This window comes from Flavobacterium weaverense (genome assembly GCF_003688495.1).
Taxonomy (GTDB): domain Bacteria; phylum Bacteroidota; class Bacteroidia; order Flavobacteriales; family Flavobacteriaceae; genus Flavobacterium; species Flavobacterium weaverense.
Genome location: NZ_REFH01000012.1, coordinates 1 through 57671 on the forward strand (window position 1 = coordinate 1; position 57671 = coordinate 57671).

The 57671-nt window shown below is 31.6% G+C and carries 49 protein-coding genes (1 of these 49 running past the window's edge); 37 read left to right on the forward strand and 12 right to left on the reverse strand.

What is annotated here, in order from left to right; all coding sequences use genetic code 11:
• Positions 1 to 145 precede the first annotated feature (145 nt).
• Positions 146 to 820, reverse strand: coding sequence for a DUF4294 domain-containing protein (locus tag BC961_RS13240; RefSeq protein ID WP_245980946.1), 675 nt, complete (start codon positions 818 to 820; stop codon positions 146 to 148).
• An 81-nt stretch (positions 821 to 901) separates the two neighbouring features.
• On the opposite strand from BC961_RS13240, the gene BC961_RS13245 reads away from it, so the two are divergent.
• The gene (locus BC961_RS13245; RefSeq protein WP_121926342.1) at positions 902 to 1990 is read left to right on the forward strand and encodes a M42 family metallopeptidase; all 1089 of its coding nucleotides are present in this window, start codon (positions 902 to 904) and stop codon (positions 1988 to 1990) included.
• Positions 1991 to 2141: 151 nt separating this feature from the next.
• On the opposite strand, the gene BC961_RS13250 is transcribed toward BC961_RS13245, so the two are convergent.
• The 3 genes from BC961_RS13250 to BC961_RS13260 form a co-directional block, all read right to left on the reverse strand.
• Entirely contained in the window at positions 2142 to 3095 is a 954-nt protein-coding gene (locus tag BC961_RS13250) for a phosphoribosylaminoimidazolesuccinocarboxamide synthase (RefSeq protein WP_121926343.1), read from the reverse strand.
• A 291-nt stretch (positions 3096 to 3386) separates the two neighbouring features.
• Positions 3387 to 5735: a S9 family peptidase gene (locus tag BC961_RS13255; protein ID WP_121926344.1), complete on the reverse strand. Its 2349-nt coding sequence runs from the start codon at positions 5733 to 5735 to the stop codon at positions 3387 to 3389.
• A 36-nt stretch (positions 5736 to 5771) separates the two neighbouring features.
• On the reverse strand, positions 5772 to 6587 hold the full coding sequence (locus BC961_RS13260; protein ID WP_121926345.1) for a Cof-type HAD-IIB family hydrolase: 816 nt from the start codon (positions 6585 to 6587) through the stop codon (positions 5772 to 5774).
• 267 nt (positions 6588 to 6854) lie between these two features.
• Here BC961_RS13260 and hmpA point away from each other — a divergent pair, with 267 nt between their 5' ends.
• Both hmpA and BC961_RS13270 read left to right on the forward strand, forming a co-directional pair.
• Positions 6855 to 8054 (forward strand): NO-inducible flavohemoprotein, encoded by a 1200-nt coding sequence (hmpA, locus tag BC961_RS13265; protein WP_121926346.1) that lies wholly within the window; start codon positions 6855 to 6857, stop codon positions 8052 to 8054.
• 9 nt (positions 8055 to 8063) lie between these two features.
• A complete protein-coding gene (locus tag BC961_RS13270) occupies positions 8064 to 8483 on the forward strand; it encodes an Rrf2 family transcriptional regulator (protein ID WP_121926347.1) in 420 nt (139 codons plus the stop codon).
• 55 nt (positions 8484 to 8538) lie between these two features.
• On the opposite strand, the gene BC961_RS13275 is transcribed toward BC961_RS13270, so the two are convergent.
• Complete coding sequence (locus BC961_RS13275; RefSeq protein ID WP_121926348.1) at positions 8539 to 9489, reverse strand: PhoH family protein; 951 nt, start codon at positions 9487 to 9489, stop codon at positions 8539 to 8541.
• Between the two features lie 158 nt (positions 9490 to 9647).
• Here BC961_RS13275 and BC961_RS13280 point away from each other — a divergent pair, with 158 nt between their 5' ends.
• The 5 genes from BC961_RS13280 to dnaN all read left to right on the forward strand — a co-directional run bounded on the left by BC961_RS13280 (position 9648) and on the right by dnaN (position 14582).
• Complete coding sequence (locus tag BC961_RS13280) at positions 9648 to 10475, forward strand: SAM hydrolase/SAM-dependent halogenase family protein (protein ID WP_121926349.1); 828 nt, start codon at positions 9648 to 9650, stop codon at positions 10473 to 10475.
• Positions 10476 to 10544: 69 nt separating this feature from the next.
• Positions 10545 to 10841 carry a putative quinol monooxygenase gene (locus BC961_RS13285; RefSeq protein ID WP_121926350.1) on the forward strand — a complete coding sequence of 99 codons (297 nt, stop codon included), beginning with the start codon at positions 10545 to 10547 and terminating at the stop codon, positions 10839 to 10841.
• A gap of 108 nt (positions 10842 to 10949) precedes the next feature.
• A complete protein-coding gene (gene gldF / locus BC961_RS13290; RefSeq protein ID WP_121926351.1) occupies positions 10950 to 11675 on the forward strand; it encodes a gliding motility-associated ABC transporter permease subunit GldF in 726 nt (241 codons plus the stop codon).
• A complete protein-coding gene (gene gldG, locus BC961_RS13295) occupies positions 11675 to 13360 on the forward strand; it encodes a gliding motility-associated ABC transporter substrate-binding protein GldG (protein ID WP_121926352.1) in 1686 nt (561 codons plus the stop codon). Before gldF ends, gldG begins: the two co-directional genes overlap by 1 nt.
• A 103-nt stretch (positions 13361 to 13463) precedes the next feature.
• Positions 13464 to 14582 (forward strand): DNA polymerase III subunit beta, encoded by a 1119-nt coding sequence (dnaN, locus tag BC961_RS13300; RefSeq protein ID WP_121926353.1) that lies wholly within the window; start codon positions 13464 to 13466, stop codon positions 14580 to 14582.
• A gap of 932 nt (positions 14583 to 15514) precedes the next feature.
• Here dnaN and BC961_RS13305 read toward each other — a convergent pair.
• The 3 genes from BC961_RS13305 to BC961_RS13315 all read right to left on the reverse strand — a co-directional run bounded on the left by BC961_RS13305 (position 15515) and on the right by BC961_RS13315 (position 19246).
• On the reverse strand, positions 15515 to 17287 hold the full coding sequence (locus BC961_RS13305) for a MutS-related protein (RefSeq protein WP_121926354.1): 1773 nt from the start codon (positions 17285 to 17287) through the stop codon (positions 15515 to 15517).
• 219 nt (positions 17288 to 17506) lie between these two features.
• The gene (locus BC961_RS13310; RefSeq protein WP_121926355.1) at positions 17507 to 18340 is read right to left on the reverse strand and encodes a universal stress protein; all 834 of its coding nucleotides are present in this window, start codon (positions 18338 to 18340) and stop codon (positions 17507 to 17509) included.
• A 72-nt stretch (positions 18341 to 18412) separates the two neighbouring features.
• Complete coding sequence (locus BC961_RS13315) at positions 18413 to 19246, reverse strand: universal stress protein (RefSeq protein WP_121926356.1); 834 nt, start codon at positions 19244 to 19246, stop codon at positions 18413 to 18415.
• Positions 19247 to 19421: 175 nt separating this feature from the next.
• Between BC961_RS13315 and mnmE the strand changes: the two genes are divergently transcribed.
• Positions 19422 to 20822: a tRNA uridine-5-carboxymethylaminomethyl(34) synthesis GTPase MnmE gene (mnmE, locus tag BC961_RS13320; RefSeq protein ID WP_121926357.1), complete on the forward strand. Its 1401-nt coding sequence runs from the start codon at positions 19422 to 19424 to the stop codon at positions 20820 to 20822.
• 290 nt (positions 20823 to 21112) lie between these two features.
• Here mnmE and BC961_RS13325 read toward each other — a convergent pair whose 3' ends face one another.
• From BC961_RS13325 to BC961_RS13340, 4 genes are all read right to left on the reverse strand, one after another.
• Positions 21113 to 22402 (reverse strand): McrC family protein, encoded by a 1290-nt coding sequence (locus tag BC961_RS13325; protein ID WP_245980948.1) that lies wholly within the window; start codon positions 22400 to 22402, stop codon positions 21113 to 21115.
• The gene (locus tag BC961_RS14795; RefSeq protein ID WP_121926358.1) at positions 22402 to 24945 is read right to left on the reverse strand and encodes an AAA family ATPase; all 2544 of its coding nucleotides are present in this window, start codon (positions 24943 to 24945) and stop codon (positions 22402 to 22404) included. The genes BC961_RS13325 and BC961_RS14795 overlap by 1 nt, the downstream gene beginning before the upstream one ends.
• A gap of 33 nt (positions 24946 to 24978) precedes the next feature.
• A complete protein-coding gene (locus BC961_RS13335) occupies positions 24979 to 26562 on the reverse strand; it encodes a GMC oxidoreductase (protein ID WP_121926359.1) in 1584 nt (527 codons plus the stop codon).
• Positions 26563 to 26765: 203 nt separating this feature from the next.
• Positions 26766 to 27707 carry a ketopantoate reductase family protein gene (locus BC961_RS13340; protein ID WP_121926360.1) on the reverse strand — a complete coding sequence of 314 codons (942 nt, stop codon included), beginning with the start codon at positions 27705 to 27707 and terminating at the stop codon, positions 26766 to 26768.
• Positions 27708 to 27857: 150 nt separating this feature from the next.
• Here BC961_RS13340 and uvrA point away from each other — a divergent pair, with 150 nt between their 5' ends.
• The 28 genes from uvrA to BC961_RS13480 all read left to right on the forward strand — a co-directional run.
• Positions 27858 to 30689, forward strand: a complete 2832-nt coding sequence (gene uvrA, locus BC961_RS13345; protein WP_121926447.1) for an excinuclease ABC subunit UvrA — start codon at positions 27858 to 27860, stop codon at positions 30687 to 30689.
• A 479-nt stretch (positions 30690 to 31168) separates the two neighbouring features.
• Positions 31169 to 31897: an LOG family protein gene (locus BC961_RS13350; protein WP_121926361.1), complete on the forward strand. Its 729-nt coding sequence runs from the start codon at positions 31169 to 31171 to the stop codon at positions 31895 to 31897.
• Positions 31898 to 32184: 287 nt separating this feature from the next.
• Positions 32185 to 34932 carry a gluzincin family metallopeptidase gene (locus BC961_RS13355; RefSeq protein WP_121926362.1) on the forward strand — a complete coding sequence of 916 codons (2748 nt, stop codon included), beginning with the start codon at positions 32185 to 32187 and terminating at the stop codon, positions 34930 to 34932.
• Positions 34933 to 35118: 186 nt separating this feature from the next.
• Positions 35119 to 37527: an alpha-ketoacid dehydrogenase subunit alpha/beta gene (locus BC961_RS13360; protein ID WP_121926363.1), complete on the forward strand. Its 2409-nt coding sequence runs from the start codon at positions 35119 to 35121 to the stop codon at positions 37525 to 37527.
• Between the two features lie 191 nt (positions 37528 to 37718).
• Entirely contained in the window at positions 37719 to 38396 is a 678-nt protein-coding gene (locus BC961_RS13365) for a peptidoglycan DD-metalloendopeptidase family protein (protein ID WP_121926448.1), read from the forward strand.
• Between the two features lie 3 nt (positions 38397 to 38399).
• Complete coding sequence (locus BC961_RS13370) at positions 38400 to 38882, forward strand: hypothetical protein (protein WP_121926364.1); 483 nt, start codon at positions 38400 to 38402, stop codon at positions 38880 to 38882.
• 774 nt (positions 38883 to 39656) lie between these two features.
• Positions 39657 to 40211, forward strand: coding sequence for a helix-turn-helix domain-containing protein (locus BC961_RS13375; protein ID WP_121926365.1), 555 nt, complete (start codon positions 39657 to 39659; stop codon positions 40209 to 40211).
• Complete coding sequence (locus tag BC961_RS13380) at positions 40211 to 43276, forward strand: PAS domain S-box protein (RefSeq protein ID WP_121926366.1); 3066 nt, start codon at positions 40211 to 40213, stop codon at positions 43274 to 43276. Before BC961_RS13375 ends, BC961_RS13380 begins: the two co-directional genes overlap by 1 nt.
• Positions 43276 to 43710, forward strand: coding sequence for a response regulator (locus BC961_RS13385; RefSeq protein ID WP_121926367.1), 435 nt, complete (start codon positions 43276 to 43278; stop codon positions 43708 to 43710). Before BC961_RS13380 ends, BC961_RS13385 begins: the two co-directional genes overlap by 1 nt.
• 756 nt (positions 43711 to 44466) lie before the next feature.
• On the forward strand, positions 44467 to 44661 hold the full coding sequence (locus BC961_RS13390; protein WP_121926368.1) for a hypothetical protein: 195 nt from the start codon (positions 44467 to 44469) through the stop codon (positions 44659 to 44661).
• A gap of 93 nt (positions 44662 to 44754) precedes the next feature.
• Positions 44755 to 45228 (forward strand): Dps family protein, encoded by a 474-nt coding sequence (locus tag BC961_RS13395; protein ID WP_121926369.1) that lies wholly within the window; start codon positions 44755 to 44757, stop codon positions 45226 to 45228.
• Positions 45229 to 45393: 165 nt separating this feature from the next.
• The gene (locus BC961_RS14915; RefSeq protein WP_121926370.1) at positions 45394 to 46779 is read left to right on the forward strand and encodes an OmpA family protein; all 1386 of its coding nucleotides are present in this window, start codon (positions 45394 to 45396) and stop codon (positions 46777 to 46779) included.
• Between the two features lie 450 nt (positions 46780 to 47229).
• Positions 47230 to 47448: a YidH family protein gene (locus BC961_RS13405; protein WP_121926371.1), complete on the forward strand. Its 219-nt coding sequence runs from the start codon at positions 47230 to 47232 to the stop codon at positions 47446 to 47448.
• Positions 47449 to 47575: 127 nt separating this feature from the next.
• Positions 47576 to 48016 (forward strand): hypothetical protein, encoded by a 441-nt coding sequence (locus tag BC961_RS13410; protein ID WP_121926372.1) that lies wholly within the window; start codon positions 47576 to 47578, stop codon positions 48014 to 48016.
• A gap of 151 nt (positions 48017 to 48167) precedes the next feature.
• Positions 48168 to 48653: a DUF2383 domain-containing protein gene (locus tag BC961_RS13415; protein ID WP_121926373.1), complete on the forward strand. Its 486-nt coding sequence runs from the start codon at positions 48168 to 48170 to the stop codon at positions 48651 to 48653.
• Between the two features lie 315 nt (positions 48654 to 48968).
• Positions 48969 to 49760, forward strand: a complete 792-nt coding sequence (locus BC961_RS13420; protein WP_394345453.1) for an MlaE family ABC transporter permease — start codon at positions 48969 to 48971, stop codon at positions 49758 to 49760.
• 1 nt (position 49761) lies between these two features.
• Positions 49762 to 50532, forward strand: coding sequence for an ABC transporter ATP-binding protein (locus BC961_RS13425; RefSeq protein ID WP_121926374.1), 771 nt, complete (start codon positions 49762 to 49764; stop codon positions 50530 to 50532).
• A gap of 18 nt (positions 50533 to 50550) precedes the next feature.
• Complete coding sequence (locus BC961_RS13430; RefSeq protein WP_121926375.1) at positions 50551 to 51435, forward strand: MlaD family protein; 885 nt, start codon at positions 50551 to 50553, stop codon at positions 51433 to 51435.
• A 130-nt stretch (positions 51436 to 51565) separates the two neighbouring features.
• On the forward strand, positions 51566 to 51772 hold the full coding sequence (locus tag BC961_RS13435; protein ID WP_121926376.1) for a hypothetical protein: 207 nt from the start codon (positions 51566 to 51568) through the stop codon (positions 51770 to 51772).
• A 244-nt stretch (positions 51773 to 52016) separates the two neighbouring features.
• Positions 52017 to 52193: a general stress protein CsbD gene (locus BC961_RS13440; RefSeq protein WP_245980950.1), complete on the forward strand. Its 177-nt coding sequence runs from the start codon at positions 52017 to 52019 to the stop codon at positions 52191 to 52193.
• 135 nt (positions 52194 to 52328) lie between these two features.
• A complete protein-coding gene (locus BC961_RS13445) occupies positions 52329 to 52790 on the forward strand; it encodes a sll1863 family stress response protein (RefSeq protein ID WP_121926378.1) in 462 nt (153 codons plus the stop codon).
• Positions 52791 to 52983: 193 nt separating this feature from the next.
• Complete coding sequence (locus tag BC961_RS13450) at positions 52984 to 53613, forward strand: porin family protein (RefSeq protein WP_121926379.1); 630 nt, start codon at positions 52984 to 52986, stop codon at positions 53611 to 53613.
• Positions 53614 to 53741: 128 nt separating this feature from the next.
• A complete protein-coding gene (locus BC961_RS13455; protein ID WP_121926380.1) occupies positions 53742 to 53894 on the forward strand; it encodes a lmo0937 family membrane protein in 153 nt (50 codons plus the stop codon).
• Positions 53895 to 53937: 43 nt separating this feature from the next.
• Positions 53938 to 54090 (forward strand): lmo0937 family membrane protein, encoded by a 153-nt coding sequence (locus BC961_RS13460; RefSeq protein ID WP_121926381.1) that lies wholly within the window; start codon positions 53938 to 53940, stop codon positions 54088 to 54090.
• A 53-nt stretch (positions 54091 to 54143) separates the two neighbouring features.
• On the forward strand, positions 54144 to 54470 hold the full coding sequence (locus BC961_RS13465) for a YtxH domain-containing protein (protein WP_121926382.1): 327 nt from the start codon (positions 54144 to 54146) through the stop codon (positions 54468 to 54470).
• A gap of 44 nt (positions 54471 to 54514) precedes the next feature.
• Positions 54515 to 54862 carry a hypothetical protein gene (locus tag BC961_RS13470; protein ID WP_121926383.1) on the forward strand — a complete coding sequence of 116 codons (348 nt, stop codon included), beginning with the start codon at positions 54515 to 54517 and terminating at the stop codon, positions 54860 to 54862.
• 1 nt (position 54863) lies between these two features.
• Positions 54864 to 55217 (forward strand): hypothetical protein, encoded by a 354-nt coding sequence (locus tag BC961_RS13475; protein WP_121926384.1) that lies wholly within the window; start codon positions 54864 to 54866, stop codon positions 55215 to 55217.
• Positions 55218 to 56193: 976 nt separating this feature from the next.
• Positions 56194 to 57671: the 5' portion of an Ig-like domain-containing protein gene (locus BC961_RS13480; RefSeq protein ID WP_121926385.1), read on the forward strand. Its footprint extends 301 nt past the window's final position; the window shows 1478 of its 1779 coding nt (coding positions 1–1478); its start codon is at positions 56194 to 56196; its stop codon lies beyond the right edge, outside the window.

The following is a 57671-nucleotide window of genomic DNA, read 5'->3' on the forward strand; positions in this document are numbered from 1 at the left end:
GCAGCGGATAGCCCACAGCAAAGTGAAGTGAAACAAAACTTTGCGAGGACTTGAAGCGAATAGCCCGACCCTTTATAAAAAAAGAGCCTGTTACCTTTTCTGGTAACAGGCTCTTTTTTTATAAACGGTAACGCCCAAAAGAAATTTATTTTGCTTTTTGCGCTTTTGAATACCAGGCGTCATTAAGATTATCATAATCTATGGGAACAGCAGTCTTTTGGTTTAATAGTCTTCCAGATTCAAATCCTCGCATCAGTATGGTCTCAATTAAATAATCCTCATTTACTTCGTAGGGAGCATACTTAGTTTTTAAGTTAATATCGAATACACTTGCTGCAGTATTTGACCAAAATGCTTTCCATCCACTTTTCAAAGTTTTTACTAATTCAAAAGTTGTTTGGCCAGTTTGTCTGTGGATTAATTTTACTAATATTCGCCCTTGGCTTCGAGAAAGTTTTTTTAGTTTAGCTTCAAACTCATTATTCAAATAGCCTTCAACAATATTAAAATATCTTTTTTTCTCTCTATTACTTTTTAGATTCATCATTCCTTTATTGAGATTGACTAATCTTTCTGAAGCTAATCTCGCATAGGGATAAGTAACGTAAACACGGTTTTGAAGAATTAGGAATTGCTTTCTCGCTTCGGGATCCATTTTTTCTTTATGAATTAGAATCTCGGGCAATTGAATTGTATCATTTAATATAAGGTCATCATCTTGTAATTCATAACCCATTTTTGTAGTGTCTTGAGGAATAACTTGTGCATTCATAGCGCTAAAGCCCAAAACAAAAAAGAACAAGAATTTAAATAGGTTCATATATGAAATTTTAATTGCCAAAATTATACATTATATACGCAACTGTAATGCCAAAGTTATAAATTAGCAAAAAAATATTTTATGAGCACAAAATCGATACTTAAAGAATCCTCTATCACATTTTTAGAGCAATATTTAAACAATGCATCTCCAACAGGATTTGAGGCTGAAGGCCAGAAATTATGGATGGAATATTTAAAACCATACGTAGATACTTTTATTACTGATACCTACGGAACGGCTGTAGGAGTTATTAACCCTGACGCCCCGTACAAGGTAGTTATTGAAGGTCATGCAGATGAAATTTCTTGGTATGTTAATTACATTACTGACGATGGACTAATTTATGTGATAAGAAATGGTGGTTCAGATCACCAAATTGCACCATCAAAGAGAGTAAACATTCATACTAAAAACGGAATTGTGAAAGGTGTTTTTGGCTGGCCAGCTATTCACACGCGTAACCGAGGGAAAGAAGAAATCGTTAAAATAGATAATTTGTTCATTGATATAGGTTGTGAAACTAAAGAACAAGTTGACAAAATGGGTGTGCATGTTGGTTGTGTAATCACCTACCCTGACGAGTTTATGATTTTAAACGAAAATAAATTTGTTTGTCGTGCTATAGACAATCGTATGGGTGGATTTATGATTGCCGAAGTCGCGAGATTATTGCATGAGAATAAAATCAAGCTCCCTTTTGGCTTATATATCACTAATTCTGTTCAGGAAGAAGTTGGATTAAGAGGTGCTGAGATGATTACAAAAACGATCAGACCAAACGTTGCGATTGTTACTGATGTTTGTCATGATTCGACTACTCCAATGATCGATAAGAAAATTGAAGGAGAAACTAAAATAGGGAAAGGTCCAGTTATTACTTATGCTCCGGCAGTTCAAAATAATTTGAGAGAATTAATACTAGAAACGGCAATGGTTAATGAAATTCCTTTTCAGCGGTTAGCGTCCTCTCGCGTGACTGGAACTGACACTGACGCATTTGCTTATAGTAACGGTGGAGTTGCATCAGCATTAATCTCCTTGCCTTTACGTTATATGCACACCACAGTTGAAATGGTTCACCGTGATGATGTTGAAAATGTAATTAAACTTATTTATGAGACTTTACTAAAATTAGAGAATGAGGATACTTTTTCTTATTTTAAGTAATTTTAGGAGCTAATCCCGCTATTCGTTGCAATCTTTACTTCCTGAAAAAACTCAGGAAATAAAGGATTTCCACTGCTATCGGGGCTAAAAAAAAACCGCAATTCATAAGTTGAATTGCAGTTTTTCTAGTTTTTAAAGTGCGGATTGCAAATTATCTATTTGCCAAATATGCTACAACGTTCTTTTCTATTCTCTCATTAATATTTGAAATATCCGCTTTTACGAACTTCTCTCCAAGGATATTCTCGTATAATTCAATATATCTCTCCGAAACTGTCTCAATGTATTCATCAGTCATATTAGGAATTTGTTGTCCTTCTAAACCTTGAAAGCCGTTTTCTATTAACCAGCGACGTACAAACTCTTTAGATAATTGTTTTTGTTCTTCTCCTTTATCTTGTCTTTCTTGATATCCTTCTACATAAAAATAACGCGAAGAATCTGGTGTATGAATTTCATCAATCAAAACAATAACTCCTTCTTTAGTTTTTCCAAATTCATATTTGGTATCAACTAAAATTAAACCGCGACTTGCAGCAATTTCAGTTCCTCTTTGAAACAAATCTCTAGTGTATTTTTCTAAAACCAGATAGTCTTCCTCTGTTACAATACCTTGTGATAATATAGCTTCCCTAGAAATATCAGCATCATGTTCTCCATTATCTGCTTTTGTTGTCGGCGTGATAATAGGCTCTGGAAATTTATCATTTTCTTTCAAGCCTTCTGGCATTGTCACTCCGCATATTTCTCTTTTACCAAGAGCGTATTCGCGGGAAGCGTGTCCTGATAAATAACCACGAATTACCATTTCTACTTTAAAGGGAGTACATAAGTGACCAACAGCAACACTAGGATCTGGAGTTGCAATCAACCAGTTTGGAACTATATCCTGAGTAAGCTCCATGAACTTAGTAGCAATCTGATTTAAGATTTGACCTTTGTATGGAATTCCTTTTGGTAAAACAACATCAAAAGCTGAAAGCCTATCTGTAGCCACCATTACTAAAAGATCATCATTAATATTGTAAACTTCTCTCACTTTTCCCCTGTAAACTGATTTTTGATTAGGAAAGTTAAAGTCGGTTGTTGTGATTGTATTACTCATTACGGTTTTAGTTGTTGTGTTGTTATTTTTTGCAAAAATAGGTTCTTTCAAAGAGATACACAAAATTGTTGAAACATTATTCTGACCAAACCTAGTGGTTTTAATAAAATAGAATTTAGCTACGAATTAGAAGGAAATCATGAATTTTGTGTATTTACTATTACAAGAATTATTTTCCAATTAAAATTAGAGTAGTTAATTTTTAATAATCATTGCCATTTGTGCTAATTCGTCAAATTCGTGTCAAAAAAAAGCTAAACTTTTAATCAAATATTACTTTTAATAAATGATCTACTTTTTAAGCAGCGTATTATTGAACAAATCTAATATACGGCTGTACTCATCAACCCAAGAATAGGTTTCTTTAAAACCATGTGCCTCCACAGGAAAGGATGAGAGACTCCAATTTTTCTTGCCTAACTCAATGAATCGCTGCGACATTCGAACAATATCTTTGTATTCGACATTATCATCAACCATTCCGTGAAGCATCAATAAATTTCCTTGCAGATTATCGGCAAAATAAATTGGTAAACTTTTCTTGTAAGCATCTGGATCAGTTTCTGGAAAATTCAAAATATTTCCAGTATATCCATGGTTGTAATGAGCCCAATCAGTTACGGAACGCAAAGCTGCGCCAGAAGCGAATTCTTTTGAAGTAGTCAACATTCCCATTAGCGTAATAAAACCGCCATATGAACCACCGTAAATACCTACTCTATCGTTATCGATACCTAAATTTTTAACGAGATAATTTTTACCGTCGATTTGATCTGTTAAATCTTTTCCACCCATAAAACGGTATATACCTGTTCTAAAATCACGTCCATAACCATCACTCGCTCTGTAATCGATGTCAAGAACCGTGTATCCTAAATCAGTTAGTAAATTATGAAACATGTATTCTCTATGATAACTACTCCAGTAATTATGGGCGTTTTGTAAATAACCAGCACCGTGTACAAAAATTATTGCTGCTTTATTAGCGTTCTTAGTATCAGGATTATAAATGCGAGCATGAACATCTGTTCCATCTTGCGCTTTAAAAGTGATTACTTCTGGTTCACGCCATGCATAAGCTTCAAAATTATGAGATGTGGAATTTGTTATCTGTTTAAGTGAAGTATTTACTTTATTTGTAGCAAAGTACATTTCCCAAGGCTTGTTTTTATAGGAATATCTAACTGCTAAAGTTTTTTCATCCGGAGATAGACTCACCTCATTTGCACCATCTTTTGTTAAAATAGGTTGCATTGAAGCATTGGAAACATCCATTTTGTAAAAATTCCTGTTTCCTGGATGCGTTGTATTAGTGGTTAAATAAAACGACTTTTTATCTTTTGCTAAAGTGACATTTCGAACTTCCCAATTCCCTTTCGTCAATTGAATTTTTGCTTTAGATCTTAAATTGTATGAATACAAATGTGAATATCCTGTTACTTCTGATTGAAAATAAATAGTTTCGTTATCTCCAAGAAAACCAAGTGTTCCTCGTCCATAAGAGTTTGAAGGAATTCCAGGACCTCCTATCCAAGCTTCATCATGTTGATGCTCAATTTCTTGGAATGTACCATTTTCTAAATTCAAACTTACAATCCATCGATCTTTATTATCTTGACTTCTGATTTCAGCGACAGCTAATGAACCGCTTTCATTATACATAGGTTCTTGAACAACAATCAATTTATCTTTTTTCTCAATAGTTTTAGATTTTTCATAGCTCTCAAGATATTTGGGAACATCTTGCATATGACTCAGTGCTGAAAAATTAACAAAATAAACAGAATCTTTTGCAACGTTATAAATACCAAATTTAGTAGTAAGTAAATTAGCCGTCGAAACTTTTTCTTTAGTATCTTCAATCTCGTTGTAACCATCCGCTGTTATAAAAAGTTCCATCTTTTCATTTTTACGTTCCACGTCTTGAATCAATCTAAAAGTGGCAAAACTCCCTTTTGGATTTGCTTTCAAACTGCCAAAATTATATTTTCCGTAGTAGAAAGGCTTTGGAAAATCCGATTTCGTAGCCTTTGAATTAGCTAGATTCCACTTTTTTAAATCATCTTGGTCTCTCACAAATTGAAATAATTCTTTCTGCTGTGTTTTCAAAAATGATTCTTGCTCCTTTGACGTATCCTCTCCTTTTCCTTTTCTAAAATTTGTCAATTGAATTACAGATCCTTCATTCGAATTGAATTGAAATAGATTTTCATTTTGTCTAAAGTATAATACACCAGCTTCTGCACCTATTTGTAAACCAGAAATCGGGCTACTTTGCTGATATAACTTTTTAGATTTTTTCGTTTTTAACGAATACGAAAATAATCTTCCTTTATCAACGTAGTAATATAAATCTGGATTTGAGGATTTTTTAAAATCTAATTTGGAAAAAGCTGCTTCATTTTGATCTGCTAATTCAGGTTTAGAAAGTCCGTTTTTCCAAAAATAGGTTCTGTTTCCCAATTCATTATTTGGATTCCAATCAAAATATATTTTTTGTCCGTCCAGAGACCATCTTTGATTTTCCGGCTGCTCACCTATAAAGGCGTTACCTTTCATTATTTCTTTCAGTTTGAGTGCTTGACTTTGAACTGTGATTGAAAACAAAACGCAAAAGGATAGGATTATTTTTCTTGTCATATTATAAGAGGATTAATAGATGTTGGCTTTTTATTATTAATTAGTAAGTAATTGTTGCGATAGATACGTTGCGACTCCATCATTATCGTTTGATAAAATTTGTTCTAAATGTGGAAGTGTATCAATTAAACTTTGAGGTGCATTTCCCATCAACAGCCCTTTTCCTGCAGATTTAAGCATTTCTTCATCATTAAAACCGTCTCCAAAGGAAATGGATTCTTCAAAAGCGTATTTTTCTAATTGTAAAATTTTTTCAATGGCTACACTTTTGTTAACTGATTTATCCATAAATTCCAAACAAAACGGGAGGCTAAATGCATGACAGAAAAGATCAGAATAAGTGTGTAAAATTTTGTCTTTCAATTCAACTAATTTTTGATGATCGTCATGAGTGAAGAAAATTTTAATTGCGCTAAAATCTTCTAAAGATTCAAAATTTACAATTTCAGGCAAGTATTTCGACTCTTTTGAAAAACTATTCAACGCATCGTTATTATGATTGGTTTGCCACTTATCTTCTTTAAATAAAACGGATGTAATTTCAGCGTCAATTTCTAAATCAAAAATTGCTTTGACCAACTCACTTTTCATATCCACAGAAAAAAGAAGTTCATTATCTGGAGAGTGGATTCTTGCACCGTTTGAAGTTACTAAATATACTGGGCAGTCCAATGTTGCAACAATTGCTTGCGCATCCAGGTGATGACGACCTGTTGCGACGATTAGCAGATAATTCTTTTTATGTAATTCTTTAAATATAGTTTTAGTATAGTCTGAAATTTTGTGGTCTGAGTTGAGTAAAGTTCCATCTAAATCAGTAATGACAACTTTAATTTTTTCTTTTAAAATCATTTTTTGGGTAACTCTGTTTTTTATTAATTCCAAATTTATTCAATTTATTAGAGAATAACAACGATTGCTTTTTAGTTTGTAAGGCGGGAATCTAATTTAACTTTTAAAAACAAGATTTGGGAAATTAAAATAGAATATACAGCATATTTACCTTTATATTTCACAAATTAGTATCAGCATAATAAAAGCGTTTATATTGTTGTATTTAATATACAACAATTATCTATTGTGGCTTATATTTGTATTAAATCAATAATAATTAATCACATGAATTCAATTCAAAAAGAATTAGTAAAAAGTACAGTTCCAATATTAAAAACAAATGGAAATGCTTTAATCTCTTACTTCTACCAGAGAATGCTGACCAATAGTCCTGAATTAAAAAATATTTTTAACATGGCTAACCAAGCTAGTGGTAAACAACATAATGCTTTAACAGGTGCTGTACTCGCCTACGCTGAAAATATCGATGATCCTTCAGTTCTAATAAATACCTTAAAATCAATTGGTAATAAACATGTGAGCTTGAATATTACTCCAGAACAGTACGATATTGTAGGAACTCATCTTATCAATTCTATTATTGAAGTTTTAGGTGCCGATGCAAATTCAGATTTGATCGAAGCTTGGACTTGTGCCTACAATGAATTAGCAAGCATAATGATCGGTATTGAAGCTGCTATGTATGAAAAAAATAGTCAAAAAAAAGGAGGTTGGAAAGGATGGAGATCTTTTAAAATTGCTAAAATTGTATCAGAAAGTGCGGAGATCAATTCTTTCTATCTAAAACCAGCGGACGAAAAAGAAATAGCCGATTTTTTTCCTGGGCAGTATATTTCAGTAAGCACTTACATTCCGGAACTCGGGCATAAACAACCTAGACAATACAGTTTATCTTCAAATTCTAATAATGAGTTTTATAGAATTTCAGTTAAAAAAGAAACTGGGCAAGCAAACCCAGATGGAATTGTTTCTAATGCTTTGCATAATAAAAAAGTAGGTGATGAATTAGAAGTAAGTGCTCCTGCTGGATTATTTTACGCAGATCCAGAATCCAAAAATCCTTTAGTTTTGTTAAGTGGTGGTGTTGGGCTTACGCCAATGATGAGTATGGTGGAAACTAACAAAAATGCGCTTCAGCAGAATCCAACGATATGGATTCATAGTTGTCGTAACGAAAATGTCCACGCTTTTAAAGATACCATTGAAGAATTAAACAATGAAAAAACGTGGTTGAAATCGTACGTGTTTTATGAAACTTTACCCGACACTCAAACGAATGCTTTTGAAGGTAGAATAGACTTACAACAAATAAAGGAAGACATTTTAATTAAAGATGCAAAATATTACATTTGCGGACCTGCAATATTCATAAAAGTACAGTATCAATCATTGGTTGGCCTTGGTGTCGATAGAGAAAATATACTTTATGAAGAATTTGGCCCTCAATTATTAAGTCTTAATTAATACTGTTATATGAAACTGAACCACTTTACTGATTTTAGCATGCGCGTATTGATGTATTTAAATCAAAAAGAAGACGATCAGCGTAGTTCATTAGATGAGCTCACAGCTACATTTAAAATCTCTCGTAATCATCTAATTAAAGTGGTTCAATTTTTAGCAAATAATGAATTAGTTGAAACTAAAAGAGGTAAAAACGGTGGAATAGTAATAGCTGTTAAAGCACAAGTAATTCTTGTAGGCGATTTAATTCATCTTTTAGAACAAGATGAAACGCCTGTAGTTAATTGTGACGCTAAACCATGTATATTTAAATCGCAAAATTGCAAATTAAAATCAGTTTTTATGGATGCCTACTCTGCTTTTATTAGCAGTTTAAATCAGTATAAATTATCCGATTTAGAATTTACTAATTGGAGTTCGATTTTCTGATTAAAAACTATTTAGGTTATAAAAACAAAAAAGGCTTTTTTCAAAGCCTTTTTTTCTATTCATTATTTTCGATTTGTTTGTAAGCATCAATCACTTTTTTGACTAATTTGTGACGAACAATATCCTTATCATCTAAGTAAATTATTCCTATTCCTTCGACATCTTTTAGTATTAATAATGCTTCTCTAAGGCCAGAGATAGTTCGTCTAGGCAAATCTACCTGACCTGGATCACCAGTAATCATAAATTTAGCACTTTTACCCATTCGAGTTAAAAACATTTTCATCTGAGAATGCGTAGTGTTTTGTGCTTCATCTAAAATCACGAAAGCATTATCCAATGTTCGACCACGCATAAATGCTAGAGGCGCTATTTGAATGACTCCTTTAAGAATGTAATCCTCTAATTTTTCATTTGGTAACATATCGCGTAATGCATCATACAATGGCTGCATATACGGATCTAATTTTTCTTTCATGTCTCCTGGTAAGAAACCTAGATTCTCTCCTGCTTCAACTGCGGGGCGAGTTAAAATAATTCTTTTTACCTGTTTTTCTTTTAAAGCTTTAATAGCCATAGCAACTCCAGTGTACGTTTTACCAGTTCCCGCTGGACCTACGGCAAAAACCATGTCGTTCTTTTCCATAGTATCCACGAGTAGTTGCTGATTGGGAGTCATTGCTTTTATAATCTTTCCTCCTACTCCATGCACTAAAATTTTATCGTGTCCTTGAAATTTCCTGTCTTCCTGAACATCACCTAAAATAACACGTTCAATTACATTGTTGTCAATATTATTATAACGTGTGAAATGAAGCATCAAGCGCTGGAACCTATTTTCAAATTCGTCAAGGACTTCCTTTTCGCCAAAAGCTTTTAAAGTTGTTCCCCGAGCGACAATTTTTAGTTTAGGATAATATTTTTTTATCGTTTCAAGATGAGTGTCTTGAGCACCCCAAAATTCTTTTGGAGCGATGTCTATGAGCTCAATTATCCTTTCGTTCAAATGAAGTTGTTTTAAATTAAATTGAATTTAGTAATTATGATATTAATTTGAATTAGTGTTTTGTTTTTTGCTTTTTTGAATTTACTATTATTAGCTTTGCACATCTCAAATTTAATAAAATTTAGGATTAAAAAAAACTAATAGTTATAAACAAATTTATGTCAATAATTACTCTAACTACGGATTACGGCTTGAAGGATCACTTTGTGGGTGCGCTGAAAGGTAAAATTTTATCCGAGTATTCCGAGGCTAAAATTATTGATATTTCACATGAGATAGATCCATTTAATACAGTAGAAGCGAGTTACATTATAAGTGCTTCGTATTTAAGTTTTCCAAAAGGTACAGTTCACTTGATTGGAGTCGATATGGAACATAATAAAGAAAACAAGCATATAGTGATGCAATGGAACGATCATTATTTTATAGCTGCTGATAATGGTATTTTAAGCATGCTTTCGCAAAAAATTGTGCCCCAAAAGATTGTAGCGATAAACATACATGATCGATTGCCAAGTGGCTCAGCTGACTTAGATGTTTTTGTAAAAGTTGCCTGCCATTTATCTAAAGGTGGATTAATGAATATCATTGGTAAAGAAATTAATTCCATTAAAGAAGTTACCACACTAAATGCTGTTGCAGCAGCCGACGGAAATTCGTTAAAAGGAAATGTAATTTACATTGATCATTTTGGGAATGTTATCACTAATATTTCTAAAAAACATTTTATCGAAATCGCAAAAGGAAGACCTTACGAAATTGAATTAAAAACAAAGAATATAAAAACTATTTTGCCTAGCTATTCCGCAATTGCAACTTCTGAAATTTATCCCATAAAGTCGTATGAAGGAGAAAAATTAGCTATTTTTAATGAAGCAGGTTTTCTCGAAATTGCCATCTTTCGAAGCAATCCGGCCACAACAGGTTGCGCTGCAAGTTTACTTGGACTAAATCACAGATCAATAATTAATATCATTTTTAGCTAATTGTTTTCTTTATCATTTTAAATCACTAATCGTAAAGTATCCCTTTACGAATTAAAAAATAGCAATCAAATGTTTGTACGAATTGTAAAATTGAGTTTCCACGAAGAAAATATCCCTGCCTTTTTAGAAAATTTTGAGTTGAATAAGCAAAAAATACGAAATGCGTCTGGAAATCGTTTCTTAGAGTTATTTCAAGACAAGAATAATAAATGTATTTTTTTTACCTACAGCTATTGGGAAACTGAAGCAGACCTAGAAAATTACAGAAATTCGGAACTTTTTAAAGAAGTTTGGTCATTCACTAAAAAGTTGTTCAATGATAAACCAGAAGCTTGGAGTGTTGATAAACTAGCTTCTTTAGAATAAGACAATAAAGTTTAATTCAAAATCTAAAGATTTAGAAGTTAGAAGACAAAATTTAGAAGAATCAATTTATAAAGAGGATGTTAGTACGTCATACCTCGCACTGATAATATGAAATCAATAGTCTTAAGAGAGATTAAGTCGTTTTTTGGTTCGCCAATTGGATACTTAGTAATCGCCATTTTTCTAATTATTAATGGCCTATTCCTATGGGTTTTTGAAGGGGAATATAATATTTTGAAAACTGGTTTCGCTGACATGACTCCGTTTTTTACGCTTGCTCCATGGATATTACTATTTTTAATTCCTGCTGTAACCATGCGCAGTTTTTCGGATGAAAAAAAACAAGGAACTTTAGAATTATTATTAACTAAGCCCTTAAGCATCTGGCAAATAGTAAATGGCAAATTTATTGGCGCTCTATTGCTTATCTTAATGGCAATCATTCCAACATTCATATATGTTTGGGTGATTTCGAGCTTAGGAATGCCAGAAGGCAATATTGATATGGGTAGCACAATAGGTTCTTATTTTGGATTACTATTTCTTATTTCAAGTTATTCAGCAATTGGAATATTTACTTCTACTCTTTCTGAAAACCAAATAGTTGCATTCATCATTGCTGTTTTTTTATGCTTTTTTCTTTATTTTGGATTCGAAGGTTCAGGGACAGTTTTTCCAACGATTTCAAATTTTATAGCTTCATTAGGAATGCAAGATCATTATAAAAGCATGAGTCGAGGCGTCCTAGATACAAGAGATATTATTTATTTTTCAAGTGTAAGTGTAGCATTTCTTTCTTTTACGGTTTTTAATCTTAAATCATTTAAATCGTAATGAAAACAGCTAAAAAGAATAACCTGAAATCAGTTGCGATTATTATCGTTGCTTTGTTACTTATCAATGCAGTGGGAAGTTCGTTCTTCCATCGTTTTGACTTAACAAACGATAAGCGATACACACTTTCCACAACATCTTTAAATATTATCGAACAAGTAGAAAATCCTTTGTTTATCAAAGTATATATGCAAGGTAATTTACCTGCTGAGTTTAAGCGCTTACAGCAAGAAACGAAGCAATTATTAGAGGAATTTCAAGCGTACAATAAAAATATAATTTTCGAATTTGTAGATCCATTGGAAAACAAAGACGAAAGCATGGACCAAATTAAAGAGTTATATCGCAAAGGCCTTACTCCTATTAATATTACAGTTGATGACAAAGGAAAACAGTCTCAAGAGATGGTTTTTCCTTGGGCAATTGCCATTTATAACAATAAAGAGGTAAATATTCCATTGCTTAAAAACATTATGGGCGCTTCCACTACTCAAAAAGTAATTGGTTCTGTGCAGCATCTGGAATACTCTATTGCAGATGGTTTGAATAAAATTACTAAAGCAAAACAAAAAAAGATAGCAGTTTTAAAGGGAAATGGAGAGTTGCAGGATATTTTGATGGCTAAATTTCTTTTGCAAGTTCGCGAGAGTTATCACATTGGACCTTTTACTTTAGATTCAGTTGCTAAAAACCCTATTGGAAGTTTAGAGGCATTACAAAAGTATGACCTTGCTGTAATTGCTAAACCAACGGAACCTTTTTCGGATGAAGAAAAGCAAGTGCTCGATCAATATATTATCAACGGCGGCAAAACTTTGTGGTTAATTGACCAAGTTTCTGCAGAGATGGATAGTTTATACAATCCTTCTGGAATTACTTTAGCATATCCTCGTGATTTGAATTTAAATGACATGTTTTTTAAGTATGGAATCAGAATTAATCCTGACATTATCAAAGATGAGCAAGGAAGCCCTATAAAATTAGCAACTGGAGAGCAAGGAAGTGGAACTCAATATCAGCAATTTAATTGGAAATTTGCACCGCAAGTATATCCAAATAGTAATCATCCAATTGTGAAAAGCTTAGGAGGAATTAAATTTGATTTTGCCAATGCTATTGACACTTTAAAGAATGGTATTAAAAAAACTATTTTATTACAATCTTCACCTTATTCGAAAAGAATAGGAACTCCTACAGAGATCAATTTAAGTAATGTAACGGAAGAAACCACACCTGAAGACTATTTAAATAAAGGTAATATTCCACTTTCTGTTTTATTGGAAGGTAAATTCCATTCTATGTATGAAAATAGAGTTTTACCATTCGAACAAAAAACTTTTAAACCTGAAGGAATAACGAACAAAATGATTGTCATTGCAGATGGTGATTTAATAAGAAATCAGTTAGATAAGAACTTTCAGCCTGTGGAACTAGGTTACGATCAAAGATCTGGGAATTTATATGATAATAAAGACTTTCTAATTAATTGCGTCAATTATTTGCTAGATGACAGTGGACTTATTAACATTCGAAGCAAGGATTTAGACTTGGCTTTGCTTGATAAAGAAAAGGTTTACCAAAATTATACGAGAACACAATTCATAACTATCGGACTACCAATAGTCATTTTAGCACTTTTTGGAGTTGTTTTTACTTTTCTTCGTAAGAGAAAATATAGTAAATAGATGTTAATAAAAAAGTTTCCAAACTAGGATAGTTTACGATATATTTGTAAAATGTATCGTACTTAGAATTTAAATAAATACGTTAAAAAATAAAACAAAACAGATGAAATTTATAATATCAAGTTCGTACTTATTAAAGCAATTGCAAGTATTAGGTAACGTTATCAACAGTAGTAATACTTTACCTATTCTAGATAACTTTTTATTTGAATTAGACCATAGTGTATTAACAGTTTCAGCTTCTGACTTGGAGACTACAATGTCTGCAACTTTAAGTATTGATTCTGAAAGCAAAGGAAGTGTTGCTGTACCTGCAAAATTACTTTTGGAAATCCTTAAAACTTTTCCGGAGCAACCATTAACATTCACTGTTGAAGAAAATAGTACAATTGAAATTAGTTCTAATTCTGGTAAATATGCTTTAGCATACGCTCCTGGAGATGAATTTCCAAAGTCGGTTAATCTAGACGATCCATCTGTAACACTTGTTCCTGCTGAAGTGTTAGCAACAGCAATAAGCAAAACTATTTTTGCCGCTGGAAATGATGATTTACGTCCAGTTATGTCTGGAGTTTTCTTCCAGTTTTCACCACAAGGATTAATTTTTGTAGCAACTGATGCTCATAAATTAGTAAAATATGCTAGAACTGATGTTACTGCATCTCAAGTGGCTGATTTTATTATGCCAAAAAAACCATTAAATATTTTAAAGAATATTCTTGGAACTTCTGATGCGGAAGTAAAAATCGAATATAACGATTCGAATGCTACTTTTTCTTTTGACAATTACATTTTAATGTGTCGTTTAATTGACGGTAAATATCCAAATTACGAAGCAGTTATTCCAAAGGAAAATCCGAATAAATTAATGATTGACCGTTCTCAATTTTTGAGTTCAGTACGACGTGTAGCTATCTTTTCGAACAAGACAACACACCAAATTCGATTAAAAATTGCTGGTGCTGAATTGAATGTTTCTGCTGAAGATATTGATTATTCAAATAAAGCTGAAGAAAGATTGACTTGTGATTATCAAGGTGATGATATGCAAATAGGTTATAATTCTCGTTTTCTTACGGAAATGTTGACTAACTTGCAGTCTGATATGATCATGCTAGAAATGTCTTTACCAAACAGAGCTGGAATTCTAACTCCTGTTGATGGTTTAGAAGAAGGTGAAACAGTTACTATGCTTGTAATGCCAGTAATGTTAAATAGCTAATAAAAATTTCAAGCTATCAAAATACGCTATTAACCAAACCATTTTTATATTTAAAAAATCCGTTTCGATTTCTCGAAACGGATTTTTGCTTTTATTACTTTTAAGTTTAAAGGTATTTTGTTAGTATAAGTAAAATTTTTTTTTTACTTGTAGTTGTCGCGCTGGAAGCGTCTCGATTAAGTTGCTCAAAATTGTAGGGACGCTTACAGCGTGACAAGTTTATTAAATAAAGTTGTGATGGATACTATTATTACTTAATAGAGACCTCAATAAAGTTGATCAATAGTGGCGAGACGCTTCTTGCGTGATAAAACGAGTAGTTAGTTAAGTCAAAACACACTTTAATTTGGAGATTAGTCATTATCGTAGTGAGGAATAAAAAATAGAATTTTTTCTATTAATTGTCACGCTGGAAGCGTCTCAATTAAGTTGCTCAAGTATTGTAGGAATGCATCCAGCTTGAAAAAAAGGAATAAATAAAATTATGATGAGTACTATTATTAATCAATATTCTTCTTTATTAAGTTGGTCAATTATGGTCAGACGCTTCAATTATGACAAAATGAGCAGGTTGTTAAGTAAAACGTTCTTAAAAATGGAGGTTAGTAATTAACGTCCTAAGGAATAACAAATACTTTTTTCACCTTATAGTTGTCACGCTGGAAGCGTCTCAATTAAGTTGCTCAAGTATTGTAGGGATGCTTCCAGCGTGACAAATGGAATAATTAAAATTGTGATTTTTATAATAAGTAATCAGCAGTAATCTCCATTAATTTTCGCATTATTATTGAGAAGCTTCCAGCGTGACAAAAGGAATAAATACAGTTCTATAGTAAATATGTTACTTGTTAATCTTCGGGATAATGTTATTCAATATTTCCGAGAAAGTAATAACACGTTAAAATATGTGGATTGTAGTTTTAAAAAAAAATCTAAATCACTCCCATTTTTTTCATTAGAAATGAAGCACTTCTATTTTTGCAAATTCCGTTGCGTAATCTATAGTCGAAGTGTAACTCATTATCAATAATTTCGACTTCAAAACACTTGTTAGTTAATGTATTTGGGTAATCATTAGTTGTTAAGCAAACTTCGATATCGTGAGTTGCAATTGCTCCAATAGCTTTTTTAGCAATTATTTTTTTCACTACTTCAATAGTTCCATTTCGTTTATCATCTGAGTTTGTTCCTCTTAATATTTCGTCTAATAGAACAAATGCAGGTTGCTGTTCCAACTCGTCCATAATTTGCTTTAAGCGTTTAATTTCAGCAAAGAAGTAGGATTCGCTATCAGACAACGAGTCAGATAAACGCATTGAAACCAATACAGGTAGTGGATGAACATTTGCACGACTGGCACATACTGGAGCTCCCATTCCTGTTAAAACCATATTGATTCCTAAACTTCTCAAAAAAGTACTTTTTCCAGACATATTAGAACCAGTTAAAATCATAAAAGATTCTGGGTGAAACGTAACGCCATTTCCTACTCTACTATTCTCATTCAATAAAGGATGACTTAAATTATCAAAATCTATTTCGAAATTGCTATTCAATGTTGGATAAACAAAACTTGGGTTATTATAAGCTAGATTCGCAATGCTATTCATCATTTCAAATTCTCCAATAACTTCCATCCATTCACTTAATGCTTCGGCGTGATCTGTCTTCCATTTTACCAAAGACTTAAAAACATGTAAATTAAATAGAAAGGTTCCATTAAAAAGTACCGCTGTAATTAAGTTGCCAATAGTGTCCATATTTGAAAACAAACCCGACAGTTGCTTGAAGTGGACACTTGCGTTTTCTTTTTTAAAGGTTAATTTTTGCTGCAAACTAATTAGCTTCTCTGAAACGAAATTTTCTTCCTCAATCTTTCTAAGCAACATACTGTACTGATGAATCGTTTTGTCAATATTAGAAGAATTAGCAATTTCAGCTTGAATTCTTTTCATAAACATACCCAAAACTACTAAGTTCAAAACGAATAAGTAAGAAAGTACAGAGGCAAAGATTGTATTAGAAGTAACTAAATATGCAATTAAAGTAAGTAAAAAAAGAATTGGTGAAAAGTAGGATATAAAAACTATAAACTTAGACAAAGGCTTACTATTAAAAACACTCCATTTCAATAGCGTTTCGTAATTAGATTTACTATCATCGCTTACTTTGGCGAAAGCTAAAAATTCCTGACGCCAATCTAATTTCTCAGTAAGCTCTTTAACTGCATTATGATTTTTAATAATATCTTCGTGTGACGACGCTATTAAAAGCTGTTCTGCCAGAGTTTTTTTACCAATAAAAGTAGCGGTACGATTCATATTTTGAAATAATGAATGTTCACCGAAGATATCTAGATCATAAGCATACGGATGCTGAAAATCGTTGAACTCAATTCCGTTTTCAAAAGGGATTTTCTTTTTTTCAAGATAGATCAGCTCATCCTCGTTAATTTTTAACAAGGCTTGTATAATTTGCCTTTTTACAAGTAATTTGGAATGAACTCTCATTAGAACAATAAATGCTACGAAAAGCAAAATAGAAGCAATTACATATAAGATGTCATTAGTTTTAACAAAATAATATATTGAAACAAAAAAAAGTACAATAGAGATAAGCCTTAAAAAACTTATACTATTGTACTTTTTATTAATTGAATTCAATTGAACTAAATAATCTTCTTTTTTTGTTTTGTAAATTTCCATTGCTATTGTTAATGACTTACAAATATAATCAAATTCAAAAGTCAATGGCAACGGAAAAATTCAAATTTAATACTTAATAAAGATTTCGATTGTAATAATTCTAAAACTAATTAGGAGGAATAGGTATAGTACTAAACATCCTCTAAATCAACGTAATTTTAAAAATTGCACCGTCTATTAATTCGAAAACGTTAATAGAAAATTATATTAGAATAAGTACTATTCGATAGGAATCGCAAGAATAGGAATCTCATTATTTATAGCTATTTTTTTAGTTAAACTAGGATTAAATATTCTTTCAAAAAACCCTCTCTTATAAGTAAGCATCGCTAACATATCAACCTCTTTATACATAACAAAATCAACAATAACTTCTTGAACATCATCATTTTCAACTACATAAAAATCGATTGGATCTTCAGCAAATTCTTTTTCCCATCTATCTATAGTTTCTTTTGTCACATCAGAATCACTTGTTCTTACATATAAGCATTTCACTTTTGCTTTAGTCTTTTTAGCAATTTTTAAGACCATTTTCAGCGCCTTTTTATCTTTATGTCTAAAGCGTGTAGTAAACCCAATAATATCTATTTTCTTAAATTCTGCTTTAACGGGAACACAAAGCATTGGGATATCAATTCCTGTAATAACAGAGCCCGTATTGGTTCCTACAAAGAAAGCTTCCCAACCTGCAACTCCTGCAGTACCCATTATCACAAAGTCAATGTCATCTTCTTTAATTGCATCTTTTATATTTGGCAGTAAATCACCAACCATTAATCGGTGAGACATTTTTATTTTGTCCAAATTACGTTCTTCAGCTATAGCTCTTAATTTTGGAATTTCTCTTTTAAACATTTCAAATTGAGAAAGTTCTATTGATTCGTAAATCTGACCATAATTTTGAGGAAAATATTGGTCATTCACAGGCGGAAGATCAAATGTATGTAGTAAAATAATTTCAGCGTTAACTTTCTTTGCAAACTCTAAAGCGTGCACAAAAGCATTAGTTGCAGTATCAGAAAAATCAGTGGGGAATAATATTTTTTTCATTTTAATTTTAATTTTAGAATTTAATCAAATAGGACTTAGAATTTTTTTTTGCTTCTTACTTAGCAAACCTTTTTATTTATGAATAGCCAAAATAGGAATATTAATATGAAAAGCTAACTTTTTAGAAAGACTTATTTCAAATAGTTTTTCAAAGAAATTTCGATGATAAACATGCATTCCAACCATACTTACTTGATTTGATTCGATGTATTCAATGGCAATTCCTTCCTTATCATCTCCTGTAATCGAATTAAAATTTACTTCTTTATCCTCGACTAATGCTTTCCATTGTTCTTTGCTATTCTCTACGTTCTTTTTGTCAGGATTAACGATGTGTAAGCAATCGATGCTCGCCCCAAAAGTGTGAGCAAGAGACAATACTGTTTTAAAAGGTTCGGTATCCTCCTCCTTATATTGCGTAAGAAAAAGTATTTTTTTAACAGGCTGATAAACACAGTTTTCAGGAACAACAATAACTACAGTTTTAATTTCATTCATTACTTGCGTAGCATTGGTACCAAAGAAAGTTTCTTTTAAACTAGTCACTCCTTTTGTTCCCATGATTACAAAATCATAATCTCCGAGATCAGTCATTTTTTTCACTTCCTGAACTAAATTACCAGATATTAAAACATGGTTAATTTTAATATGATTTAAATTATTTTCGTCGGCAATCTTTCGCAACGCTGGAACTTCATCTTTATAATTTTCAAAATTACTCAACTCCGTCACATCGTACATTTCATGCAAATACTCAGCAGCATTTACAAAATTAGCTTGCGGAACTTGATAAACGTGTATGGTAACCACTTCTGCTTGAATAGCGTCCGCTAGTTTTAATGCATAAGTAAATGCGTTCTTAGAAGCAGCTGAAAAGTCTGTAGGAAATAGAATTTTTTTTGACATATCTTTAATTTATTGTAAATCAATTATTTATTTAAAAATACGAAACATAAATCAAAATAGAATGATAATTATCAGTTTAGTCTTAATTTAACAAATAAATATTGTTGGAGGAGTCTCACGCAAGTCTTGTTGTGACACCAAATTTCCTTACTTTTGTGTAAAATTTAAATTATTTATGATACCTAATGACTCCATAGTAGCGCTTGCAACACCTTCAGGTGCGGGAGCAATCGCCGTTATTCGGATTTCCGGCAAAGATGCTATAACAATAGGAAATTCTGTTTTTAAATCGGTAAAAAATAAAGAGTTACTTACTCAAAAAACACACACGTTGCATTTAGGCCATATTATGGATGGGACCAAAACTTTAGACGAGGTTTTAGTCTCACTCTTTAAAGGCCCTAACTCCTATACAGGAGAAAATACAATTGAAATTTCTTGTCATGGCTCTACCTATATTCAGCAGCAAATCATTCAATTATTGCTACGAAAAGGCTGTCGCATGGCAGATCCAGGTGAATTTACATTGAGAGCTTTTCTTAATGGAAAATTAGATTTATCACAAGCGGAAGCTGTAGCAGATTTAATTTCATCCGACAATGAAGCGTCGCATCAAATCGCGATGCAGCAAATGCGTGGCGGTTTCTCTAACGAAATAGCCAAATTAAGAGAAGAGCTATTGAATTTTGCTTCGTTGATAGAACTCGAATTAGACTTTGCCGAGGAAGATGTAGAGTTTGCCGATAGAGCACAATTTCATGAATTATTAAACAGAATTGAATTTGTTCTAAAGAGACTGATTGATTCCTTCGCCGTAGGAAACGTAATCAAAAACGGAATTCCGGTTGCGATTGTTGGCGAACCAAACGTAGGTAAATCAACACTTTTGAATGCTTTATTAAATGAAGAGCGCGCCATCGTTTCGGAAATTGCTGGAACTACTCGTGACACGATCGAAGATGAATTAGTGATTGGTGGAATCGGATTTAGATTTATCGATACAGCAGGAATTCGTGAAACACAGGATATTGTGGAAAGCATTGGAATCCGTAAAACTTTTGAGAAAATCGAACAAGCTCAAGTTGTTCTATATCTTTTTGAAAGTTTAAAATTCAAATCTCAAAGTTCTGAATACGTAGTTGAGATTGAAAAAATAAAAAATCAATTCCCGTTAAAACCGTTAGTTGTTGTAATCAATAAAATTGAGTTATTATCAGACGCAGAAGTTGCTGAAATTAAAAATAAGCTCCAACCTTTGAATGTAATTGTTGAAATGATTTCCGCAAAACAAAATTTAGGCGTTGAAGAATTAAAAACTCAATTATTATCTTTTGTAAATACTGGTGCTCTAAGAAATAATGAGACAATTGTAACTAATACAAGACATTACGACTCCTTACTAAAAGCATTAGACGAAATTCAGAAAGTCAAATACGGCCTGGAAGTAAATCTCTCTAGCGACTTAATGGCGCTTGATATTAAGGAAGCGTTGTATCAGTTCGGGACGATAACTGGACAGGTTAGCAATGATGAATTATTAGGAAATATATTTGCAAACTTTTGCATAGGGAAGTAAAAAGCGACTTTTTAAACCAGTAAGAAAAGGTAAGAATTAGCTTTATCTGCAGCTTTAAATATTTTTTTCAGGATTTCAATTCTCGTTATTCACTGCAAGTCCGAGCTTCTTTCCTAAAGAATATAAACCCAAAACGAGATTTCCCGAAGGATCGGGATTTGCGGTTTTGGGTTTTGATTTGTATAGAATTTTCTTTTACGGGCTTATATTCTGAAAGTTCGGCGCTATCGTAGGCAGCGAATAGAGGTTTTTTTTAGCATAACTCAATCTACCTCATCAGGTAATTTAACTTAAGCAGGACTTTCGATTTCAGCGAGTATAGATGAGTCATTTCCACAAAACCAAGCTAGAATGTTTGCTCCAATTCTCTCATCTAAAATATCTTTACCTTCAATATTTTTAAAAATTGATATCTTACCTAAAGCGCAACAATGATTAGCGTCTTTTCCATTAATAGCTTCAAAGGAGATAAAATCTTTTTGTTCAAAAAAACCAGAATTAGAGGGATAAAGCAGCATTGCCTTTCTAGATCCCCAATACTCATTATAAACATACATCTGCCTTAAATCGTGAGTTGAAGGTTTACCATAATCTATATTTTTCCACTTCGAGTCAATAATATATTTTTCCGAACCCTTTTCAATAACTATATCAGGACGAATGGTGATTCCGTTCCATAAAATAATTGATTGCTGCCCATAAATATTGACGTCTTTAGCTGCTTGTTTTAATCGAATTAAAACATACTCCTCCCAAAGTGAGTTCATATCAAATAGCAAAGCTAACATGCGCTCAGAACCACTAGAGACGCTAGGAGCGTAATTTAAAATAATTAATCTAGCGATCGTCAGAGCGGTTTCATAAGGAGCAGTTTTTCTAGATTTAGGAATTTTAGTAAAGGTAGCTTCATTTGCAGCTATCGTTTTCACTTCCGGAAAATCTAATTGCACGGTTTTACATTTGCTGTACAAATAATTTCCTTTTGACAATTGCTCCACAATACTTAATGCTTGAAAAAGAATCTGGTGAACCAAATGATCTTTTTCATACACCTGATGCGTAGTGTAGAATCGCTCTTTATGAACTAGATTCTTACTTATATGTCCTGCAAATTCCAGTTTACCTTTTAGTGCTTTTACGTTGCTGGTTTCCTTGTAATACTGTTTGATTAATCCTTGATGAACTAGTAACTGTACTTCACTCAAAAACCACTCAAAATAAATATCAAGCAAGTGTATGTTTTGTTTATTAACGTTAGCTTCTCCTACTTTTTTTACTTTGAGTTTTTTAGTAACTCTCAGCATTTCTATTAAAGCACCTTGCCAAACATTTTCATCTCCTTTGTTATTGTCAATTTTAGGAAGAATTTCAATAGTCAAACCATCCACTTGAATAACACCTACAAAATGTTTGAATTTTAATCCTTTATGAATTACTGTAAAATATTTATTATCATGTAATTCGTTTAGTTTTACTAAAGCATTGAAATGCTTTTCCTTAAAAGACACACCTTTATAATCCATTCCATAATGCAGGGAATTGTGTTCAAAAACTTGTATTCTTGGAGTTCTATTAATCATTATTTATTCAAAAGTAATAGTATAGCATCTTCAATATTCTCAATATTTTTAATCAATTCAAATTGTTTTGAAAATTCTGGTTGACTAAATTCGTTAGTAAAAGCAAATTTGACGTTCTTATTTTCTTTTACTTTAATAAAACCTTCACCTAAAATCAGAGCTATCTTTTCATAATCGTGATAAAAATATTCTTGCAACAACGGAATAATACTATTTTTAAAAACAGATAGCAGTTCCTCTATATCAAAGCTATCAACTTTCATAAAATAGGAATGGCCTATAGTATGATCTCGATCAAGTAATAATTCTATCCTATCGTTAATCGATGCTAATACTTCTTTTAAATTAAACCCATTAAATAAAATTTCTTTTAATAATTCAGGTTCGGGCATAATCTCCGTAAATGAGAAACGACGTCTTAATGCAGTGTCTAAAGCCTCAACGCTTCTATCGGCAGTATTCATTGTTCCTACAATATAAAGATTAGAAGGAACTCCAAATTCAGTTTTAGAATATGGGAGCTTTACCCTTAATTCATTTTCTTCACCTATACGTTTGTCTTTTTCGATTAAAGTGATTAGTTCCCCGAAAATAGCGGATACATTTCCCCTATTGATTTCATCAATAAAAATGGCAAAATTAGTATTTGGGTCAGCTTCTGCTCTCAAACATAATTTCTTAAAAACTCCATCTTTAATTTCATAACTCAAATCACTTTCGCCATCTTCCAATTTCGGTTTGATTCCTTCAATAAAATCTTCGTAACTAAAAGATTGATGAAAGGTCACAAATTCGTAGTTTTTTATCTCTTTATTATTTATTGGATTATAATTTTTACTGATTTTCAGTAACTCAATTGCTTCGGGATAAAATTGATTTAGCAATTCAGAGTTAATAGTCCATTCAGAATTTTCATCTTTATTAAAAAATAAAGGTTCTGAACGGTTGGTCACATTTACATACTGACAATCTAGAATAGTGTGGCTTTGTAATTGCCCCCATATTGTAGGACGAACCGTTTTGCTAGATGATAATTTCGCTTTTATACGAACAAATTCATGATCATAAATATCGTTAACTTTGGCACTACCTACATCTAAAACAGCTATACTAATTACTTGCCACCAAGTTAAATCAGCTACTTTTGATTCTAAAAATTGCTCACGACTTAATGAAGTTTCTTTAACTGTAAATTTGTCAAAAAACTTTTTTTGAAGTTCGTACGTTTTTCCTGTTCCAGGGGGACCATATAGAATTTGATTTAACTGCATTTTTACATCTTCTTTAACTATTTCGTTGCTATCTGCATTATTCATATTCGTGACCAGTTTTAAAATAGAATCATATTCTTCTTTAGAAGAAGAAAAATTAGTTCCCTGAGTTCCAACTTTCATTTTAGAAAACCACTCAAGCTGTTCTAAAACTGATTTTAAAATAGGCTGATCATAAAGATTATAATCTATTTTTAAATGTACTCTCTCCTTATCTTCATAAATTGCTTGATCCTTGTAATACTTCTTTTCAGTTTCAGGCTCGGACATAATTGCAACTTCTGAATCTATAGTTGCTAGTGCATAAACTCCTGCGTTTTTGCCTCCAGCCCAAAGAATTACTTTGTCTCCTTTCTTTATTTTATCTCTATGTGCTTTAACCCTCCAAGTTTTCAATGCACTATCTTGTAATGAATTGACAATATCGTACTCCTTAGGATTACCTTGAAATATCCAGTAATTTATGGGTTCATTATTTTGTAGCCATTGTGCAACATTTTCGCCTTTGAAAATTAAATATTTTAAAACTCCATTTGTAGTATTTGCTGAAAAGTTCCATGTAGCTTTTTTAGTATTTTTTACCTTATTATATTCAGCTAGAATCTCTACTGTATTTGCTTCTAAAATTTTTAAAGGTATTTCAGACCAATTAGAAACTTCAATACTAACAAGAACTTTCGAACCTACGCTTCCTTTGAAAGACTCAGCAGAAATGAAATTTAAGCTTTCTTTACAATATTCTAGCAGACCTTCATCTAGTATCAAACCGATTAAAACCTTACCGTTTAATTCACTGTATGAGAATACCGCCCTCATACCAATAATCACCATCATTTGATTGTTAGATTTGCGAAGAGCCATCCTTATTTTATAGGGATTGACTTTATTACTTACAGTAATTTTATGTAAATAATCTATAGCGTCTTGAAATACAGTTTGTGTTTGTTTTAATCTGCTATGGAACGAAATAAAAGATATTTTCTCTTCTTCAACATAAACCAATTCTTCCTCAATTTCAAAATCAAAAGCTTCGCAAAAACTATATCGGCTTGAGTCATTTGAACTAAAACTGTTAGAATCTAAATCAGTATTATAAAACTTCGCTAATTGTAAAACACCCCATTTGAATGCTAAACTTTTTCCGTTCCTAGAAAGATTATACTTCCAACCATGCTCTTTTGTGTTTTCTGGTAATTCAGTTAAAACTATAGATTCCCACCAAGTATCAACCTGCTCTTTAGTAAGATGTTTTATAAATTCTGTGAATGTCATTATTTATTTTTTAATATGTTTTCTCTAAAAATTTTATAAGCCTTTTAAATTGTTTTCTTTATCCCCTATCTGCGCCATCGCTCTTTCCGCTATTGCAGTAATCGACAACGATGGATTTACACCAGGATTTGCTGAGATCATTGCTCCGTCTATTACGTACATATTTTTATAACCAAAGACTTCGTTGTTTTTATTAATTACTCCTTGCGAACTATCTTTTCCCATAACTGCACCACCTAAGACATGAGCTGTTGAAGGGATTCCAGCGATGGATTCTAGTACGAATGAAGTAGGAACTCCATCAATAATTTCACTGTATTTTTTAGTTAAGGCAATTGATTCTGGAATATAAGCGCTTGGCTTTACTCCTTTTCCAACTGACGATGCCATGCCTCCAAAGACATTAGTTTTGAATTTCAAAGTACTGTCTATCGATTGCATAAACAATAAAACTACGGTGCTTTTTGACCAACTATTCACAAAATAGATTTTGAAATAACGCAACGGAAAACTAAAAACTTGCTTAGTCATGTTTACTAAGCGAGTCAGCGTGTTTTTGCCATTCGATAAAGGAAGATGTAATAATTTCCAAAAACCAGAACCTTCTGAGTATCTTACAATCTCAAGATGGCTATTGTCATCTGTATGTAACAAACTTCCGATCGCAACTCCTTTTGACAAATTTTTACTTTTATCGAGAGTAGAAACGCTAATTAGGGTTTCATTGTTGGTACGAATATCTTCTCCTAACTTATCTGATAAAAATGGTAATGATTTGGGCTTTAGTTTTAGTAATAATTTCACAGTTCCTAAAACTCCGCCTGAAAAGATAATCCCTTTTGAAGTAAATTCTTTTTTATTTTTAAAATAACTAGTGCTTGATTTCACATAGACTTTATATCCAGTTGACCCATTATTAGCATCAATAGGCAAAACATTATAAACTTCATTCTCCGCAAGGATTTCTGCGCCCAAATTTTGCGCTAAGTAAAGGTAATTTTTATCTAAAGTATTCTTAGCATCGTAACGACAGCCTGTCATACATCCTCCGCAAAAATTGCAACCAGCTCTTTCTGGACCTTTTCCATCAAAATAAGGATCTTGCACCTTAACTCCCGGTTTTCCAAAGAATACAGCAACTTCCGGATTTTCAAATTGATCTTCCTTTCCTATCTTTTTGGCTAATTCTTTTAAAGCTAAATCACCATCAAATAATTTTGGATTGCGAGCAGCACCAAGCATCGTTAATGCCGTTTTGTAAAATGGTTTGAGTTCATTTTCCCAATCCGCTAATTCGCTCCAGCTTCCTGATTTGTAAAATGATGTTTTAGGAACTGGTAAAGTATTCGCATAAACTAGTGATCCGCCGCCAACTCCTGTTCCCGATATAATAACGACATGCCTAAAGATACTCATCTTCATTATACCGAAAAATTTGATTGATGGAAACCACAACCATTTGCGAAGATTCCAATTTGTTTTAGCAAAGTCATTCGGTTTGTACCACTTGCCTTTCTCGACTACTAAAACTTTATATCCTTTTTCAGATAATCTCAAAGCGCTGACAGATCCGCCAAACCCACTTCCTATAATTATATAATCAAAATCGTATTGCATGCTGCTTATTTTATATTTCGAAAATACGGAATAAAAACGAAATAATATGCATGCATACTAAAATTCAATTGATAGTTATAAATTTTAAAATCTTTGGGTGAAAGAACATTTCTTTGTAAGAACAATCATCACTTATCTTTTAAATTATCACTTTGTTCAATTTTTTAGAAAATGTATTATAGCTTAAATTATTTTACTGGTTTTTATTCACTCGGTAAAAGATCACTAAAAACTAATTTTTTATAAACCATTTCGTAAGTTGGAACATCAACTTCATATTTTTGAGCTTCATTAATAACGAACCCAGTTAAAGATTCCAACTCGTTCTTCCGTAACGCAATAAAATCTCGATGCATAGAGGAAGTTGCATCATGCGGCGACTTTTCAAGCTTTAGAATACTTTGCATAATTATATCTTCAGGAAGATTCAGTCCTTTAACAGCAGCAAGTAATGTAATTTCATTTAACAGAGAAAAGTACAACTCTCTACTAGCTTTATTCTTTAAAATATCACCTATATTTTCGTTTAGATAAGATGTTGCAGAAGCAAGCGCAGATATAAAAACAAATTTCTCCCAGATAACTTCATCAATATTTTCTACTAAATAACTTTCAATACTTGCAGTTTTAAAAATGCTTTGCAATTTATTTAAAGTAGTTAGAGATGCCATTGTAGAACCAAAAAAAAGCTTTTCATAAACTCCTGTTTTTTTAATGATACCTGGGGAAAGTATCATTGCTACAACGTAAACGCATCCTTGCAAAAGTTCATTTTCAGGAAACAATTCACTAATTCTTTCTGATGCATCAACTCCATTATACAACGGAAGAATCACTGTATTTTTTGTGATACACTTTTTTATCGAATTTAAACTTTCCTCAATATCATACGTTTTTGTAGCACAAATAAGAAAATCTAATTTGCCAATAACTTCAGAATCATTGGAAACTACAAATGGAAAAGCAATAATTTCATCAGAATCAGTAACAATCTTTACGCCATTTTTAGCAATAACTTTCTGTGTTTCACCTCTTGCTATAAACACTACTTCAACTGAGTCAGATTTGTAATATTCTTTAGCTAATAATCCGCCAAAATAGCCTCCCACTCCACCCATTCCCAAAATTCCAATTCTTGTTTTCATAAAAAATATAACTCAGTTTCTTGTAAAATTTCTACAATTTGTTCACTTCAAAAGTACTAAATCTTTAACATAAAGTTCTAAACTGTTGTATCGAAAGAATAAATCAAAATGGTAACTTTGCTTCCTACAATTTGGAATTTGCAAAAAACTATGCTAGATAAAGATAATACCATTGAAGTTCAAGGCGCTCGTGTTCACAATCTCAAAAATATCGATGTTTCTATTCCCCGTGAAAAACTAGTCGTAATTACTGGACTTTCAGGCTCTGGAAAATCATCATTAGCTTTCGATACTATATATGCGGAAGGGCAGAGACGTTATGTTGAAACATTTTCAGCGTATGCGAGACAATTCCTAGGTGGTTTAGAGCGTCCAGATGTGGATAAAATTGATGGACTTTCACCAGTAATTGCAATCGAGCAAAAAACTACCAGTAAGAGTCCTCGATCTACTGTAGGCACAATTACCGAAATCTATGATTTTTTACGTTTACTTTATGCTCGTGGTGCTGATGCATATAGTTATAATACTGGAGAAAAGATGGTTTCCTACTCTGATGAGCAAATTAAAGATTTGATTATTCAGGATTTTACTGGAAAACGAATTAACATTTTGGCACCAGTAATTCGTGCCAGAAAAGGACATTACGCGGAGCTTTTCCAACAAATTGCAAAGCAAGGTTTTCTAAAAGTAAGAGTGAATAATGATATCCTAGACATTACTTTAGGAATGAAATTAGACCGTTATAAAACCCACGATATCGAAATTGTAGTCGATAGAATGTTTATTGACAACACTGCCGAAAATGAAAAGCGATTGAGTGAAAGCATCAATACAGCCATGCATCACGGTGAAAATGTGTTAATGGTTTTAGACCAAGATACTAATGAAGTGCGTTATTTTAGCAGGAATTTAATGTGTCCGACTACCGGGATATCGTACCAAAATCCGGAGCCCAACTTATTTTCATTTAACTCACCAAAAGGAGCTTGCTCACATTGCAACGGTTTAGGAACTGTAAATGAAATCAACGCAAAAAAAATTATTCCTAATTCTAAACTTACTATTAAAGCAGGTGGTTTTGCACCTCTAGGTGAATATAAAAGTTCTTGGATTTTTAAGCAATTAGAAATCATTGGTGAGAAATATGGTTTTAAATTAACGGACGCGATCGAAAAAATTCCAGCGGAAGCGATGGAAATGATTTTGAACGGTGGTAAAGAAAAATTTACTGTCAACTCTAAAGATTTAGGAGTGGCTCGAGAATACAAAATTGATTTTGAAGGAATTTCAAATTTCATCAAGAACCAATTTGAAGAAAGTGGATCTACAGCTATTAAAAGATGGGCTAAGGAATTCATGGATGAAGTAAAATGTCCTGTTTGTGAAGGTTCTCGATTAAAAAAAGAAGCTTTATTTTTTAAAATAAACGAAAAGAATATATCTGAATTGTGCGATATGGACATTTCAGATCTGACCGCTTGGTTCAAAGATTTAGTTAGTCATCTATCTGATAAACAAAAGCGTATAGCAACTGAAGTAATCAAAGAGATTAAGGATAGATTAAACTTCTTAATGAACGTAGGCTTGGATTATTTGGCTTTAAGCCGAAGTTCAAAATCACTTTCTGGCGGTGAAGCACAACGTATTAGACTAGCTACTCAAATTGGTTCGCAGTTGGTTGGTGTTTTATATATTCTGGATGAACCAAGTATTGGTTTGCACCAAAGAGACAATGACAAATTGATTCATTCCCTCGAACAATTACGCGATATTGGAAACTCAGTTATTGTGGTCGAACATGACAAAGACATGATTGAACGTGCCGATTATGTTATTGATATAGGTCCAAAAGCTGGTAAATATGGTGGAGAAATTATTAGTAAAGGAACTCCAGCCGAAATATTAAAGCATCATACTATTACAGCAATGTATATGAATGGCGAAATGAAAATTGAAGTGCCAAAAAAGCGTAGAGAAGGAAACGGGAAGTTTTTGAAATTGACTGGAGCAACAGGAAATAATCTTAAAAACGTTTCTATTGAACTGCCTTTAGGAAAAATGATTTGTGTTACGGGAGTTTCAGGAAGTGGAAAATCTACTTTAATAAATGAAACACTTTATCCTATTTTGAATGCTTATTATTTTAATGGCGTTAAAAAGCCAAAACCATACAAAAAAATTGAAGGATTAGAGCATATTGATAAAGTTATTGACATTGATCAAAGTCCTATTGGTCGAACTCCTCGCTCGAATCCCGCAACCTACACTGAAGTTTTTACAGAAATTAGAAATCTATTTACTATGACTTCTGAAAGTATGATTCGGGGATATAAAGCGGGACGTTTTAGTTTTAATGTGAAAGGCGGACGTTGTGAAACCTGTGAAGGATCTGGTGTTCGCACTATCGAAATGAACTTTCTACCAGATGTTTATGTCGAATGTGAAACCTGTCAAGGAAAACGTTTTAATAGAGAAACATTAGAAATAAGATATAAAGGAAAATCAATTTCGGATGTTTTAAATATGACAGTTGATGAAGCAGTTCCCTTTTTTGAATTGATTCCGAAGATATATAGAAAAGTAAAAACGATTCAGGATGTTGGTTTGGGATACATAACTCTTGGCCAGCAAAGCACAACGCTTTCTGGTGGTGAAGCACAGCGAATCAAACTAGCAGGAGAATTATCGAAGAAAGATACAGGAAACACCTTTTATATTCTTGACGAACCGACAACAGGATTACATTTTGAAGACATTAGAGTATTGATGGAAGTAATAAATAAACTTGTCGATAAAGGAAATACTATTTTAATTATCGAACACAATATGGACGTTATTAAATTAGCAGATTATATCATTGACATAGGTCCAGAAGGAGGAAAAGGCGGCGGACAACTTATTGCTAAAGGAACCCCAGAAGAAGTTGCAAAAAGCAAAAAAAGCTACACTGCAAAGTACTTGAAAAATGAGTTGAAATAAGTAGTGATAATACAATCAAGTTCTTAAAATCAAACCGGTTTTAATTCCCCTCCTTTGGAGGGGTGCCGAGAGGGCGGGGTGGTTTTTAAAGTCGTTCTCTTTAAGTAATTAAGTAATTAATTTGATTTAAAAATAATAAAAGCAACATATCGAGACTATTCTTGTAAATGAATCACAAATTGAATACTAAAAGTGTTTCTTAATTACTAACACTATCAGCAAACTAACTGTAAACTTTCAAAATAAGTAAATTTAAATTACAGTAATTTAGAATTTACAACTGATGCTAAAAACAAGTAGATGTAACATCAAAACTTACAATCGATAATGTGATGACGACTAAGAAGTAAAAAAGAGCTACTTTAGTAAACTGGACTATAGCCCAGATAGAAATGGAAATCCCACGCTTTTGGGCGTGGATTGAAATGGATAGCTGGAAATAGCTCCAAAAAAATAAATATTAAATTATATTGTAGAAAATGAGATTAGAAGACTTTGATAATGATGATGATAAAGTAATCCAAGATAGATTAAAACAAAAAACTTGGAACGAGATTAGAACAAACGATAGTTGGGCGATTTTTAAAATAATGGCAGAGTTTGTTAATGGGTATGAGACTATGGGACGCATAGGACCTTGCGTGACTATTTTTGGATCAGCAAGAACAAAACCGCAAGATCCTAATTACTTATTAGCTGAAAAAATAGCCTTTAAAATTAGTAAAGCCGGTTACGGCGTAATTACTGGCGGTGGACCTGGAATTATGGAAGCGGGTAATAAAGGAGCACATTTAGGTGGCGGGACTTCGGTAGGACTTAATATTGAATTACCTTTTGAACAACATTTCAATCCTTATATCGATCGCGATAAAAACCTGAATTTTGATTATTTCTTTGTTCGAAAAGTGATGTTTGTAAAATACTCTCAAGGTTTTGTGGTAATGCCTGGAGGTTTTGGAACAATGGACGAACTTTTTGAAGCTATTACGTTAATTCAAACGAAAAAAGTAGCTAAATTTCCAATCATTTTAGTTGGAAGCTCTTTTTGGTCGGGATTGATTGATTGGATTAAGAATGTTTTAGTAGAGAGAGAAGCGACTGTAAGTCCAGAGGATTTGAACTTATTTAAAATAGTTGACGATGCTGATGAAGTTGTTGATATTTTAGATAAATTCTATAAAAAGTATGATCTGTCCCCGAATTTTTAATTTTAAGTTTACTAGAAAGCTTTAATGATTGAATTCATTTTAATTACATTAAATTCAAATCATTTATAAAGAGCTCGATATTGTTTCGGGCTCTTTTTTTTACCCGCTATTTTTCATTTTTACTATTTTCATTGATGACCAATTTTTTTTAAATTTATACCTATTATTTAAGTACATTTAAATCTGTAATATTTAATTGTAATTTCTTGAAATCATATTTAAATTTCGTCATTTTGTTTATTGCTTTACTAGCTTTCTCAAAGCAGTATGCACAGCATCGCTCTACAATGAATGTGGAAATGAATTCAGAAAAAAAAACACTTGCTGTAACGCAAGAACTACTGTTTTTTAATGAGTCTAACGATACTTTAACTACGATTGTTCTTAATGACTGGAATAATGCTTTTTCTAATAAAAATACGCCTTTAGCAAAAAGGTTTTCTGATGAATTTTACCGAGGTTTTCATTTAGCCAAAGAAGAAGAACGAGGGAGCACTAATGAACTGAGGATAGTAGATTTAAGCAATCAATTAGTAACGTGGGAACGCACAACTAAAAATCCAGATTACATAACAATTAAATTAAATCAGCAATTACTTCCTAACCAAAAAATAACATTTAAACTTTCTTACGTTTCAAAAATACCAAGTGATAAGTTTACAAAATTTGGTTACAACAATAGCGGCACAATTGGACTTAAAAACTGGTTCCTAACACCCGCGAGATATGAAAATCATGCTTTTGTAAAAAACAGTAACAACAACTTAGATGACATTGCTAACGCCATTTCTGACTTTGCGATTTTTTTAAAATTACCTAAGCCACTAGCTGCTACCACTGATTTTAATAGCAAAAAACTAAGTGACGAAAATGGATTTACAATCTATAAATTTTCAGGAGAAAATCGGACAGATTTTAATATAATAGCAGAACCTAATATTACTTTTAAAAGTTATACTAACGCTTCAAGTGAAGTTCTTACAGATTTGAAAGACAATAAATTAAACGATATACAAAAAGCTATTGCAATTGATCGTATTGTTACTTTTTCTAAAAATTTAATAGGATCTTATCCTTATGAAAAAATAGTAGTTTCTCAAACAAGTTATGAACGAAATCCTTTTTACGGATTAAATCAATTACCCTCTTTTCTTAGTCCATTTCCAGATGAATTCATTTACGAAATAAAATTTTTAAAAACGTATTTAAATGAGTTTCTAAAGTCAAGTTTACATTTAGATCCTCGAAAAGACAATTGGATTTACGATGGAATCCAAGTATATGCAATGATGAAATATATCGATGAATATTATCCTGAAACTAAAATGATGGGTAGTATTTCAAAGATAAAACTGCTTAAAAGTTTCAACTTAACAAATATTGAATTCAACGAGCAATACAGCTATTTTTACATGTTAATGGCGCGAAGAAATCTAGATCAGCCACTTGGCAGTCCAAAGACGAGTTTAATTAAATTTAACGAGCAGATAGCAAGTAAATATCGAGCCGGCTTAAGTATTCGGTTTCTTGATGATTATTTACAAAACAACACTGTTTCAAACAGTATTGCTAAATTTTATAAAGAAAGCAACACAAAGCAGATTTCAAGCGATGATTTTGAAAGAATCTTAAAAGCCAATACTACTAAAGATATTGAATGGTTTTTCAACACTATTATTAATTCAAGAGCAATTATCGATTATAAGTTCTCAAGTGTAACCAAGACAAAAGACAGCATTACTATCTCTGTAAAAAATCGCACCGGTGCACAAATTCCTATCCCTTTATACGGAACAAAAAAAGGAGAAATAGTTTTCAAACAATGGTTAGATATTGACGCTTGCGATAGCACTTTTACTATTGCTAGGAATACAGTAGACAAAATAGTGTTAAACTTAAAAAATGAGGTGCCAGAGTATAATTTGAGAAATAACTGGAAGAAATTAGATGGATTTTTTCCAAATAACCGTCCTGTAAAGTTCGTTTTTATGAAAGACTTGGAAGATCCATATTACAATCAAGTTTTATATGTTCCTTCAATTGGCTACAATTTGTATGATGGTTTAACGCCTGGTCTCCGCTTACATAATAAAACGATATTAGAGAAACCTTTTATATTTGACATCAATCCCTCCTACTCAACAAAATCAAATAATTTATCTGGCTCTGCTTTGATTGCAGTTAATCAAAATTTTAGAAACAGTAGACTATTCAATGCACGATATTCCTTTAGCACCTCCTATTTTCATTACGCAGAGGACGCAACCTACTTGAAATTAAATCCGACCGTACAATTGCGTATTCGACAATCAAATTTTAGAGATAATAGAAAGCAATTAATTTTGTTTAGACAAGTAATGGTAAATAAAGAAAAAAGTGAATTAGTGATTGATAATTCACCATCTAATTATTCTGTTTTTGATGCGAGATATATCAATACTAAAACAGAAGTTACTAATCATTTTAATTTTGCTACAAATATCCAACTGGCTGGAAATTTTGGAAAACTAACAGCTGAAATTGAATACAGAAAATTATTTGAAAACAATCGCCAAATCAATTTACGCTTTTATGCAGGTTCTTTTTTATACAATAAAACGCAATCTGACTTTTTTAGCTTTGCATTAGACCGACCTACTGATTATCTTTTTGATTACAGTTATCTTGGAAGATCAGAATCTACAGGTCTATTTAGCCAGCAATATATTATCGCAGAAGGTGGATTTAAATCTAAAATTGATACTCCTTTCGCTAACCGATGGATCAGCAGCTTTAACGCTAGTTATAGTGTTTGGAACTGGATTGAAGTATATGGAGATGTTGGTTTGATTAAAAACAGAGATAGAAATGCACGATTTGTGTACGACAGCGGAATCCGACTCAACCTAGTTACAGACTACTTTGAACTGTATTTTCCTGTCTATTCTAATAATGGATGGGAAGTTGCTCAAAATAATTATAATGAAAAAGTGCGTTTTATTGTTACTTTTTCGCCTAAAACATTAATCAATCTTTTTAATCGAAAATGGTTTTAATCTAAGATAATTACAACTATTACTTAAACTATTATCATTATTAAGTCGATAAAATTACACATAGTGAAAAAATAAACTTCTTTTTACTACAATAAATTACAATAATTAAATTCTATTTTTTTAAATGAACTATGAAAATAGGTAGTTTTTAAGTAAATTTGCATCATAAAGTTATACTTTTCAATTATGATAAAAGAAAAATCCGATTCTACATTAACATTTGCTGATTTCAAAATCGAAGTTTTAAATGACTATACAACAGCTATCATTAGCCGTGAATGCAGTCTTTTAGGCCGTAAAGAAGTATTGACAGGAAAAGCCAAATTTGGAATTTTTGGAGATGGAAAAGAAGTACCACAATTGGCTATGGCCAAGGCTTTTAAGAATGGTGATTTCCGCTCTGGTTATTATCGTGATCAAACTTTTATGATGGCCATTGGTGAATTAACTATGCAACAATTTTTTGCAGGTTTATACGGTCACACTGATATCGAACAAGAACCAATGTCTGCTGGTAGACAAATGGGTGGTCACTTTGCAACTCATAGTTTAAATGAAGACGGTTCATGGAAAGACTTAACTAAACAAAAGAATTCAAGTTCTGATATTTCTCCTACTGCAGGACAAATGCCTCGCCTACTTGGACTTGCCCAAGCCTCAAAAATTTACAGACAAGTTAAAGGAATTTCGAATTCTAGTAATTTCTCTAATGAAGGAAATGAAATTGCTTGGGGAACAATTGGTAACGCGAGCACATCTGAAGGTTTGTTTTTTGAAACTATAAATGCTGCTGGTGTATTACAAGTACCAATGGTTATGAGCGTTTGGGATGACGAATACGGAATTTCAGTACATGCAAGACATCAAACAACAAAAGAAAATATTTCTGAAATCCTTAAAGGATATCAAAAAGAAAATGATACAAACGGTTTTGAAATTCTAAGGGTTAAAGGTTGGGATTACGCTGATTTAGTAGCTACTTATGAAAAAGCAGCAACTATTGCAAGAGAGCAACATTTTCCAGTATTAATTCACGTTAATGAATTAACGCAACCACAGGGACACTCTAGCTCAGGATCTCATGAGCGTTACAAAGATGGAAATCGTCTCGCTTGGGAAAGAGATTTTGATTGTGTGCGCCAAATGAAATTATGGATGATTGCTATAAATATTGCTTCTCCTGAAGAATTAGACGCAATTGATGCGCAAGCTAAAAAAGATGTTTTAGAAGCTAAAAAAGCAGCTTGGAACGCTTTCCTCAACCCAATTATTGAAGAGCAAAAAGAATTAATTGCTGTATTGCAACACATAGCAACATCAAGCAGTAAAAAGATTGAGATTTTAAAATATGTTTCTGATTTAAGCGGAATTAAAGCTCCTATTAAAAAAGAAATTTTAGTGACAGCTCGTAAAGTTTTACGTTTAATTCTTAATGAAAGTGGACGTGAAGAGCTTTCAAAATGGATCACCACTTATACCGCTAAAACACAAAAGAATTTTAGTAGCAATTTATATTCGGAAACGGATTTAAACGTGTTTTCAGTTGAAAAAGTTTTGCCTACATACGAGGATGACGCATCTGAAGATACTGATGGTCGAATGATTTTACGTGATAACTTTGATGCTATTTTTACTAAATATCCAGAGGCCTTAATTTTTGGTGAAGATGCTGGGACAATCGGAGATGTAAATCAAGGATTAGAAGGCATGCAAGAAAAATACGGAGAACTTCGTGTTGCTGACGTTGGAATTCGTGAGGCTACAATTCTTGGACAAGGAATTGGAATGGCGATGCGAGGATTGCGTCCAATAGCTGAAATTCAATATTTAGATTATTTACTGTACGCTATCCAAATCATGAGTGATGATTTAGCTACATTGAGATATCGAACTGTAGGAAAGCAAAAAGCACCATTAATTATTCGTACGCGTGGTCATAGATTAGAGGGAATCTGGCATTCTGGTTCTCCTATGGGTATGATTATAAACGCGGTAAGAGGAATTCATGTATTGGTTCCTAGAAATATGACACAAGCAGCTGGATTTTACAATAGTTTATTAGAGTGCGACGAACCAGCTTTAGTAATCGAATGTTTGAATGGATATCGCTTAAAAGAAAAAATGCCTACAAATTATGGTGAATTCAAAACGCCAATTGGTGTTGTGGAAACTATTAAAGAAGGTTCAGACATTACACTTGTATCTTACGGATCTACATTACGATTAGTACAACAAGCTGCTAAAGAGCTAATGGAAATAGGTATTGATTGCGAAGTAATCGATTTACAGTCTTTATTGCCATTTGATATAAAACATGATTTAGTAAAAAGTATCGCTAAAACAAATCGTTTGTTAGTGATTGATGAAGATGTTCCTGGTGGAGCTTCGGCTTTTATATTACAGCAAATTATTGAGCAACAAGACGGATATAATTATTTAGATAGTAAACCGCAAACCTTGACTGCAAAAGAACACAGACCTGCATACGGAACTGATGGTGACTATTTTTCAAAACCTTCAACAGAAGATATTTTTGAAAAAGTATATGCAATGATGAACGAAGTAAATCCTTCAAAATATCCAAGTATGTTCTAATTGAATCTATGATATTTCTAATATTTGATCTTTTATATTTGAGTTGAAGTAAAAGCTAAACAAAAGTTTGCTAATCCGATTCCTCTAAAAATATTTACATTAATTTCAGAATAAATTTTATAATGCCAACGTATATTTTTTACGTTGGCATTTTTTATTTAAATTTAAACTTTTATAAAAATTTAGCCTTAATGAAAAGATTACAGACACTCTTACAAGAATGCGAAGATGTAAAAGTCATAGATTCTACAATCGATTACAGAAATTATTATCAAATAGATCTATCACCTGAAAATGAAGCGTTCAAAACAGTGCAAATTGATAGTGCTGTAGATTTTGAAAACTATGTAGAAAATCATTTAACCGCTAACGATGCTAAAGTCGCTTATGGTGGTTATAATGAAATACGTAATTTATATAAAAGAAGTGCTTCTTTTAATGACGCTTCTGCTGATGAAAGAAATATTCACATTGGATTAGATTTATGGATCAAAGCTGGCACTCCTGTTCTCGCAGCTTTAGATGGATTTGTGCATAGCTTCAATTATAATACTGGAATAGGCGATTACGGTCCCACTATAATTTTAGAACATAATATCGAAGAACATAAATTTTACACTTTATACGGTCATTTATCTCTTAAAAGCATTAACAATATAAAAATAGGAACTGTTTTCGAAAAAGGTTCGAGAATAGGATCACTTGGAGATGCAAGCGTTAATGGCGATTATGCTCCTCACCTGCACTTTCAAATTATAAATGATATTGGTACAAATAGAGGCGATTATCCTGGAGTTTGTAGCAAGAAAGATCAAAGTTATTATTTAGAAAATTGTCCGAACCCAAATCTCTTATTAAAAATTAAATAAATCATGAAAAAGTTAATTCTCGTTTTAAGTATCCTATTACTTATTGGATGTAAATCAAAAAATGCTGCTGTCTCAACTGTACCAGAGATTGTAGAAATGAAAATCGTTAAATTAGGAATGTCTGAAATAACAGTTGGCCAAAAGAGTAAAGCTTACGAATTAGGTAAAAGAGTATTAATGACTTGTAATACATCACGTTTTAAGCCTTTTACATCGAGCGAAGCTACTGCATCTGTAATAAGAAATACTACAGAAGAGCGACTGACAAAAACCTGCACACGTTTTCGTCAATACTATGGAGCTTTCATTGATCTTGAATTAGTTGAAGCTTACAGAAATAATTTTGATCAAACCATTGTATTTCGATACAAGGCTGCTTATACTAAGAAAGTTGCTAATAAGGAGCTAAGAGTAACATTAAATAATGAGAACAAAGTTTCATCGATAAAATCAATGGATTGGACAGATGTTTTCCCGATGAACTAAAACTCAATTTCGATTACGAGAAATTATGATTTTTGAAAAATTAAAATTATAATTTCCATTAAATTAAAAAATGCTGATATAATCTAAATATTATATCAGCATTTTTTTTGGTTAAAATTTTTAAAGGTTGCGCAATTACTATTAAACAAAACAGAAGATTATCTAAACTTAACGGTGTTTAAATTGTAAGTTTTTATTTATAAATTAAATATAAACGCAATTTATAATTAATAAGTCTATACTTTTTTACAGTTTTTTTAAATAAATAATGAATTTTGTTTAACTAAAAAAATATTTTCTATTTCAGAATACACTTACAGTTAGATTCTTATAGAATTGCTATATCTTCTATATAAATTTTATTTTTGCAAATTCACAAAACTATATTTAAATCTAGATAACTTTACTGAACATTAAACAAATACTTCATTATCAGTTACTTGATTTTATAAAGTCTTGAAATAATTACCTTAATTAAAATAAAAATAATTTCAAAACCATTTTCAAGTACCTCATTTTGTAAAAAATTAATAGTGCACATTTTAAAACTAAGGTCACAGTATTTCAATTTCACCTCTTCAAATTTATAAAAAAGCTGATTTTTAAATATTCAGTATACGTTTTTGGACCCTTATTTGCTACTGCGATGATTCAAGAACTTTTTATGTACGTCATCGTAATAGTATTTACAAAAATCTATAGCGTATATTTAATACAAAAAGTCACAATTGTGCAACTGTAAATCAAAAGCATTTGAAACTATACATAAAATACATGGTTAGTAACCGCTGCAAATTAGCAGTCAAAGAGGAGCTGAAAAAGCTTAAACTCCACTTTATGGTTGTGGAATTAGGCGAAGTAGAAATTATGGAAAATATTTCTATGGAACAAAGACAAATTTTGAAAGCAGCACTTTTACAGTCGGGACTTGAATTGATGGACGATAAAAAATCCATGTTAATAGAAAAGATAAAAAATGTAATAATTGAAATGGTTCATCACGCCAAAGAGCCGATTAAAATAAATTTTTCAGAATATTTAAGTCAGAAGTTATTTCATGATTATACTTATTTATCTAATTTATTTTCTGAAGTACAAGGAACTACAATTGAACAATTTATAATATCTCACAAAACGGAGCGCATAAAAGAATTGATTATTTATGGCGAACTCAATATCACTGAAATTGCCTGGAAAATGAATTACAGTAGTGTAGCACATTTATCGAGTCAGTTTAAAAAGGCTACTGGCCTTTCACCGTCACATTTCAAAAAATTAAAAGATAAACGTCGTAACCCAATTGAAGAAATTGGAAATCTAATTGATTAATGGAAAACAATAGCAAACCAGAATCAATAGATTTAGGTAATATTCCTAAAGGTTCTTTCGTAACAATTGATACACATGGTAAAATTACTGACATTAATGAAGCGTCAATTAAGAGCGTTAGCTTTTCAGCAGAAGACATAGTTGACCATCTTGCTACTTCTTCTCCTACCGATAAAAAGTATTTACAAAAAAAATGGCAACATCTTTTTGAAAAAGGCTTTAGTAAAGATTATTCACTGACAATCAATCGTAAGACAGGCGAGTTAAATGAATCCTCATACAATGCATCAATATATGAGGATGCAAATGGAATTACGCATGGCTTTTTTACCAACGCCACCGATAGCTCTGCTCAAATTTTAGCAGCACAATATTCACATAGCTTAATTGAAGCTAGTCTTGACCCGTTAATTACTATCGACAGCGACGGTAAGATAACGGACATGAATGAAGCGCTAGTTACAGTCACTGGAATTCTTAGAAATGAACTTACTGGTTCAAATTTCTTTGAATATTTCACTGAAAAAGAACAAGCAAAGCAAGTTTATAAGGAGATTTTTACTAATAATTCAATCGAAGATTTTCCGCTTACAATAAAACATATAGACGGTACAAACACCGATGTGTTATTTAATGGCTCAATATACAAAAATATTGAGGGAATTGTGCAAGGTGTTGTAGTAGTTGCGCGAAATATTAGTGGACAAAAATGGGCTGTAGATTTACGGATTGCCAATGCAGAATTAGCTTTTCAAAATATTGAAAAAGAGAAAAGAGCTGCAGAACTAGCTATTGCTAATAAAGAATTAATTTTCCAAAATCAAGAAAAAGAGAAAAGAGCAGCGGAACTAGTTATGGCAAATCAAGAACTTGCTATTCTAAATGATGAAAAAGAAAAGAGAGCAAATGAACTAATAATTGCAAATACAGAACTAGTTTACCAAAATCAAGAAAAGGAAAAAAGAGCTGCGGAATTAGTGCTTACTAACAAGAAACTCATTTTACAAAGTAAGGAAAAAGAAAAATGGAAAAGTGTAAACAAGGAACTTACAGAATTAAACCACACCGCAAATTTAGATTCACAGTACACGCTTAGCTTAATAGAAGCGAGTCGGGATCCTCTAGTTACTATTAATACTAAAGGTAAAATTACTGACATGAATGAAGCTTTTGTCAATAATACTGGGTATACACGCGAGGAATTAACGCACTCCCCATTCTTTACATATTTTACAGAGCAAGATAAAGCCAGTGAGGTTTATCAAGAAATTTTTGATAAAGGATCTGTTAATGATTCGCCTTTAACTTTACGTCATCGAAATGGAAATTTAACTGATGTTTTATTCAATGGTTCTGTTTATAAAAATGAAGAAGGAAATGTCGCTGGCGTTGTAGTAGTCGCAAGAGATATTACAGATCAAAAAAGAATTGCAAATGAATTAATTGAGGCACGAGTTTTTGCTGAACTAGCAACGGAAATTGCCGAAGTTGCAAAAAGAAAAGCGGAAAATGCAACTATTACAGCGGAAAATGCCGTTAAGGCAAAGCAACAATTTCTATCTAATATGAGTCATGAAATCAGGACTCCTATGAACGCTATAATAGGTTTTACAAAAGTGGTTCTAAAAACGGAATTAACTCCTAAGCAAAAAGAATATTTAGATGCAATCAAAATGAGCGGTGACGCATTGATTGTGCTCATTAACGATATATTGGACTTGGCAAAAGTTGATTCTGGAAAAATGACTTTTGAGAAAACGCCATTTAAATTGAGATCTTCAGTTGCGGCCATGCTTCATTTATTCGAACCAAAAATACAAGAGAAAAATCTAAAACTAATTAAAGAATATGATCGAAAGATACCTGGAGTGCTTATAGGTGACTCTGTTCGGCTGCATCAAATTATTTTAAATTTAGTTAGTAACGCTGTTAAGTTTACCGCAAAAGGTAAGATTACAGTTAGCGTGCATTTGTTATATGAAGACGACGAGAAAGTAATTATTGAGTTCGCTGTAGCTGATACTGGAATTGGTATCCCTGAAGACCGATTAGGGAAAATCTTTGAAAATTTTCAGCAAGCTTCAAGTCATACATCTCGTTTATATGGTGGAACGGGTCTTGGATTAGCAATTGTAAAACAGCTTATAGAACCACAAGGTGGAACTATACGAGTGAAAAGCGAAGTCGGTCAAGGTTCTACATTTAGCTTCACTTTGAATTTCCAAAAAACCACTACTGAAACTGAATTAGAAAGTGAAAATATAGAGCTCGATAAAGAGATCAAAAATATAAAGGTTTTAGTGGTTGAAGATATTCCATTGAATCAATTGTTAATGAAAACTTTACTGGATGATTTTGGTTTTGAGCGCGACGTCGCAGATAATGGAAAGATTGCAATCGAAAAATTACAAGTCAATGAATACGATGTAATTTTGATGGACTTACAAATGCCGATAATGAACGGCTTTGAAACAACAGAATACATAAGAAAAACAATGAATTCTAAAATTCCCATTATAGCTCTAACCGCTGACGTGACTACGGTCGATTTAGCAAAATGTAAAGCAGTAGGAATGACTGATTATCTCGCAAAACCAGTTGATGAAAGACTTTTATACAATAAAATTATAGCAGTTTTAAAAAAATCAAAATTAAATAAAAAAAACAGTGATAAATTAGTGGATAAAGAAGCTAACACTGAACGATCAAAATGCATTAATTTAACTTACTTAAAACAGAGAACAAAATTAAATAAAGCTTTAATGGCAGAGATGATATCTTTATATTTAAGCCAGACACCAGAATTAATAGCGACAATTAAACGAAGTTTAGCTAATGAGAACTGGCTACTGTTAAGCGCGGCAACGCATAAAATTATTCCATCTTTTGCCATAGTAGGAATTGACTCCAACTATGAACAGATAGCAAAAAAAATTCAGTATCTAGCTACTTCAACAGTTAAAACAGAAGAAATAGATCAGTTAGTAGAACAATTAGAAGATGTTTGCAACCAAGCTTGCGAAGAACTACAAGAAGAATTAAATCAAATTAACGAAACCATATAATGAACGAAGACAGTAAAATTAAAATATTTCTTGTCGATGATGATGCTTTATTTTTGAAATCTTTGGAGATTGAATTTCTTGATAATGCTGATTTTATTGTGGAAACATATCCAACGGGCGAATTATGTCTTGCAATTTTGTCAAATAATCCAGATGTAATAATATTAGATTATCAACTTGATGGTATTGTGCATGGTGCAATGAACGGGCTTGATACTCTGGACAGAATAAAAGATTTTAATGTAGACATTCCTGTAATTATGCTATCTTCTCAAGATAAAATTGAAGTAGCTATAAATTGTATGCATCACAAAGCCTTTGATTACGTAGTAAAAAGTGAGACAGCATTTGTAAGACTGCAAAAAATTATTACAACCATTTTTAAATATCAAAAAATGGAAAAGGAATTAAATTGGTATATGGATAGAATGTAAAAAGCAGGTACATTCAAATTAAAATAGACAATTAACTGTAAAATACTCTGTTTTTTCTGTAGATAAATCTTCTTGCGATTTAGTATAAGTTATAGTCGCAATTATTTTCTAGTCAATACTACTCTGACGAATTCTCTCTGCGCAGTTTTCAAAATACTCTTGCGCATCGTTTAATGTCAATTAATAATTCATTTAAAGAAGCATCTAATCTTATCGTTTCAAAATAGTAGTGAATTCTCTTAGAAATTCATCATCTAAAAATTAATTGATTCTTCTATTATTACAACAGAATAATTGATCAATAATATTTTATATTTTGTGGATTAACACTCTTCTCTTTTACTACACAATACAATATTTATTCAATTTGTAAAAAATTTTTCTGCTTCCCTAATAGAACAAATTCAAAGCTATTAGTGCATAAATTAAATTATAAATCCTAAGATTTAAGAATATTTGGAATAGCATTTTCTAATTCATTCCCAGATTGATTTACAGGAAGAAATCGGTTTTAAAATCTAATTATCAAATACTTAGAGTAGATTTAAAGTCGTATGTTATTGATAATCAATATTAAAACAGTGTGAATGATATAACAATTTTTCACAATTGTATAACAAGAATCGACCGCAATCAAAATATATTTGTGAAGTAATTAATACAGTTTTAACAAATTGAATTAACCAACGGCATTTCAAGAGTTTGTTGTTTTCAAACTGAGATGTTCTCAACTATTAATCTTAAAAAATATAAATCATGAATTTAAAAAGAATCTTTGGAGCATTATTAACAGCTCTAGGTATAGGAGGTCTCATTTACACAGCTGTAATTTTTGCTGGTACAACAGGAGAAACTACAGACATTAAGGCGTTAATCATATATGGTATTCTGGGAATCGTTTTCTTCTTGTCTGGAATTAGTTTAGTACGTACAACAAAAGATGAATCATAGCAAATGATTTCTTAGCAAAAATATAAATTGCTAAAAAATTCAAATTTCGCATTCACTTTATAAAAAATAATATTAATATAAAATTTAGAAAATATGAAACTTAATATTGGAATCACAGAACCACATTTAAAAAATAGTATCACAATCTTAACGTCAGTTCTATCAAATGAAATGGCATTTTATATCAAATTGAGAAAATTTCATTGGAACGTTTCAGGACCAAGTTTTATGGAACTTCATAAGTTATTTGAAGCACAGTATAAAACAGTAGAAGTTTCGATTGATGAAACCGCTGAGCGTATTAGCAAGCTAGGTGGAAAAGCTATTGGAACGATGAAAGAATTTGCAGAATTAACTGTAATCAAAGAATCTCCTAATCAATATCCTGCTCAAAAAGAAATGTTGAAAGAATTAGTAGAAGATCACGAAACTATTATCGTTCAATTAAGAAAAGATGTTGATGCAAGTGAAGAAAAGAATAAAGATGCAGGAACTGCTGATTTTTTAAACGCACTAATGCAAGGTCATGAAACAATGGCTTGGATGCTAAGACGTTACTTAGAATAAGGAATATATTGTGCTGCATTCTACAAAATAACGATTGAAAAATTTAATTAAAAATTTGTTTAAAGGCAGTGAAATATGGGAAATATAGAATTTTTGTAAAATTTTATATAACAAAAAATAAACAGATCAGAACAATCTTTGCATAAATAAATTAATAAAAATAAAATGAAAAAACTCCTATTTTTATGTACTTGCCTAGCATTTACATTAATTACAAAAGCTCAAACTGAAGAGAAGAAATGGAACATTGGTTTACACACTGGTGTAACGCAATATCAAGGTGATTTAGGAAATAACTTTTACAAGTTTGATAAAGCATATTACGGCTTTGGTGGTATATCAGTTTCAAGGTATTTAGGTCGTTATTTTGACTTAAACTTTTTAGCAGCTAAGGGGACAATTGGTTATCATGACACAGCTTTAAGAAATTTTAAAAGTGACTTTAACTCTGTTGCATTAAATTTAAGATTTAACATGACAGGTCCAGAGTCAATCATTAGACCTTACGCATTTGCAGGTGTTGGTGCAATTTTATTTGATAATGATGTGAATTTTGATCAAGATAGAATTGATTACGCATTACCGACTGCCGGTGGTGGTTTAAATATCAAATTGACTGATGTAATTACATTAAACTTACAAGAAACATTTAGCTTCTCTAATAAAGATCGTAGAGACGGTATCGATGATAATGGTAAAAAAGATAATTATTTATCACACATGGTTGGTTTGACTTTCAATTTAGGAAGTAAAAAAGATGCTGACAATGATGGTGTAGCTGATCGTTATGATAATTGTCCTGACACGCCAGCAGGTGTAGCAGTAGATAAAAATGGTTGTCCTTTAGATAGAGATAATGATGGAGTAGCTGATTATTTAGATGCTTGTCCTGATGTTGCAGGAAGTGCATTATTGAAAGGTTGTCCTGATAGCGATGGAGATGGTGTTGCGGATATGAATGACAAATGTCCTGGAACTAAAATGGGTACTAAAGTAGATGCTAATGGTTGTCCAATGGATAACGACAATGACGGAATTCCAAACGGTGAAGATCGTTGTCCTGATGCAGCTGGTCCAGCTAGTTTAAAAGGTTGTCCTGATACTGATGGAGATGGTGTAGCTGATATTGATGACAGATGTCCAACAGTTAAAGGAACAATGGAAAACAATGGTTGTCCAGAAATTGCTAAAAAAGATGTTGAAAGAATAACATATCTAGGTAGTAAAATATTCTTCGAAAATAATAGTGCAACTCTAAAAGTAGGTTCATTAGCACAATTAGATGAATTAGTAACTATTATAAATAAATATGATGCTTCAAATTTAGTTATTGAAGGTCATGCAGATAGTAATGGTAGTGATGCTTTCAATCTTGAACTGTCTCAAAAAAGAACAGATTCAGTTAAAGAATATTTAACTAAAAAAGGTGTATCGACTTCAAGAGTGAAAGCTATTGGATACGGAGAGAGCAAGCCTATTGCAACCAATGCAACGGCTATAGGACGTGCTAAAAATAGAAGAGTAGAGCTTAAAATGAGCTACGAAAAATAATAAGATTGGGTTAGGTTTTATTTGGTTATTAAGGGCTACTGGAAACGGTAGCCCTTTTTTATTGTTTGACACTTTCACAAAATAATTCATACCAACTTAAGATTTTTTAGCAATTACAAAAATTATTATAGGATAAAAATCTATGCATTTGTTCTACCAACTAGCCCTTGTTAACTATTTTACCAATTAAAGTTTAACATGAGAATTATATAAATTTTAACAAAACATATGTAATACATTCCTTCAATAAAATGCTGAATTTTAACCTTTTAGAAATGAACTTAAAAGTATCCATTTCATCAGGCAGTACGTCCAGTTAAATGTTAGGTAATAAGAACTCATTGGGTGAAACAATTAAATCTAAATTAGATTAAAAGTGAATATTTACAATAGACACTCATAGTAAAGTATAAAAATTAAAATAAAATTAATAACTTAAAAACAAACGACATGAACACAAAAGGTATAGGAATAGTTTTAATTGTCATAGGAGTACTTATGGTAGGGTATAATAGTTTCAATTTTACAACAACTGAAAAAGTGGTTGACCTTGGTCCTATTGAAATTAATAAGGAAGTTGATCATCCAATAGCTTGGTCACCAATCATAGGTGTAGCACTTGCTATAGGTGGAGTAGTTTTACTTGTTACAGGATCCAAGAAAAATTAGTTTTGATTTATCTGTACTGTGTACACTATTAATTATCAGTGAATAATGCAACTTTTCTTAATTTTTATATAATAGATACGTAGTTTTTATAAAAGAACTTTGCGCCACTAACCCAATAATAAACATCATGATAAACAGACACAATTCAAGTATTAAAAAAGTATTAATTGGTGCAGTAGCCCTATTGTTTATTGCTTCATTTAGTTCTTGTTCGAAAAACATTTCTTTCCAAAACTCTACTATAGTTCCAGCGGCCGAAGGAAATGTGACAATAAAGAAAGACAGTAATAAAAACTACGCAGTTAAGATTAAAATCTCAAATTTAGCCGAAGTTAAAAGATTACAGCCTTCAAAAAATGTTTACGTTGTTTGGATGGAAACAGACGAAAACCTAGTTAAGAATATTGGTCAAATAAAAAGTGACACTGGATTTATATCCTCAAAACTTAAAGCAAGTTTTCAAACCGTGACATCATTTAAACCATCAAAAGTTTTTATAACAGCAGAAGATAATCAAGATGCTCAATATCCTGGAAATCTAATTGTATTAACAACTAAAAGATTTTAAATTACTGTTGTTGAAAATAATCTAAATACTAATAGCTAAAACGATAATCACTTTTAGCTATTAGTATTTCAAAGAAAAAAGATCTTATTCAGTCTATTTTCCAATATTAAAGCATATAGTTAAAGTCCCAAAAGTCTAAAATTTAACGATAATGAGCACACAAAAATCAGCAGCAGTTTTAAATAGCCTTTTAAAAGTAAATGGTGAAAGAACCAAAATTTTTGAAACGGCAAAAAGAGCTACAAAAGAGAACGATTTAAAAATGTTGTTTTCGGAATTTATTAATCTATTGGAAAATTTTAATAATGATTTAGAAAAGTCAATTATTAAATTGAATGGTATTCCGCTAAATTTGAATTCTAGAAATAATGTGTTGTTCAGATTTTATAGTAATGTAAAGTCAACCTTTGAACATAATTCGAGAGAAGACTTACTTAATATGCTCGAATATGATGAATTTGTAGCTATGAATAAATATAGACAAAGTCTGTCCGATAATTTAAATGATCTTGATTATGAATTACATAGTTACTTAAAAACACATATAAGTATGCTGCAAGAACGTCACGACAGGATAAAAGAATTAGGAGATCAAATGTTAACATCACACAACTATGACAAGAGCTTTACTTTTTAAACCTTACATTATCTGGTGAACTTAATCCAGACTTATTTTTAAGAATTAAAATACGATATATAATATCTTTGATTACTATGAGGACTTATCGCATGTTGAAAAAAATTTATCAGCCTTTGTTAACTCTTCCCTCCTATCAAAGCAGTAGTTATTTTAATACTAGTTGTAATTATTTCTAATTATGGGAATGCAGTTCTCAACTATTTGAAAGTTTTATTCTTAAAGAAAATGAGATCTTATCAGGCTTACTTCTAAAATAATATATCAATTTTCGATTTAAAAAATTGCTCTAAAAATTAAAAAAATCAATTATAAATGAACGCTACTTTAACTTCAAAAAAGGAAAGTATAACTATCTATCTAAAAGATACTTTTAATGACATCGGTAAGGTGACATTATTTGCTACTCGCTTTTTTAGAGAGGTACTAAAGCCTCCGTATGAAATGAAAGAATTTTTGAAGCAATGTTATATCATTGGCTACAAGTCATTACCATTAGTAACGATTACAGGTTTCATAATGGGACTTGTACTTACATTACAGTCTCGACCAACTTTAGCAAAATTTGGAGCAGAATCCTGGCTTCCTAGTATGGTTGCACTATCTCTTATTAGAGAAATTGCTCCGGTAATTACTGCGCTAATTTGTGCTGGTAAAGTTTCGTCAGGAATTGGAGCAGAATTAGGTTCTATGAAAGTTACAGAACAAATCGATGCGATGGAAGTTTCGGCAATTAATCCTTTCAAATACTTAGTTGTAACAAGAATTTTAGCAACAACGCTGATGATTCCACTACTAGTAATATATGCAGATGCGATTGGAGTTATAGGCGGTTATATTGGAATTAATATTCATGGTGACGTAAATCTATATCGTTACTTATCTCAAGTACTAGAGTCTATTACATTCTCAGATATTTTTCCAGCGACAATGAAAACATTTTTCTTTGGATTCTTTATCGGAATGATTGGTTGCTTTAAAGGTTATAATGCTGCTAATGGTACAGAGAGTGTGGGAAAAGCTGCAAATTCAGCAGTGGTAACAGCGTCTCTTTCTATCTTTATTATTGACATGATCGCAGTGCAATTAACTGATTTATTTTTATAAAATGACAGAAGAACAAAAAATACAGAACCCAAGCACTGATTCAAATACAGCTGTTATAGAAATTAAGGATTTACATAAAGCATTTGGTACTAACGAAGTTTTAAAAGGTGTTAATCTTACAGTTAATAAAGGAGAGAATTTAGTAATACTAGGAAAGTCAGGATCCGGAAAATCAATTACGATTAAATGTATAGTGGGACTGATGGGAATTGATAAAGGAGAAATAAATGTTTTTGGAACAGATATTACAAAATTAGATAATACTGGATTAAATGAAGTAAGAGTCCGAATTGGGTTTCTATTCCAAAACGCAGCTTTATATGATTCCATGAGCGTAAGAGATAATCTAGGTTTTACATTAAAGCGACATGAAAAAGATTTATCTGAAGAGGAAGTTGAAAACCAAATCAAGGAGATTCTTGACAATGTTGGCTTAGTAGAAGCGATAGACAAAATGCCTTCAGAATTATCTGGAGGGATGCGAAAAAGAATTGGATTAGCAAGAACCTTAATTTTAAAACCAGAAATTATATTGTATGACGAACCTACTACTGGCTTAGATACAATAACCTCTCGAGAAATAAGTGAGTTAATTATAGAAATTCAGAAAAAATATAAAACTACGTCGATAATTATTACTCATGATATGCCATGTGCCAAATTAACTGGAAACAGAATAATGATTTTAAAGGACGGTGTAATACATGCTGAAGGAACGTACGAAGAATTAGAAAAAAGTGAGGATGAATGGGTACGCTCATTTTTCCTTTAATCAAAAAATAAAATAAAGATGAAGAAAGAATCTGGATACCAATGGAAATTGGGAATGTTTGTAGTTATAGGATTAGTATTATTTGTAGGGACTATTTATTTTGTTGGAAAACAGAAAAATTTATTCGGATCTACGTTTGAATTGTATTCGAAATTTAATTCCGTTAGTGGTCTTGAGATTGGTAACAACGTACGTTTATCAGGGATTAATGTTGGTACAGTAGATGATATAGATTTTCTGACCGATACAACGGTAGTAATCAAAATGATTATTAAAGACGAAGTTCGCAAGTACATTAAAAAAGATGCTATTGCAAGTATAAGTTCTGATGGTCTTATGGGAGATAAAGTATTAGTTATTTCAGCTGGAAAAACTTCAAATGTCGTTGTCGAGAATAATGATTACATCACTTCTAAAAAAGCAATAGAGATGGATGACTTGATGGTAAGCGTTAAAAAGAGCGTGGACAACGCAGCAGTTATAACCTCTGAGCTTGCTCAATTTAGTTATAGTATGAATAATGGAAACGGTGCTTTATCTAAACTGATCTCTGATGAACAGTTTGGTAATAGTATCAAAAATACAATCCTCAATTTAGAAAACAGTACTACTGAATTTAAAAGATTCACTGTCAATATGAATAATGGAAAAGGCGCTTTATCTAAATTAGTTACTGATGAAAGAATGGGTAAAGTAATAGACTCTTCTTTAACTAATGTAAAAACCGCTACTAAAGGTCTAAATGAAGTTATTGAAGCAGCAAAAAACAATTTCTTGTTAAGAGGGTTTTTTAAGAAAAAGAAAAAAGAAGAAGACAAAAAGCAAGAGGAACTTGATGTCTTAGAGGAAGAGCAAATGAAAAAGGAATTACAATTTGATAAAGAAAATGATTCTATAAAATAGTTTCTTTCTTACTGTATTAGGATTTAAAATGGTATCTTAACATAGGATTTTGAAATCAGAGGAAATCAAATTGATGCTTGTAATTCCAAACTGATTTCAATTTTAACTTTACTTATTTAAATCCTCTATCATGAAGACAGAAAAAGAATTGAATCAAAGCATACTTGAACTCACTATGAAAATACGGAATGAAAGTCCAGAGTTGCTAAAATATTTAGCAGAGTTACCAGTGACAATTCCTGACTTTAGTAATCCAGAAATCAACTGCGCAATTTTGGCTGATTATTATGACTCTTTAAAAAATATTATAAAAAAGTATACAAAAAATTGTCCATAATGAGTTGTTTCAATTCAAATTTCAAATGCATAATGTCTAAGCTTGTCAAATTCGAGCCAAAAAAGATATATGTTAATATTATCCCTTATATAATTCATTTCTAGAATTGTATAAGGGATATTTATTTTACAATCAGTGAATAAAACAAATTTTCAATAAAGTTATATAACTAAAAGACATCCTGAAAAACTGAACTTTGTGAAGTGAAACTTATTTTACGACATATACCAGAAATATGGATTCGATGGAGCTAGAAGGAAATTGGGAAGAACATAAAAAAAAACTGAAAGAAAAATTTCTTTCTTTAACTAATGATGTTTCATTGTTTTCAGAAGAGAAAAAGGAAGAGATGCTGAATAAATACCAACATAAATTAGGAAAGTCAAGAGCAGAATTACTTGCAATATTTGAAGGTCTATAGTTTGTACAATACAGCTCTATCGTTTTCAAAAATAAAATAAAAAAGTAAAAAGCTCTTACATAAGTTAAATACCAACCATAAAAAATTAAATTAAAATAAACAAAGATTTAAATAACTTTAAAAAAACTAATAATTATGAAAAAGACAATTTTAAATTTAGCACTGACCACTTTCATTGCTGGAACAGTATTAGTAGGATGTCAAGATGCTACAAAAAAAGAAGCTGAAGCAAAAGAAAATGTTGAAAATGCCAGAGCTGATCTTGATGACGCTAAAGACGAGCTATCAGAAGCTAGAAGAGCAGCAACCGAGCAAGAATGGAAGGCCTTTAAGGATAGTACAAATGCTACTATTGCAAAAAATGAAGTTAGAATTGCTGAGATGAAAGCCGATTTAAAGAATAAAGGAAAATCTATTGATGATCAATATGCAATGAAGATTAAGGAACTTGAAGAAAAGAATAAAGAGATTAAGGGAAAGGTGCAAATGTACCAGAACGATGCTAACAGTGATTGGGAATCTTTCAAAGAAGAATATAATCATGACATGAAAGATTTAGGAAATTCATTGAAAAACTTCACAGTTAAGAATAAATGATAAAATTAAAGGCTAGTGTTTCACTCGCCTTTTTCATTTAATATACTGAAAGACAATTACTTATTTTATAGTATTGATTGAAAAATAAAATCGAAGTGTGAATTTTGTAAATTTAACAAAAAGTATTGTAACAATTACCTTATATAAGATGCTGATATTTGTAATGTAATAATTCAACAAAAAATAAACAAAAATGAAAAAATCAAAAAAACTTATTTTCGCATCATTAGTGTTAGGAGTTATGTCTTTCACAGGTATTCAAGCACAGGAAACTGCAACCAAATTTGGTGTTAAAGGAGGAGTAAACTTTTCAAACTTTTACAAAAGTGACGTTGACGACAATAACGTGTTAACTAGTTTTAACCTGGGTCTTTTTGCAAAAATGCCAATTTCTGAAAATATCGCTATTCAACCAGAGATTTCTTATACTGGTAAAGGATCAGAACTTACTTATGATAGATTAGGAGTTAAAGGGACGGCACAATTTAAATTGGATTATATTGAAGTACCAGTTTTACTTGTTGTAAATGTTACTAAGAATTTTAATATCCATGCAGGTCCTTACGCTGCTTACATGGTAAGTGGAAAAACTACAAACAAATCGAACGTTGGGATTTTCGATTTTGAAGACAAAATTAACGTTGATGATTTCAATAGATTTGATGCAGGTATCGCTGCAGGTTTAGGAATCGATTTAGAGCCAGTAAGCTTTGGTGTTCGTTACAACTACGGATTAACGAAGGTTGGTAAAGACAATGGTGATTTCACTTCGTCAGATGCTAAAAATAGTGTATTAAGTGTTTACGCTTCTTTCGGATTCTAATTTTAGAACTATAATAAGATTAAACCATCAATTTTGAATACAACCATTACATAGTTCGATACTATGTTCTATGTAATGGTTTATTATATAACCAAAAACAAACTATTAATAACTAAAAATTACAAATCATGGGAAATTTACTTTACACTATCGCAGTCATCTTAGTGATATTCTGGGCAATCGGATTCTTTGCTTACAGTGCAGGATCAATCATTCACATTCTACTTGTAATCGCTGTTATCGCGATACTATTTAGACTTATATCTGGAAGGAAAGTCTAATAAACGCTACTTAAAATAAACAATAATTTTTAAAAATATAAATATGGGTAATTTACTTTATACAATCGCAGTAATACTTGTCATTTTTTGGGCAATTGGATTTTTCGCATTTAGCTTAGGATCAATAATTCACATACTTCTTGTTATTGCAGTAATAGCAATACTTTTCAGACTTATTTCTGGAAGAAGCGTTTAACATCAATTATAAACAATAAAATAAATAAATAATAACAATAAAAATAAATCATTATGAAAGCAGATAAAATAATATTAGGAGTTTTAGGTGGAGTAGCAGTTGGAGCAGCATTAGGAGTATTGTTTGCACCTGAAAAAGGAGACAAAACAAGAAGAAAAATCATGGATAAAAGTAATGATTATGCTGACGAATTGAAAGATAAACTAGACACTCTATTAGGAACTATCACTAACAAATATGAGAAAATCTGGAAAGAAGGAGAATCTTTATTAGCAGATGGTAAATCAAAATTTAACGACGTAAAACAAGATGGTGAAGCATTAGTTGCTGAAGGAAAATCTAAATATTACGAAGCTAAAAGCGAAATCAAAAATAGCTAATACGTTATTTGAATAGCAATATTAAGTATGTCAAAAATTATATCATGGAAAACAACACATCAACAATAGAAACGCTTTTTGAAAAAGCGGAAAATTATACTAGAACTACCGTAGAATTAATGAAGTTAGAAGCTGTTGATAAAGCGGCTGATGTAGTATCTTCAATGCTTTCTAGAGCCGCAGTTTCTATTGTTTTTGTAATGTTTGCATTTTTAGCTAATGTTGGCCTTTCATTTTGGATTGGTGATTTACTTGGAAAAGATTATTATGGTTTTTTCGCAGTTTCTGGTTTTTATCTACTTGTGTCGATACTACTTTATGTATTTAGAGATGCACTTATTAAATTACCGGTAAGTAATTTTATGATTGTTAGAATGCTAAAAAAAAGATAATATGAAAAATAATCATACAAACACATTGAACGAAGCGATTGAGCTATTAAAGTTGAAACGTGCCGATGAGTTGATGCAATTAAAAGATCAATATCATTATACTTACGAAAGCTTTAAACCAATTAATCTAATCAAAAAGACGATTGGTCAAATGGCACAATCACAAGAGTTTAAAACTAATTTACTTAGTAACGTAGTGGGATTAGCCACTGGATACATAAGCAGAAAAGTTATTGTTGGAAGTACACATAGTCCAATGAAAAAGATTTTGGGTACTGTTTTTCAACTTTTAGTAACAAAAGTAGTTGCGAACCAAACAGAAAAGAAAATTGATAAGGAAATGCAGAATAATTAATTTTTTGCATTTCTATTTTAAAAAGTAATTTTTACTTTAATTACAAACTTTCCATATTCAAATGGAGAGTTTTTTTTTGCTTAAAATTTAATTATATACTCAGTAGTAAATTAACGTATAGAAATTAAATATGTGATTACCAAAATTATTATTTGTATTATCTCTTTAGTTTTGACAAAATAGTATGTAGAATTAATAAGACACAAAATAATGTCTTTCTGTCCCAAAAATATAAAAAGAGTGAAATTAAAAACAGGTATCGCAAAGCAAGAATTTAATTTTAAAAATTTATACAGTAAGATAAAAGTTTAATAATCAATACGCTAATTCTAAAAATCGGAATACTGGACAATTACAAGAATATACTACACTATTCTTAAAAGTAAATTTATTAAAATCTATAATACCTAAGGATTTTAAAAATAATTTAACAAACTATTATATAAAAGCTCATGTATAATATAAGCTGCAATAATATTTTTATGTAATTGGTTTTGAATGCCTATAGAATTATAAAATACACTCTGCGTAATTGCTAAAGTATTTCAAAATACTGAAAATTATTAGAACATTCCATAAAAAATTATAAGTTTTCAGTAAAATTATTAAGCTGCTGGACATTGTAAAAATCGTATTTATTATAAAATTTTCTGAAACGAAATAATTCTATTTCAAACAACAATTCTATTCATTTAACCACATAAAATGATAAACAGTTAAAATTGTAACTGTTTTCTAATTACGATCAATTTCTATCTTCAGTTTTTTTATTTTGATACTTATTGTACATTTTATCTAAACTTTTATAACCACTTCGATATAAAAGTAGTTAGCTAACTGTTTTTAAATTATTTTCTATTTTGAGAAACTAAAATCTGTGAATTTTGCAAACTTAAAATTTAATAACATAATTAATTAACATAATATTCATTTTACTTTTGACGTACAAAATGTATAAACCCCCAAATTAAATAAAATGAAAACAAAAACTTTATTTCTAAACTATGCAATTCTATTTATTGCATTAATTTCTGGATGCGCAAGCGATGATTTTCAGGACACAGTTGGTATATGTCCTATTGTAGAATCTACCACTCCATTAAGTAATGCTATAGCGGTGCCAGTAAATAGTAACATTATTGTTACTTTTAATGAAGAAATGGATCCTACGACAATTACGCAAAGTTCGATAACTTTAACAGGATCCAGTACTGTCGCAGGAACAGTAACCTATTCAGGAAAAACAGCCTCTTTCAAACCAACTTCAGCATTAGCTGAAAACACTACTTATACGGGAAGGGTAAAAACCACTGTTAAAGATCTTAAAGGAAATGCTTTGCAAACGGATTATGTTTGGGCATTTACAACTGGTTTAATTTTAAGACCAATTGTTACTAGTACTGATCCAATAAACAACGCTACTGACGTAATCTTAAACAAAGTAATTACGGCTACATTTAGTATGCCTATGAATCCTTCAACGCTTAACGCTACTACTTTTACAATAAAACAAGGAGTAAACACAATACCAGGAACTATTTCCTACAGTGGTTCTACAGCATCCTTTACACCTACAATTGCTTTAGACGCTAATACTACCTATACGGCTACAATAACTAATGGAGCAAAAAACTCTTCAGATACAGCATTATTAGCTAATTATGTGTGGACTTTTAAGACAGGAATTAACCCAACAATTATTGCTACTGATCCTCTAAATAATGCAATAAATGTAAATCTTTTAAAAACGGTAACTGCTAATTTTAGTATAGCAATGGATCCAACAAGCATAAACGCTACTACTTTCACTTTAAAACAAGGAACAACAGTAGTTTTAGGAACGGTTTCTTATTCGGGAATTACTGCTTCATTTGATCCTACACTTCCCTTACAAGCAGGTAAAGTTTATACTGCTACAATAACAACAGGTGCTAAAAGCACGATAGGAATTCCTGTGGCCAATAATTATTTATGGAGTTTTACTACTACAGTAACACCGCCAATTGTAGTTTTACCTTCGGCTATTAATCTTGGTACAGCTGCAATGTTTGGTGCTTTTGGCGGAAACGCTGGAATAACTAATCAAGGATTGAATACTGTTATTAACAATGGTAGTATTGGAACTACTGCAGCATCAACATTAGTAACAGGATTTCATGATGCTAATGCTATTTATACTGAAACTCCTTTAAATGTAGGTAATGTTACAGGTCGAATTTATACTGCACCTCCTGCTCCAGGAACTGCAACTTCATTTGCAGTGGCAAGTCAAGGATTACTTGATGCAAATGCAGCTTATCTAAGTATTTCTCCAGCTTCAAAACCAGGAGGAACGGATCCAGGCGCTGGCGAACTAGGAGGACTAACATTAGCTCCAGGAGTTTATAAATCAGCTAGTGGTACATTCAAAATAAGTAATGGTAACCTAACATTAGATGCACAGGGTGATCCTAA

Bases quoted from the DNA above. Each gene is read 5' to 3' on its own strand.
- BC961_RS13240 (WP_245980946.1), bottom strand. From the start codon at position 820: ATGAACCTATTTAAATTCTTGTTCTTTTTTGTTTTGGGCTTTAGCGCT.
- BC961_RS13245 (WP_121926342.1), top strand. From the start codon at position 902: ATGAGCACAAAATCGATACTTAAAGAATCCTCTATCACATTTTTAGAG.
- BC961_RS13250 (WP_121926343.1), bottom strand. From the start codon at position 3,095: ATGAGTAATACAATCACAACAACCGACTTTAACTTTCCTAATCAAAAA.
- BC961_RS13255 (WP_121926344.1), bottom strand. From the start codon at position 5,735: ATGACAAGAAAAATAATCCTATCCTTTTGCGTTTTGTTTTCAATCACA.
- BC961_RS13260 (WP_121926345.1), bottom strand. From the start codon at position 6,587: ATGATTTTAAAAGAAAAAATTAAAGTTGTCATTACTGATTTAGATGGA.
- hmpA (WP_121926346.1), top strand. From the start codon at position 6,855: ATGAATTCAATTCAAAAAGAATTAGTAAAAAGTACAGTTCCAATATTA.
- BC961_RS13270 (WP_121926347.1), top strand. From the start codon at position 8,064: ATGAAACTGAACCACTTTACTGATTTTAGCATGCGCGTATTGATGTAT.
- BC961_RS13280 (WP_121926349.1), top strand. From the start codon at position 9,648: ATGTCAATAATTACTCTAACTACGGATTACGGCTTGAAGGATCACTTT.
- BC961_RS13285 (WP_121926350.1), top strand. From the start codon at position 10,545: ATGTTTGTACGAATTGTAAAATTGAGTTTCCACGAAGAAAATATCCCT.
- gldF (WP_121926351.1), top strand. From the start codon at position 10,950: ATGAAATCAATAGTCTTAAGAGAGATTAAGTCGTTTTTTGGTTCGCCA.
- gldG (WP_121926352.1), top strand. From the start codon at position 11,675: ATGAAAACAGCTAAAAAGAATAACCTGAAATCAGTTGCGATTATTATC.
- dnaN (WP_121926353.1), top strand. From the start codon at position 13,464: ATGAAATTTATAATATCAAGTTCGTACTTATTAAAGCAATTGCAAGTA.
- BC961_RS13305 (WP_121926354.1), bottom strand. From the start codon at position 17,287: ATGGAAATTTACAAAACAAAAAAAGAAGATTATTTAGTTCAATTGAAT.
- BC961_RS13310 (WP_121926355.1), bottom strand. From the start codon at position 18,340: ATGAAAAAAATATTATTCCCCACTGATTTTTCTGATACTGCAACTAAT.
- BC961_RS13315 (WP_121926356.1), bottom strand. From the start codon at position 19,246: ATGTCAAAAAAAATTCTATTTCCTACAGACTTTTCAGCTGCTTCTAAG.
- mnmE (WP_121926357.1), top strand. From the start codon at position 19,422: ATGATACCTAATGACTCCATAGTAGCGCTTGCAACACCTTCAGGTGCG.
- BC961_RS13325 (WP_245980948.1), bottom strand. From the start codon at position 22,402: ATGATTAATAGAACTCCAAGAATACAAGTTTTTGAACACAATTCCCTG.
- BC961_RS14795 (WP_121926358.1), bottom strand. From the start codon at position 24,945: ATGACATTCACAGAATTTATAAAACATCTTACTAAAGAGCAGGTTGAT.
- BC961_RS13335 (WP_121926359.1), bottom strand. From the start codon at position 26,562: ATGCAATACGATTTTGATTATATAATTATAGGAAGTGGGTTTGGCGGA.
- BC961_RS13340 (WP_121926360.1), bottom strand. From the start codon at position 27,707: ATGAAAACAAGAATTGGAATTTTGGGAATGGGTGGAGTGGGAGGCTAT.
- uvrA (WP_121926447.1), top strand. From the start codon at position 27,858: ATGCTAGATAAAGATAATACCATTGAAGTTCAAGGCGCTCGTGTTCAC.
- BC961_RS13350 (WP_121926361.1), top strand. From the start codon at position 31,169: ATGAGATTAGAAGACTTTGATAATGATGATGATAAAGTAATCCAAGAT.
- BC961_RS13355 (WP_121926362.1), top strand. From the start codon at position 32,185: ATGAATGTGGAAATGAATTCAGAAAAAAAAACACTTGCTGTAACGCAA.
- BC961_RS13360 (WP_121926363.1), top strand. From the start codon at position 35,119: ATGATAAAAGAAAAATCCGATTCTACATTAACATTTGCTGATTTCAAA.
- BC961_RS13365 (WP_121926448.1), top strand. From the start codon at position 37,719: ATGAAAAGATTACAGACACTCTTACAAGAATGCGAAGATGTAAAAGTC.
- BC961_RS13370 (WP_121926364.1), top strand. From the start codon at position 38,400: ATGAAAAAGTTAATTCTCGTTTTAAGTATCCTATTACTTATTGGATGT.
- BC961_RS13375 (WP_121926365.1), top strand. From the start codon at position 39,657: ATGGTTAGTAACCGCTGCAAATTAGCAGTCAAAGAGGAGCTGAAAAAG.
- BC961_RS13380 (WP_121926366.1), top strand. From the start codon at position 40,211: ATGGAAAACAATAGCAAACCAGAATCAATAGATTTAGGTAATATTCCT.
- BC961_RS13385 (WP_121926367.1), top strand. From the start codon at position 43,276: ATGAACGAAGACAGTAAAATTAAAATATTTCTTGTCGATGATGATGCT.
- BC961_RS13390 (WP_121926368.1), top strand. From the start codon at position 44,467: ATGAATTTAAAAAGAATCTTTGGAGCATTATTAACAGCTCTAGGTATA.
- BC961_RS13395 (WP_121926369.1), top strand. From the start codon at position 44,755: ATGAAACTTAATATTGGAATCACAGAACCACATTTAAAAAATAGTATC.
- BC961_RS14915 (WP_121926370.1), top strand. From the start codon at position 45,394: ATGAAAAAACTCCTATTTTTATGTACTTGCCTAGCATTTACATTAATT.
- BC961_RS13405 (WP_121926371.1), top strand. From the start codon at position 47,230: ATGAACACAAAAGGTATAGGAATAGTTTTAATTGTCATAGGAGTACTT.
- BC961_RS13410 (WP_121926372.1), top strand. From the start codon at position 47,576: ATGATAAACAGACACAATTCAAGTATTAAAAAAGTATTAATTGGTGCA.
- BC961_RS13415 (WP_121926373.1), top strand. From the start codon at position 48,168: ATGAGCACACAAAAATCAGCAGCAGTTTTAAATAGCCTTTTAAAAGTA.
- BC961_RS13420 (WP_394345453.1), top strand. From the start codon at position 48,969: ATGAACGCTACTTTAACTTCAAAAAAGGAAAGTATAACTATCTATCTA.
- BC961_RS13425 (WP_121926374.1), top strand. From the start codon at position 49,762: ATGACAGAAGAACAAAAAATACAGAACCCAAGCACTGATTCAAATACA.
- BC961_RS13430 (WP_121926375.1), top strand. From the start codon at position 50,551: ATGAAGAAAGAATCTGGATACCAATGGAAATTGGGAATGTTTGTAGTT.
- BC961_RS13435 (WP_121926376.1), top strand. From the start codon at position 51,566: ATGAAGACAGAAAAAGAATTGAATCAAAGCATACTTGAACTCACTATG.
- BC961_RS13440 (WP_245980950.1), top strand. From the start codon at position 52,017: ATGGAGCTAGAAGGAAATTGGGAAGAACATAAAAAAAAACTGAAAGAA.
- BC961_RS13445 (WP_121926378.1), top strand. From the start codon at position 52,329: ATGAAAAAGACAATTTTAAATTTAGCACTGACCACTTTCATTGCTGGA.
- BC961_RS13450 (WP_121926379.1), top strand. From the start codon at position 52,984: ATGAAAAAATCAAAAAAACTTATTTTCGCATCATTAGTGTTAGGAGTT.
- BC961_RS13455 (WP_121926380.1), top strand. From the start codon at position 53,742: ATGGGAAATTTACTTTACACTATCGCAGTCATCTTAGTGATATTCTGG.
- BC961_RS13460 (WP_121926381.1), top strand. From the start codon at position 53,938: ATGGGTAATTTACTTTATACAATCGCAGTAATACTTGTCATTTTTTGG.
- BC961_RS13465 (WP_121926382.1), top strand. From the start codon at position 54,144: ATGAAAGCAGATAAAATAATATTAGGAGTTTTAGGTGGAGTAGCAGTT.
- BC961_RS13470 (WP_121926383.1), top strand. From the start codon at position 54,515: ATGGAAAACAACACATCAACAATAGAAACGCTTTTTGAAAAAGCGGAA.
- BC961_RS13475 (WP_121926384.1), top strand. From the start codon at position 54,864: ATGAAAAATAATCATACAAACACATTGAACGAAGCGATTGAGCTATTA.